48 protein-coding genes and 1 other RNA gene (2 of these 49 cut by a window edge) are annotated in these 57,671 nt (G+C 53.2%); 32 read left to right on the forward strand and 17 right to left on the reverse strand.

Annotated features, from left to right (window positions below):
* Positions 1-62, reverse strand: the 5' end (the start) of a protein-coding gene (locus tag G8770_RS05795) for a HopJ type III effector protein (RefSeq protein WP_167183095.1). It extends 289 nt beyond the left edge of the window; the window shows 62 of its 351 coding nt (coding positions 1-62); it begins with the start codon at positions 60-62; its stop codon lies beyond the left edge, outside the window.
* Between the two features lie 237 nt (positions 63-299).
* On the opposite strand from G8770_RS05795, the gene G8770_RS05800 reads away from it, so the two are divergent.
* A complete protein-coding gene (locus G8770_RS05800) occupies positions 300-725 on the forward strand; it encodes a biopolymer transporter ExbD (RefSeq protein ID WP_167183098.1) in 426 nt (141 codons plus the stop codon).
* 90 nt (positions 726-815) lie between these two features.
* Here the strand turns inward: G8770_RS05800 and G8770_RS05805 are convergent, their stop codons facing one another.
* The gene (locus tag G8770_RS05805) at positions 816-1,304 is read right to left on the reverse strand and encodes an aminoacyl-tRNA deacylase (RefSeq protein WP_167183101.1); all 489 of its coding nucleotides are present in this window, start codon (positions 1,302-1,304) and stop codon (positions 816-818) included.
* A gap of 339 nt (positions 1,305-1,643) precedes the next feature.
* A complete protein-coding gene (locus G8770_RS05810) occupies positions 1,644-2,909 on the reverse strand; it encodes a type III PLP-dependent enzyme (RefSeq protein ID WP_167183105.1) in 1,266 nt (421 codons plus the stop codon).
* Positions 2,910-3,107: 198 nt separating this feature from the next.
* Between G8770_RS05810 and G8770_RS05815 the strand changes: the two genes are divergently transcribed.
* From G8770_RS05815 to G8770_RS05830, 4 genes are all read left to right on the forward strand, one after another.
* Positions 3,108-3,542: an Lrp/AsnC family transcriptional regulator gene (locus tag G8770_RS05815; RefSeq protein ID WP_167183108.1), complete on the forward strand. Its 435-nt coding sequence runs from the start codon at positions 3,108-3,110 to the stop codon at positions 3,540-3,542.
* 217 nt (positions 3,543-3,759) lie between these two features.
* Complete coding sequence (locus G8770_RS05820) at positions 3,760-5,316, forward strand: sensor histidine kinase (protein WP_167183111.1); 1,557 nt, start codon at positions 3,760-3,762, stop codon at positions 5,314-5,316.
* A gap of 78 nt (positions 5,317-5,394) precedes the next feature.
* Positions 5,395-5,805, forward strand: a complete 411-nt coding sequence (locus tag G8770_RS05825; RefSeq protein WP_167183114.1) for a response regulator — start codon at positions 5,395-5,397, stop codon at positions 5,803-5,805.
* Positions 5,806-5,964: 159 nt separating this feature from the next.
* Positions 5,965-6,873 carry a GGDEF domain-containing protein gene (locus G8770_RS05830; RefSeq protein WP_167183131.1) on the forward strand — a complete coding sequence of 303 codons (909 nt, stop codon included), beginning with the start codon at positions 5,965-5,967 and terminating at the stop codon, positions 6,871-6,873.
* A gap of 155 nt (positions 6,874-7,028) precedes the next feature.
* Here the strand turns inward: G8770_RS05830 and G8770_RS05835 are convergent, their stop codons facing one another.
* The 5 genes from G8770_RS05835 to G8770_RS05855 form a co-directional block, all read right to left on the reverse strand.
* Positions 7,029-8,678 (reverse strand): acetolactate synthase large subunit, encoded by a 1,650-nt coding sequence (locus G8770_RS05835; protein ID WP_167183135.1) that lies wholly within the window; start codon positions 8,676-8,678, stop codon positions 7,029-7,031.
* 99 nt (positions 8,679-8,777) lie between these two features.
* Positions 8,778-9,386: a BON domain-containing protein gene (locus G8770_RS05840; RefSeq protein WP_167183138.1), complete on the reverse strand. Its 609-nt coding sequence runs from the start codon at positions 9,384-9,386 to the stop codon at positions 8,778-8,780.
* The gene (locus tag G8770_RS05845) at positions 9,383-9,970 is read right to left on the reverse strand and encodes an SIS domain-containing protein (RefSeq protein ID WP_167183141.1); all 588 of its coding nucleotides are present in this window, start codon (positions 9,968-9,970) and stop codon (positions 9,383-9,385) included. Before G8770_RS05845 ends, G8770_RS05840 begins: the two co-directional genes overlap by 4 nt.
* A 94-nt stretch (positions 9,971-10,064) precedes the next feature.
* Positions 10,065-10,577 carry a YraN family protein gene (locus G8770_RS05850; protein WP_167183144.1) on the reverse strand — a complete coding sequence of 171 codons (513 nt, stop codon included), beginning with the start codon at positions 10,575-10,577 and terminating at the stop codon, positions 10,065-10,067.
* 227 nt (positions 10,578-10,804) lie between these two features.
* Positions 10,805-12,886 carry a penicillin-binding protein activator gene (locus tag G8770_RS05855; RefSeq protein ID WP_167183148.1) on the reverse strand — a complete coding sequence of 694 codons (2,082 nt, stop codon included), beginning with the start codon at positions 12,884-12,886 and terminating at the stop codon, positions 10,805-10,807.
* Positions 12,887-12,944: 58 nt separating this feature from the next.
* Between G8770_RS05855 and rsmI the strand changes: the two genes are divergently transcribed.
* Entirely contained in the window at positions 12,945-13,787 is an 843-nt protein-coding gene (rsmI, locus tag G8770_RS05860) for a 16S rRNA (cytidine(1402)-2'-O)-methyltransferase (RefSeq protein ID WP_167183151.1), read from the forward strand.
* Between the two features lie 70 nt (positions 13,788-13,857).
* Here the strand turns inward: rsmI and G8770_RS05865 are convergent, their stop codons facing one another.
* The 3 genes from G8770_RS05865 to G8770_RS05875 form a co-directional block, all read right to left on the reverse strand.
* Entirely contained in the window at positions 13,858-14,625 is a 768-nt protein-coding gene (locus tag G8770_RS05865; RefSeq protein ID WP_167183154.1) for an enoyl-CoA hydratase/isomerase family protein, read from the reverse strand.
* Positions 14,626-14,824: 199 nt separating this feature from the next.
* Complete coding sequence (locus G8770_RS05870; RefSeq protein ID WP_167183157.1) at positions 14,825-16,213, reverse strand: APC family permease; 1,389 nt, start codon at positions 16,211-16,213, stop codon at positions 14,825-14,827.
* 152 nt (positions 16,214-16,365) lie between these two features.
* Positions 16,366-17,733, reverse strand: a complete 1,368-nt coding sequence (locus G8770_RS05875) for an aminotransferase (RefSeq protein ID WP_167183160.1) — start codon at positions 17,731-17,733, stop codon at positions 16,366-16,368.
* 389 nt (positions 17,734-18,122) lie between these two features.
* Between G8770_RS05875 and G8770_RS05880 the strand changes: the two genes are divergently transcribed.
* The gene (locus G8770_RS05880) at positions 18,123-20,387 is read left to right on the forward strand and encodes a TonB-dependent receptor (protein WP_167183163.1); all 2,265 of its coding nucleotides are present in this window, start codon (positions 18,123-18,125) and stop codon (positions 20,385-20,387) included.
* A 123-nt stretch (positions 20,388-20,510) separates the two neighbouring features.
* The gene (locus G8770_RS05885; protein WP_208022070.1) at positions 20,511-21,947 is read left to right on the forward strand and encodes a type I glutamate--ammonia ligase; all 1,437 of its coding nucleotides are present in this window, start codon (positions 20,511-20,513) and stop codon (positions 21,945-21,947) included.
* Between the two features lie 175 nt (positions 21,948-22,122).
* Here G8770_RS05885 and G8770_RS05890 read toward each other — a convergent pair whose 3' ends face one another.
* Entirely contained in the window at positions 22,123-22,965 is an 843-nt protein-coding gene (locus tag G8770_RS05890) for a helix-turn-helix transcriptional regulator (RefSeq protein WP_167183166.1), read from the reverse strand.
* Positions 22,966-23,363: 398 nt separating this feature from the next.
* Between G8770_RS05890 and G8770_RS05895 the strand changes: the two genes are divergently transcribed.
* The 22 genes from G8770_RS05895 to G8770_RS06000 all read left to right on the forward strand — a co-directional run bounded on the left by G8770_RS05895 (position 23,364) and on the right by G8770_RS06000 (position 50,845).
* Positions 23,364-23,780, forward strand: coding sequence for a DUF6524 family protein (locus G8770_RS05895; RefSeq protein ID WP_167183169.1), 417 nt, complete (start codon positions 23,364-23,366; stop codon positions 23,778-23,780).
* Between the two features lie 178 nt (positions 23,781-23,958).
* Positions 23,959-24,347, forward strand: an RNA gene (rnpB, locus tag G8770_RS05900) — RNase P RNA component class A.
* Between the two features lie 563 nt (positions 24,348-24,910).
* On the forward strand, positions 24,911-25,351 hold the full coding sequence (gene mraZ / locus G8770_RS05905) for a division/cell wall cluster transcriptional repressor MraZ (RefSeq protein ID WP_341771094.1): 441 nt from the start codon (positions 24,911-24,913) through the stop codon (positions 25,349-25,351).
* Between the two features lie 67 nt (positions 25,352-25,418).
* On the forward strand, positions 25,419-26,390 hold the full coding sequence (gene rsmH, locus G8770_RS05910) for a 16S rRNA (cytosine(1402)-N(4))-methyltransferase RsmH (protein ID WP_167183635.1): 972 nt from the start codon (positions 25,419-25,421) through the stop codon (positions 26,388-26,390).
* 39 nt (positions 26,391-26,429) lie between these two features.
* Positions 26,430-26,717, forward strand: a complete 288-nt coding sequence (gene ftsL / locus G8770_RS05915) for a cell division protein FtsL (protein WP_167183174.1) — start codon at positions 26,430-26,432, stop codon at positions 26,715-26,717.
* Positions 26,714-28,498, forward strand: a complete 1,785-nt coding sequence (locus tag G8770_RS05920; RefSeq protein WP_243760294.1) for a peptidoglycan D,D-transpeptidase FtsI family protein — start codon at positions 26,714-26,716, stop codon at positions 28,496-28,498. Before ftsL ends, G8770_RS05920 begins: the two co-directional genes overlap by 4 nt.
* 11 nt (positions 28,499-28,509) lie before the next feature.
* Entirely contained in the window at positions 28,510-30,087 is a 1,578-nt protein-coding gene (locus G8770_RS05925; protein WP_167183177.1) for a UDP-N-acetylmuramoyl-L-alanyl-D-glutamate--2,6-diaminopimelate ligase, read from the forward strand.
* Entirely contained in the window at positions 30,080-31,486 is a 1,407-nt protein-coding gene (locus tag G8770_RS05930) for a UDP-N-acetylmuramoyl-tripeptide--D-alanyl-D-alanine ligase (RefSeq protein ID WP_341771089.1), read from the forward strand. Before G8770_RS05925 ends, G8770_RS05930 begins: the two co-directional genes overlap by 8 nt.
* A complete protein-coding gene (gene mraY / locus G8770_RS05935; protein ID WP_167183179.1) occupies positions 31,486-32,568 on the forward strand; it encodes a phospho-N-acetylmuramoyl-pentapeptide-transferase in 1,083 nt (360 codons plus the stop codon). The genes G8770_RS05930 and mraY overlap by 1 nt, the downstream gene beginning before the upstream one ends.
* Positions 32,569-32,602: 34 nt before the next feature.
* Positions 32,603-33,952 carry a UDP-N-acetylmuramoyl-L-alanine--D-glutamate ligase gene (gene murD, locus G8770_RS05940; protein ID WP_167183182.1) on the forward strand — a complete coding sequence of 450 codons (1,350 nt, stop codon included), beginning with the start codon at positions 32,603-32,605 and terminating at the stop codon, positions 33,950-33,952.
* Positions 33,949-35,265, forward strand: coding sequence for a putative lipid II flippase FtsW (gene ftsW, locus G8770_RS05945; protein WP_208022071.1), 1,317 nt, complete (start codon positions 33,949-33,951; stop codon positions 35,263-35,265). Before murD ends, ftsW begins: the two co-directional genes overlap by 4 nt.
* Positions 35,262-36,371 carry an undecaprenyldiphospho-muramoylpentapeptide beta-N-acetylglucosaminyltransferase gene (gene murG, locus G8770_RS05950; RefSeq protein ID WP_167183185.1) on the forward strand — a complete coding sequence of 370 codons (1,110 nt, stop codon included), beginning with the start codon at positions 35,262-35,264 and terminating at the stop codon, positions 36,369-36,371. Before ftsW ends, murG begins: the two co-directional genes overlap by 4 nt.
* 13 nt (positions 36,372-36,384) lie before the next feature.
* Positions 36,385-37,851, forward strand: coding sequence for a UDP-N-acetylmuramate--L-alanine ligase (murC, locus tag G8770_RS05955; RefSeq protein WP_167183647.1), 1,467 nt, complete (start codon positions 36,385-36,387; stop codon positions 37,849-37,851).
* 69 nt (positions 37,852-37,920) lie between these two features.
* Entirely contained in the window at positions 37,921-38,838 is a 918-nt protein-coding gene (locus G8770_RS05960; protein WP_167183189.1) for a D-alanine--D-alanine ligase, read from the forward strand.
* A gap of 72 nt (positions 38,839-38,910) precedes the next feature.
* Positions 38,911-39,705 (forward strand): cell division protein FtsQ/DivIB, encoded by a 795-nt coding sequence (locus G8770_RS05965; protein ID WP_167183192.1) that lies wholly within the window; start codon positions 38,911-38,913, stop codon positions 39,703-39,705.
* A 114-nt stretch (positions 39,706-39,819) separates the two neighbouring features.
* The gene (gene ftsA, locus G8770_RS05970; protein ID WP_167183195.1) at positions 39,820-41,058 is read left to right on the forward strand and encodes a cell division protein FtsA; all 1,239 of its coding nucleotides are present in this window, start codon (positions 39,820-39,822) and stop codon (positions 41,056-41,058) included.
* A 180-nt stretch (positions 41,059-41,238) separates the two neighbouring features.
* On the forward strand, positions 41,239-42,405 hold the full coding sequence (ftsZ, locus tag G8770_RS05975) for a cell division protein FtsZ (protein WP_167183198.1): 1,167 nt from the start codon (positions 41,239-41,241) through the stop codon (positions 42,403-42,405).
* Positions 42,406-43,048: 643 nt separating this feature from the next.
* On the forward strand, positions 43,049-43,960 hold the full coding sequence (gene lpxC / locus G8770_RS05980; protein WP_167183201.1) for a UDP-3-O-acyl-N-acetylglucosamine deacetylase: 912 nt from the start codon (positions 43,049-43,051) through the stop codon (positions 43,958-43,960).
* A 602-nt stretch (positions 43,961-44,562) separates the two neighbouring features.
* Entirely contained in the window at positions 44,563-45,495 is a 933-nt protein-coding gene (locus tag G8770_RS05985) for a peptidoglycan DD-metalloendopeptidase family protein (protein WP_167183204.1), read from the forward strand.
* A 166-nt stretch (positions 45,496-45,661) separates the two neighbouring features.
* Positions 45,662-48,400: a preprotein translocase subunit SecA gene (secA, locus tag G8770_RS05990; RefSeq protein ID WP_167183207.1), complete on the forward strand. Its 2,739-nt coding sequence runs from the start codon at positions 45,662-45,664 to the stop codon at positions 48,398-48,400.
* Between the two features lie 105 nt (positions 48,401-48,505).
* A complete protein-coding gene (argJ, locus tag G8770_RS05995; protein WP_167183210.1) occupies positions 48,506-49,726 on the forward strand; it encodes a bifunctional glutamate N-acetyltransferase/amino-acid acetyltransferase ArgJ in 1,221 nt (406 codons plus the stop codon).
* A 141-nt stretch (positions 49,727-49,867) separates the two neighbouring features.
* Positions 49,868-50,845: a Nudix family hydrolase gene (locus tag G8770_RS06000; protein ID WP_167183213.1), complete on the forward strand. Its 978-nt coding sequence runs from the start codon at positions 49,868-49,870 to the stop codon at positions 50,843-50,845.
* Between the two features lie 8 nt (positions 50,846-50,853).
* On the opposite strand, the gene yacG is transcribed toward G8770_RS06000, so the two are convergent.
* The 5 genes from yacG to pilB form a co-directional block, all read right to left on the reverse strand.
* Positions 50,854-51,048: a DNA gyrase inhibitor YacG gene (gene yacG, locus G8770_RS06005; protein ID WP_167183215.1), complete on the reverse strand. Its 195-nt coding sequence runs from the start codon at positions 51,046-51,048 to the stop codon at positions 50,854-50,856.
* Positions 51,049-51,311: 263 nt separating this feature from the next.
* Entirely contained in the window at positions 51,312-51,920 is a 609-nt protein-coding gene (coaE, locus tag G8770_RS06010) for a dephospho-CoA kinase (protein ID WP_208022072.1), read from the reverse strand.
* A gap of 74 nt (positions 51,921-51,994) precedes the next feature.
* On the reverse strand, positions 51,995-52,870 hold the full coding sequence (locus G8770_RS06015) for a prepilin peptidase (protein ID WP_167183221.1): 876 nt from the start codon (positions 52,868-52,870) through the stop codon (positions 51,995-51,997).
* Between the two features lie 71 nt (positions 52,871-52,941).
* Positions 52,942-54,159, reverse strand: a complete 1,218-nt coding sequence (locus G8770_RS06020) for a type II secretion system F family protein (RefSeq protein ID WP_167183225.1) — start codon at positions 54,157-54,159, stop codon at positions 52,942-52,944.
* Between the two features lie 5 nt (positions 54,160-54,164).
* Positions 54,165-55,895: a type IV-A pilus assembly ATPase PilB gene (gene pilB / locus G8770_RS06025; protein ID WP_167183228.1), complete on the reverse strand. Its 1,731-nt coding sequence runs from the start codon at positions 55,893-55,895 to the stop codon at positions 54,165-54,167.
* Positions 55,896-56,242: 347 nt separating this feature from the next.
* Here pilB and G8770_RS06030 point away from each other — a divergent pair, with 347 nt between their 5' ends.
* A complete protein-coding gene (locus G8770_RS06030) occupies positions 56,243-56,680 on the forward strand; it encodes a pilin (RefSeq protein WP_167183231.1) in 438 nt (145 codons plus the stop codon).
* Positions 56,681-56,758: 78 nt separating this feature from the next.
* Positions 56,759-57,671 carry the 5' portion of a tetratricopeptide repeat protein gene (locus G8770_RS06035; RefSeq protein ID WP_167183234.1) on the forward strand. Its footprint extends 1,022 nt past the window's final position, so only the first 913 of its 1,935 coding nucleotides appear in the window; the start codon lies at positions 56,759-56,761; its stop codon lies off the right edge, out of view.

Below are 57,671 nucleotides of genomic sequence, written 5' to 3' on the forward strand. Positions count from 1 at the left end.
TCGCTGAATTCTACGGATTCCGGTGTGTGTTTCAGGGTGGTTAAAAAACCATCAATAGACATTTCGTTGTTACCTTAAGTGACAGGTTTTTTGGTAAAGTGATACCAAATTGGGGTTGTTGGGTGGCTATGTTAACAAACTGTGTAGACTTGTTTCGAGTGTTAGTGTCTTGGGGAATTAGCTGGTAAGATGCCTCACCTGAGTTGAGTTATTCTCAAAAAAGCTATTGTTATAACGAACAATATAACGAACCGAATGACCTGTTTTAGGGTTGGGCTTATTTAAGAGGTAGTTGTAAAGTGAGACGCAGAAAGGGCCGCGGCGCCGAAGAAGATAGTAGCGAAATCGATCTGACTCCGATGCTCGATGTTGTATTCATCATGTTGATTTTCTTCATTGTGACAGCATCATTTGTGAAGGAATCGACTATCGATGTAAATATGCCTGAGAATCAGGAAAATCCGCCACCACCGACTGACGATGACACTTCTGCCATCGTGGTGAAGGTATTGGCGAATGATGAGATCTGGATGGAAGAGCGTCGGGTGGATATCCGCTCCGTGCGAGCGAACATTGAGCGTATTCACGCTGAAAAACCTCAGGCTCCGGTGGTTGTGAAAGCCGATGCCAACTCTACTGCCAAGATCTTCGTGGCTGTGGCTGATGCCGCCCGCGAAGCCAACGTCTACAACGTGTCATTACTGCCTCCTGAAGTGAAGAAGTAATTAACACCCGACGTTAAAAAAACCACCTTTAGGGTGGTTTTTTTGTGCCTGTCGTTTCGTGGGTTGCGGCGCTGTATGAATTGCGATGCCTTATGAACGGTGACGTCGCCGGGCACAGCTGATGGTCTCGTGCATATGATTTTGCATGAGTCGGTCAAAATCCCGGCGATCGATGTGAATTAAGTTTTCGTGGTCACCGGCCTCCAGCCACACATCACTGACCTCTTTGATCTGGTCGTCCCAAATCACGTTGATCCCATAAGCCTGCCCAAAAGAGGGGATGGCGCCGTGTTCACAATCAAAAAAGATATCGTCCAGTTCCTCCTCGTCCGCCAGCTCCAGCCGCCGATCGAGAATTTGGTTGAGGGTATGCCGCAGAACCCGGTGACTGGCGGGTACAATGGCCATGGTGTAATAGAGATCTTCGTCGCGGAATACGACGCCTTTGATGAGTTGTTCGGAGGGTATGTCGGCACTGAGTGCGGTGTTAAATGAGCCTTCTACGTACCGGTGTTCACGTAAGTCGTAGTTAATGTCTTTGGTTTTGAGAAAATTTTCGAGTGTTATCGCTACTCCCATATCGTACCTCCTGAGACCTGCGCTAATACGGCTTCCTGTTGTCAGTATAAGACGAAAATTTCAAAGTCGCGTTGTGATGTGCCTTGGCGCCTTTTGCTTACCGGTATGTTATTGAATTAATTAATTTTTTAGGTTGGTCGTCGCCTTTCCCGTTTTCTTTCTGGGGCATTGCCAGGCCGTTCTATGTGATGACTTTATCGCGGTATCCGGTCAGAAGGTTGAAGAATCATGCGCCGGATCCGTGGCGCTGTGAGTGAATCCCGAGTGTCTGGAAGGCTATTCAGGGGGTGTCCGGCCCATTGAATACTTTTGTTGTGGCCATTCGGTACTTTGTTGTGGTCATTCGCTACTTTGCTGTCGCTCCGGGGCAGTTTCCGGGGCTTGAATGCTGGAGTCGTAAAGGTGTATTTCGGGTGCGGGAAAGCCATTGAATTCGCACGCGCAGGCAGTGCAATAGGCCCCCATGTGGGGAATTCGGATCCGATCTCCGGCGCGGCTCGCAAGCGGGAGTTGATAGAGTGGCGTGAAGCGGTCAATGGCGTCGCAGGTCGGGCCGGCAATAACCCAGGGGCCCAGCGGGCCCGGGCGTTCACTGATCAGCTCGAAACCAAACGCTTCATTCAGTTCGATCAGCCCGCCATAAAACCCACAGTTGAGGTAGGCCCAGGACTGCTGCTGGCGCTGAGTGGTTCTGACAATCTGGCAGTGCAGGGTTCCAGAGGCGGCAACCACATAGCGTCCGGGCTCTGCGGCGACCTCTATTTCTTGTGGAATAGCCTCCAGCATCGGCTGAAGTTCGCGGGCGATGGTTTCTATGCTGATGATAGCGGGGGATATTGGGGTGGGAAAGCCACCACCGATGTTGAGTAGCCGGGGCGTCAGTCCCAGGGCTTTCATCTTGGCAAAGATTTTCAGGCAGCGTTTGATGGCGTCTTGCCAGCTGCTGCTGCTCTTGCATTGGGAGCCCACGTGGAAGGCCAGCCCGGCGACGTTGAGGCGATGAGCGGCGGCGTAGTTGAGGAGGCGATCAATGTTGTCTTCATCCGCACCGAATTTGCTGTCGAGAGGCCACACAGAATCCCGGTTGTCGACGGCGATACGCAGCACAAAGCGCCCGTTTGGGGCGTGGGTCGAGAGGCTGACCAGCTCTTCGAGGCAATCGAAAGCATACCATTGGATGCCATGACGCTCTGCGGCGCGGGTACTTTGTGGGGTTTTGATCGGGTTGCTGAACATTACATCCGCGCCGGCAATCCCCAGGCTTTGCAGCAGCTGGAGTTCGCCTTCAGAGGCTATTTCGAAGCGCATTCCCAGCTGCTGCAGATGTTTTAATATCCGCGGATGGGGGTTGGCTTTGACGGCATAGTAGGGCGTGACCCGAGGCAGGGCGCGATGGAAGGCTTTCACCTGCCGGGTGATGGTGGCCAGGTCGATGCGCAGTTGCGGGGGGTAATCCTTTGGCAGGCTCAGCTCCCGGCCGCATTGAGGCGTAGCGGGGCTGGGCGAGTGGGGAGGGATGGGCGAATCAAGGGGCAAGGCATGTTCAGCCGGAGAGCTGAAAGTGGTGTTCAGAGTATCGTCATCGAATCGGCCAAGGCGGATCATACGCGTTCTCCCTGCGAGTGTTTAAACAGTGGCTACCAAGGTGTTTTCCGGATGCTTGCATTACGGGTTATTGATTGGTGGTGCCGAGAAAATACCGGATACGTGAAATAGCGTAAAACGCAAACACGCTAATATGAATATCTATGCTATATAAAAAGTAAGATATTAATTAGCAATTTGGTAACCCAAATAAACATTATGGATAGATTGTCGCCCCTTGATCAGAGCTTGTTGCGTTTGCTGACGGCCAATGCGCGGGCCAGTGTGTCTGAACTGGCGAAGCAGTTGGGGGTCAGCCGATTGACCGTTCAAAATCACATGCAGCAGCTGGAGCGGCACAAGGTGATCGAAGGGTACACCGTAAAATTGCGCTCGGATTATGCACCTTGGCAGATTGCCGCCTACATGCTGATTGCCACCGATCAGAAACGTTTGGGACCGCTGGTTCGGGCTCTGGAAAAGATTGCCGAAATCCACTCGCTGTACTCCATCAGTGGTGAATATGATCTGGTGGCCGAATTAAGAGCAGAGAATACCACCGCGTTGGATGTAGCCATGGATAAAGTGACGGCGATTGAGGGGGTGCTGCGCTCCCACAGCTCGGTTTTATTGTCGAAAAAATTTGAGCGCTGATTGTTGCCCAGGCGAATGAAAAGAGGGGATCGATACGCTTCACCTCTATGCCGGTGGTGCCCGTTTGGGCCGTTTGGAGGGCACAAAAAAACAGATGGCAGAGCACCTTTAGTAAGGGAAGTCAGTGAAGAGTAAGGAAAGTCGGTGATGGAGAGGGAAGCTGGTGATGGAGAGGAGCAGTCGGTGAAGGAGAGGGAAGCCGGTGAGGGCAGGTTTAATGGCTGAGTTTGACACTGCAATTGTCTGGCGTGAATGGACGCCTTGGGGGGATGCGTTTCTTTGGCACCCAGGGCTGGTGTGGGTCCACACGCTGGCGGATTCGATCATCAGCCTTTCGTATTTCGTCATGTCTTTGCTGATGTTGTGTGTGATTCGCAAGCGTCCGGACCTTGAATTTCGAGGGGTCTTCTTACTGTTTTCACTGTTTGTTCTGTGTGGCGCCATCTCCCATTTGCTGGCAGCGGTCACGCTTTGGCGAGACGTTGCTGGGCTGCATGGGGTGGCAAAAGTGCTGGCGGCGGGGACCGCCGCGACGGCGGCATTTTTACTGATCAAACATGTCAAAGGCATCCTGCGCTTCCCTTCTCTGGTCACCTATCGTGAGGCATTGAGAAATGCCTCTGACGAAGAGTTTCGCCGCGGCCTGCTGGAAATTCAGCGCCGCGAAGAGAAAATCCAGCAGCTGTCCCAGGATCTGTCGTCTACGTTTGAACAGGCCGCTGTGGGTATTGCCCACGTCGGCATGGACGGTTCATGGCTGAAGGCCAACACCAAATTGTGTGAGATTCTGGGGTGGCGCCTCGAGCAATTGCGAGAAAAAACACTGCAGCAAATCACCTATGAAGAAGATTTGGGGCCCGGGGCAGAGCTGATCCGGGTATTGGCGGAGAAAGAACAGGAAAGCTATTCGATGGAGGCCCGACTTCTGCGTGGTGATGGCGAGCTGATATGGGTACAGGTTACCGCGTCGGTGGCCTCCTATCAGGGCAAAGACAGTCATTACATCGTGGTCATTGAAGACATCAGCGATAAAAAGCTGGTGCAGCAGGCGCTGGCGGATTCCAATGCGGCGCTGGAGCGTTTTGCCTACTCCGCCTCCCACGATTTGCAGGAACCGCTCAGAAAAATTTCATCCTTTTCTGACATGTTGCAGCAGCGCTTAAAAGATCAGGACATGGGCGGTGAGGCGCATTATGAATTGAATCGGATTGGTGATGCGGCGGGACGTATGCGAGCCATGGTCGATAGTTTATTGCAACTATCTCGGTATTCGCAGGGAGCGCCTTGCTGCGAGCCGGTCCAGTTATCAGAGCTGGTGAGCTTAATTCGGGACGATCTGCTGGAGCTGTTTACCGAAACAGGAGCGGACCTCGTGCTGAAGGGGGATCTGTGCCTGTCTGTGGATAAGGCGGGTTTTTTGCACGTGCTGCACAATTTGATGACCAACAGTGTGCGTTATGCAAAACCGGAGGAGCCGGCGCGCATTGTGATTGAAGCACATGCCCACAAGGGCACCCACGTGCTTACCGTGTCCGATAACGGGCGTGGTTTTGACAACCAGTATGCGCAGAATATTTTTGAGCCCTTTCGGCGCCTGGTGAGCCGATCGACACCTGGGCAGGGTATGGGGTTGGCCATTTGCCATCAAATTATTAAGGCTCACAAGGGAACAATCTCGGCCCAGGGCACGTTGAATCAGGGAGCCGTTTTCACCATCGTGTTGCCGGCCTTTGAACCGCTGGTGGAAAACGCCCCGGAAGGCGTTAACGGTTAGGCCGCGCGGTTAAGGCACGACAAACGCCAACAGCGTAAGCTGAAGATCTAAACTGTCTTTTTTGGTGGGGGATAATCAATGACCAACCCAACGTTGCATGTTGTGTTTGTTGATGATGATCTGGATGATCAGTATTTGCTCATGCAGGCCGTCAAAGCCATCGACTGTCAGGTCCAGATGACGTTTTTTGATTCTGGTCCTGCGATGCTTGAGCGGATGGATGTGTTGCTGGCCTCACCCCTTCCCTTGCTGGTGATGCTGGATTTGAATTTACCGCCCTCGGGGGGGATGGCCGTACTCGAGCACTTAAAGGGTCATGCGCAATACAAACACATTCCAGTGATCATTTATACGACGTCCAGTTCTGTTCAGGAAATTGATGAGGCCTATGAGATTGGTGCGGATCGTTTTCTGGTCAAACCGGATACGTTCACGGAAGCGATTCACCTGATGCAGGCGGTGTGTCAGGAGTGGAGTGTGAAGACATAAACAGAGGGGCAGCATCAGCCCGGGTAAAGTTGCCTATCAGAAATCTAAAGACTGACTATACTGAACGAAAAAGGGAGTTTGTAAATATCTGTTTATTCGAAAAGGCTATAGAAATCAATGAAACCTGTCTCAGAAGGAGCTGTGGCGAAGGACCCTTCCATGAATACCGGCCAAATCCGTGTCCTGGTGGTCGATGATGATCCGGATGATTTTTATCTTGTTAATGAGATGCTCAAACAGTCACAGCGCAAAGCTTTTGTTGTGACTCATTGCGAGAGCCTGGAATGTGCAGGTCAGGTCCTCCAGCGCTCACCGGTCGATATCGTGCTGCTCGATTTAGGGTTGGGGCCGCTGCAGGGGATTCAAACACTAGAGAGCTTCTTGTCCCTCGGCTTTTGTACCCCGGTGATCGTGCTCACGGGGGTTCACGATGAGGTGTTGGGGGAGCAGTCGATTAAACTGGGGGCAGAAGATTATCTGCCTAAAAATGAAGCCAGTTCAGCACTGTTGATTCGCGCGATTACTTACGCGATTGAACGTTATGCCTTGGTCGAACAGCTGGAAAAGCGGGCCAATGAAGATGCTTTGACGGGGTTGGCCAACCGCCATGCCCTGATGGGGCAGACCACCACTCTGATTAATAATCTGGAGCGCAGTGGTTCCACGCTGGCGGTGGCGTTACTGGACCTGGATGATTTTAAGGGTGTCAACGATCGCTGGGGCCACAACGCCGGCGACCAGGTGATTGTGGCGCTGGCGCACCGTCTGCAATCCCACTTGCGGAGTTCAGACCTGGTCGCTCGTATTGGGGGCGATGAATTTGTCTGGGTATTGACGAACTATTCATCAGCGGACAACCTGGTCGATGTGATTGAAAAAAAGCTCAGTTATTTGATGCAGCCGCTGGTGCTGGAGGAATACCCTGATGACCCTAAACAGCTGATCAAAGTGAGTCTGGGCGTGGCCGAGTGGAAGCCCGGCCTGGGGTTGAAAGAGTTGCTGAGCCGAGCCGATAAAGCGATGTATCAGAGTAAGAAATCGCGCAACCAGGGAGTGGTGATCTACTGAGCCACTCCTGACCTCCCGACCTCCTCCTGACCTGTTGAGTCAATCCTGACTGGATGAGATACATTACGGGTGCCAGTTAGCGTCGTTGGCCATGCACTCGCGGCTGGGTGGACTTCGCGGTGATTCAGCATGGCCTAATCGGCAAGGCTCCGGCATTACATGGGGCAGGTCATTTCTCCCAGGCGCCGGGTTAGCTCAAGGTTCTCCCGGTAATCAATCGGCAGCACGACCAGGCTGGGCCCGCTCTCGTTCAGTGCGGTTTCCAGAGTGTGCTTCAGGTCGCGACTGTTGTTGACGCGGTGGCCCTGCCAGCCAAAGGAGTGAGCGAGCATCACCCAGTCAGGATTGTCGAAAGACAGATCGGTTTGACGGCCGAATTCATTGGATTGTTTCCAGCCAATTAAGCCATAACCGCCATCCTCCCAAACCATCACGGTCAGTTGAGTGTTCAGCCGGCGAGCAGTTTCCATTTCCTGCATGTTCATCAAAAACCCACCATCGCCACAAATGGCCAGTATGCGTTTGTCCGGATGCACCAGGCTGGCCGCGATGGCGCCCGGCAAGGCAAAGCCCATCGAACAAAAGCCATTGGGGATCAGGCAGGTGTTGGGTTCATGGCATTGGTAGTGTCGGGCAATCCACATTTTGTGGGCGCCCACATCGGACAGCAGAATATCGTCGGGTCCCATCAGTTGGCGAGTATCGAGCAGCACCTTTTGGGGCCGAATAAAGCCTTCGGTGTCGTCCTCGGCGTGTCGCTGTAATTCTTCGGTCATGTCCCGCCGCACCGCCGCTTGCTGACTCAAGTCAAATTCGAGACCACCGTTGGCATCGATGCGTTCATTGAGCATCCACAAGGCGTGTGCGAGGTCGCCCACCACCTCGATTTCGGGCATGTAGTGTTCGTCAATCTCGGCGGGCAGGAAATCAATGTGGATGACATCTTTATCGTCGCTGCTGTTCCAAAGCTTGGGGTGATATTCCACCATGTCGTAGCCGAGGGTGATGACCAGGTCGGCCGCATCAATGGCACAGGAGGGGATATCCTTGGCACCAAGACCAATGGTGTAAAGGCAGTAGGGAGAGTCCATATCGACACAGCCTTTGGCCATGAAGGTGCTGAGGACACCAATGCCGGTTTTTTCGCACAACAGCCGTAATTGCTTGCTGGCACGTCGGCGGATACAGCCATTGCCGGCAATGATCAGCGGGCGTCGGGCGGCTTTAATGCGCTCAAACGCCATGTCCATGATCTTGTCGGCAGGCACTGGACGGCGAAATTTTCGCACGGGCAGTGGCGTTTTGTTGCTGGGCAGCTTGGCGATATCTTCCGGCAGCTCGATGTGGACGGCGCCGGGCTTTTCGGTGCGAGCCAGGCGGACAGCTTTGCGGACGATTTCCGGGATATTCTCCGGGTGCCAGACGGTGGTGGCCCATTTGGTGACGGGGGAGAACATCTCCACCACATCCATCACCTGGTGGGATTCCTTGTGCAGGCGGGTGGAGGCCCCCTGACCGGTCAGCACCAGCATGGGGGCACGGTCCATATTGGAGTCAGCCACGCCGGTAATCAGGTTGGTGGCACCGGGCCCGAGGGTCCCCAGACAGCCTGCCGGGTTGCCCGTTAAGCGGCCGTATATTTCCGCCATGAAGGCGGCCCCCTGTTCATGGCGAGTAAGCACAAACTGAATGCTGGACGATTCCAGCGACATCATAAAGTCGGCGTTTTCTTCGCCGGGCACTCCGAAAATATATTCAATCCCCTCGGTTTCGAGGCATTGAACCAGCAGGTCTGATGCTTTCATTCAGGCTTTCCTTTTGTCGTCTGTGCAGCTTTAAAATACAGCATAGACGATGCAGCGATTGCGCGTACTGTGCCGCAGCGAGACTGACCGGGCTGGGAATCAGTTGATGTATTCCACCGCCTTGACCACTTTTTGCACGCCACCAATGGTGCTGACGGTCTCGGCGGCCCGGTTGGCCTCGGCGCGCGACAGTAACCCCAGCAGGTACACCACACCGTCTTCGGTGACGACTTTAATGCGACTGCTGTCGACATCCTGATTGGCCAAAAGAACACTTTTCACCTTGGTGGTGAGCCAGGTGTCGTTGGTGCGAGCCAGAATGGAGGTGGTACCCTGCACCTGAATTTCATTAAACACCTGGCGAACCCCGTGTATTTTTTTGGCGGTTTCTCCGGCGAGCATCCGCAGATCGTTACTGGCCACCTGGCCGGTGAGGAGCAGGATACTGTTGAACGCCACCACATCAATGTTGGCTTGTTTCAGGTAGGGGCTGGCTTTGTTGATGTTCACAACGGCCACTGTTTCGAGTTGTTCGTCGTCAATCATTGCCCCGAGGGTTCTTTTTCCCGGATTCAGTTGAATCGGGGCATCGGTGGTTGCGTCGACAATGGTCGTACAGCCAGCCGTTGCCAGCAGCAGCGCGGCGAGCCCCCAGCGAATGGCCGTGGAGAGACGGGCTGTAGAAAGGCGTCGGGTGGTAAACATCATTCTTCGGCTCCAAATAATTGTTGATCGATAAGGTCGCACAGGCAAAAAATACTCAGCAGGTGGATTTCATGCAGTCGGGTGTTGGAGTTTACCGGGACCCTGAGTTCCAGGTCGTTGGCATCCAGTACGGAAGCAATATTTCCGCCATCCCGTCCTGAGAGCGCAATGACATTCATCTCGCGCTCATGGGCGGCGGCAACAGCCTGCACCAGGTTGCTGGGGTTACCGCTGGTGGTAATGAGCAGCAGGCAGTCGCCCGGGTGCCCCAGGGCGCGCACCTGCTTGGCAAAGATGTCGTTGTAGCTGTAATCGTTGGCGATGGAGGTTTGGGTCGTGAAGTCGGCGCCCAACGTAATGGCGGGCAGCCCGGGGCGCTCCCTCTCAAAATGGTTGCAGAGGTTGGCGCTGAGCACTTGCGCGTTGGCGGCGGAAATACCGTTGCCCGCGGTGAATATCTTGCCTTCGTTGAGCAGGCAGTGAACCATGATTTCACTGGCTTCGCACAGCAGCGGTGCGAGGTATTCACCGGCCTGCATTTTGGCCTCAATGCTCTCGTGAAAAAGGGTGATGATTCTTTGTTCCATAAGCTCTCTGCGTCAATAATACGTCTTGTGGATAAGGTTACGTCTCTCGCTCACCGGGTCACTTTGGGCTTGCTCTAACCGTGTGGCATGGCTGTCAGTCTGCAGTGAAAGCGTTGGCTATCCATTCTATCGGTTTTTGCGCGATGTTTGTCGAAGAATATTGCGGCGCTGACGTGGGCGGCTGTGTTGGCTTGCCTGAGGTGGCAGGCGTACCCTGGATCGCCACAACATCAAACCGGCAAGGGGGAGTGCCGAGTTGAGGGTGGCTCTGCAAGTAATATTGCGCGGTCCTTATCAGCTTTTGCTGTTTGCGAAAATCCACCGTTTCACTGGCGGAACCAAAACGAGTACTTTTGCGGTAGCGCACTTCGACAAACACCAAATGATCCCGATCTCGCATAATCAAATCAATTTCCCCCAGTTTGCAGAGATAATTTCTGGCGACCAGCTTTAGTCCGCGGGTGGTGAGAAATTGTTCCGCTTGCTTTTCGCGCAGGTCCCCTTCTTTTCGGGTTTGAGACTCCGGGCTTTTGGGTGTTTTTTGTGAGGCCGTTTCAGGTGTCTCGCCCGCTTGTTTTTTGAACCGTTGCAAGGTTTTTTTGAGCATAAGGGTTGTCATCCATGACGGTAATTTTTGGGTGGGGCCCGTGGCAAAGGTCCCTTGGGAGTGAGCCCCTTCGGATTGGGCTCAAGTTCTAATTTAAGTCCTGCTTCAAGCCCTAAACAGCCATTTTTACAGTGGTATTGGGCCGGGATCAAGTTTAAGCGAGCCCACTCATCCTTCCTGCTTTCCCGCTTTCCCGCTTTCCCGCCTTCGTGAGAAGGTTTGGGAGGTTATTCGGTGTGTGCAATCACGCCAGGCAAGTGTCTGGCACGTCCATTGACCATCTGCGCCCAAACCTGCTCACGTTCAATTTGTCGCTGCGGATTGAGGCTGAGGGAGCCGGTTACGCCATAGAGGCGCGTGTAGGGTGATTGCTCCAGTTGCTTAAGCCTTGGGTAAAGCTTAAAAGCATCAACCCCCAGTGCGTATAGGCGCTGATAGGACGGTGACGGATTGGCCGCTTGTTTGATGCTGGCTTTCTCCGGACTGTTTTGGTCGAAGAACCAGGGCAGGGTGGAGAATACAATGCCGTTTAAATCGCGATCGTTTTTGGTGTCTACATAACCACTGTAAATCTGGCTGGTGGCGTAGACGGGCAGGTCGCTGGCGTAGTGGAAGGCCAGTGTGGGTTTGATCTGGCGGGCATCGGTAGGCTGGGCAACCAGGAACAGCATGTCCGCGTCGTGACGGCGGCGGGGTTCAAATTCGATTTTCCCAAGGTGTCCTATGACGGAGCGCAATTGGCTGGCTCGCGCCTGACTGCGGTCGATGTTCATGGCCTGGCGGATGACGCTGGAGTAATCTCCCTTACCGGAGTACTGGCTTTCGTTGATGACAATACCGCCCAGCTCTTGCCAGGAGTTACGGAAGGCTTCGGCGATGCGCTGCCCCCAATTGGCCTGGGTGGTGAGGATCATGGCGTAGCGATGCCCCTCGAGCCAGGCGCGCTGGGCAATCTGATGAACTTCATCGTCGGCGGACAAGCCAAATTGATACAGACCGAGGGGCGGTTCAGAGCTCAACTCGCTGTAATTCGCCGCCAGCGTCGGTACGGGCAGTGCTTCGTGGTAGCTCAGCTCTGTGACCTTGTCTTTGTCCAGTGGCCCAATGATGAGCTCGGCCCCGTCAATCACCGCTTGATTGTAGATGTCGATGATGTTGCCTTCAGCGGTGTCGTATATTTTCAGGCGCGGTATCTGACTGGATTGCGACATGGCATCATAGTAAGCCGCCATAAAACCGTCGCGCACCGCCTGTCCGGCTTTGCCGAGCGGGCCTTGCTGTGGCATCAGCAACGCAACTTGAGAGGGGCGTTCAGCGATCAGTTGCTGCAGCAGTTGCAGATCTTTCGGCAGTCTGAGGCTGGCAGGGTGCCCGGGCCATTGATCGCTCCACTGATTGATGTTGTCCAGCTGCCGCTCCAGATTGGACTGATTGTTTTTGCTGACCAGCGCCAGGCTGTACCAACCGCGCAGCACCTGCTGCTGTGCCTTGGTGAGGTTTGGACTGATGATGGGGGGCAGAGACCGCTCATCTGGGTTGGCTTCCAGGTCTTCTGCGTTCTCAGAACCGTCAGTGTAATCAGAGCCATCAGCTGAAGAAGAGCCCTCAGCTGAAAAAGAGCCATCAGCGTTCAATGACGTTTCTTCCCGAAATGGCTGAGGCTGGGTTCCGAGCTTCTGAGAGGCATCCAGCGCACCGGTTTTCACCCCTGCAAGTCCTTGGCTATAGTGCTGCAATTCAGCCTCGGACATGGTCATTAACGCCGACCACAATTGATCCTGATTGGCGTTTTGCTGGTTGACTTCGGTGAGCAGCGGGTCAAGCGCTATGCGCTCATAAATACTGGCATTGGCATTCCCCAGCAGCAAAAACACATCGGCACGGCGCTGCAAAAAGGCGATTTTGGTCTCAACCGGAAACGATTGCCACTGTTGGTTCAGGCGCGGGTTGGTTAGAATGCGCTGGGCAAGGAAGTAGGAGTCATCCCCCAGGGCCGTGTCACTGAAAATCATGCTGTAGGCGGCAAAGTGCTCTTCGTCCAGAATGTCCGGGTCAATCGACGTTAGCAGATGATACGCCTGCAGGTATTTGCCGTCGTGATTGTATTGACGGGCCACCTGCAGCAACAGATATTCTTTTTGTGGCGATGGACTGGCTTTGGCCTGAGCCAGCACCGCGCTGACATCGATATCAACGTAGGCACTGCCTGCCGGTTGATCGATGGTGGGGGTTGAGCCGCCACAACCATACAGCCCGAGGGCGACGAGGCCGACGAGCGAAAGTCGTCCGATATTACTGATTAAACGCATGCTCTTCAGCCTTAATGATTAGTCATTAAACACATTCAACATTAACAGAGAATTCACTATGACGGAGCAAGCACTCTACGTCGTTGCGACCCCCATTGGTAACTTGGGCGATATGGTACCGCGAGCGGTTGAGGTTCTACAAACCGTTGATGTTATCGCAGCGGAGGATACCCGTCATAGTGCGCGATTGCTGGACCATTTTCACATTTCCACGCCGCTGGTTGCCTATCATGACCACACCGATGAAAAACAGGTAGAAGCCCTCATTCAGCGCATGAAGGCCGGGGCATCCATTGGCTTGATCTCCGATGCCGGAACGCCGCTGGTGTCCGACCCGGGGTACCGTCTGGTTCGTCGCGCCCGGCAAGAAGGTATCCGGGTGGTGCCGGTTCCCGGTGCCTGCGCAATGGTGGCGGCCCTGAGCGCGTCGGGCTTGCCTTCGGACCGGTTTTCGTTTGAGGGCTTTTTGCCGCCCAAGAGCGGACAGCGTCTCAATCGCTTGCAGCCGCTGGCGGCGGAAGAGCGCACGCTGATTTTTTATGAGGCCCCTCACCGTATTCAGGACTGCTTAAAGGATATGGCCACGGTGTTTGGTGCCGAGCGCGAAGCGGTCATGGCCCGGGAAATCACCAAAACCTTTGAAACCATCAAGGGCGGCACGTTAACGCAGTTGGTGGAGTTTGTGGCCGGTGACCCCAATCAGCGCAAAGGCGAGATGGTGGTGATGGTACGCGGCAAGCCCAAGGCCCAGGATCAGGGGCTGGATGCCGAGGCCGAACGGGTCATGACCATCCTGCTCCAAGACCTGTCGGTGAAGCAGGCCAGCCAGTTGGGGGCAGACATTACCGGGCTCAAGAAAAAAGTGCTCTATCAGTGGGCGCTGGAGCGAAATGCCGGCTAGCCTAAGGCAGTGGTGTTGTTCGGGCTTACAGCGTTCACCGCGGTTACGGGCTCCGTTTCGCTGAATTTAATCAGTGTCCTTTGAACACAGGGCGGCGCTTTTCCTGCACGGAGGCAAAGCCTTCTTGCAGGTCCTGTGACGCGTTGCAGGCGTCGTGCAACGCCTGCGCCTGCGCCCGATTCAGCTGGCCGCGGGCCGCTTGATTGGCGATGTCCTTCATGGCCTGAAGCGCCAGTGGGGCATAGTTCGCGATTCTCTCTGCCAACTCCCTTGCCGTTGGCGTTAGCTGTGTTTTATCCACCAGATGGGTCAGGTAGCCCTGAGCCAACAATTGCGGCGCCTCAAATTCTTCACTGGCCAGCAGCATGCGCTTGGCCATATTGATGCCCAGCACACTGACAAAACGTTCGATACCGTTGACGGGGTAGCAGAGCCCAATGCGGGCCGGTGGGACAAAGACACGCATGCCGTTCACGCCGATGCGGAAATCACAGGCGAGCCCCAACTCCGATCCGCCGCCATAGGCACTGCCATTAAAAGCACAAATGGTGGGTATCGCGAGGCCCGCGACCTTATCCGTCATGGTGGCAAACACATCGCCATTCAAGGCGCCGGAGCCCATTTGATCCAGGGCGGCACCGGCGCAAAAGGTTTTTTCGCCATTGCCGGTAATGATCAGTACCCGAATGTCGCGACTGGCGGTGACGGTGTTCAGGTGGGCGATGATGGACTGCACATCTTCGTTTGCCAGGGCGTTGTGGCGCTCGGGGATGTTGAGGGTAAGGGTTGCAATCTGCTGGTCCAATTCCAATTGGATGCGCTGCGGCTGGTCGGACATGTAGGGTTGCTCCCAATGAAAACGGCACGAATCAAGCGCCGGATTATAGCGTACTTGCTCGCTGAGTAGAGTGGGAGAGGCTGAATTGATGGGCGGACACAGGAAAAGGCCGCAGAGAAGTGACCTGAGCAAAGGCCAGGTCACTTTCTGTGATGCGGTATGAGGCTGTCAGGTGCTCTTTGAATGAGAGCTCGCTAGGCTATATCGCCGCGGCGGCGGCAGCTTTTTTGTGCGATTCTGCGCTCCGGATCACCAGCTCACCGATAATCAGTGTGACGACAACGCCTGCCAACACCGGCCATTGCATGCCTTCACCGGGGGTATACAAAAACAGCACAATGGTCAGCCCCAGTACTGTCATGCAAACATAGGTGACCAGCTTGGCAACCCCCATCCCGCCAGGAATCTTGTAGGGACGGTGGTGATCGGCATCGATGGTGCGCATTTTTAAAAAGGCCAGCAGCATGCCTTGATAAGGCAGCAAAAAAATCACCGCGCTGAAGGCAAACAAGGACCAGAACAGGTCTTCATTGGAGCCCGCCATAAAGCCGTACAGGCTCAGGGTCAGCGTGCTGACTATGCCCATCAGAACGGCGGCGCCAATGGGCGTTCCACGGGTCTTGCTTTCCAGCCCGAAGAGCGCCGGTAGCTCGCCTTCAATGGCCGCCTCGGCGGCGGCGCGGTTACAACCCATCGCCCAGGTTACGCCATTCGAGAAGAAGGTGAACAGGGCCGCTACCCCAAGGCCCAGGGCCAGAGCCTGTCCGCCGGCCGTTTCGCCAAAGAACAGATTGAGGGTATCCATTAACCCTTCCACCAGATTGATGTCGGCCGCCGGTAAGGCTGCCAGCACCGCGCTGGTGCCCAGGACATAGAGGGTAATAATGATGATGCCGGATATCAGGATCGAGCGCGGCACATCCCGCGCCGGGTTTTTCATCTCATCACTGCCGGCGCTGACCAGCTCGAATCCCAGCATGCCGTAGATGATGGCGGGGATGTATTGCAGGCTGTGACTCCAGTCTGGCGTGAGCGTTTTCAGCGTCAGGGGATTGGCCATGCCGTGATCCTGGATATAGATCATCGCACCGACAACGATGGCCAGGAAAATAACCACCTTGAGGATGGCGCCGAGGTTGGGAATCCATTTGCCGACATTGAGGGTAATGACGTTCACGAAGACCGCGACCCAGGTCAGGCCAATACCAATGCCTATCTGCCCGACCAGCGATAAATCGGGGTTAAACAGCTGCTTGTAAATACCCGCAAATAAAATGTAGATAGCGGGCACCCAGACGGCGGTATTGACCCAGTAGCACCAGGTGGCGCGAGAGGCCCAGCGGCGGCCATAGGCGTCCCGGACCCACGCGTAGATGCCGCCTTGCTCCGGGTAGGCGCAGCCCATTTCGGCACAAATCAAGGCAAATGGCACGAGAAAGATGACGCTGAGTAATAGCCACCAGGTGATTGCCGAGGCTCCCACCGAGGCCGCCGCTGCCAGTGTGTCGAGCAGCAAGATGGCGGAGACCGTAAACAGGACCATGTCCTTTTGGCCCAGTGTTTTGCGATGTTGAACCGTTGTATTCATCGAACCTTCACCCTAACCCGGTTGTTGCGGTGGAACGTTGGCCAAGGGAACAGTGACCAATAGAGCAACGTGCTTCCACCTTAAGCTGGCCAGAGTGATTTTCTGGCCAATGTCTTTATTGTCAGTGAGGCCTCCACAGGCCCATTTCAGTATCAGCGGATATTGAAATGAGCGGCGGTGGTATCCAGGGCACGGCTCAGCCGGTCGATCAGCGTGTCGACATCCCGGCGGTTGCAGATGATCGGCGGGGCCGTCACGATGGCATCGCCCACAGCTCTTACCATCAGGCCATTCTGAATCGCCTTGTCGCGACAGTGAATGGCACCGGCAGAGTCGGGTGCCAGTCGTTCATGGCTGCTCTTGTCTTTTACCAGCTCCAGGGCCGCGAACATGCCTTGTCCGCGAACTTCGCCTACAATTGGATGATCTACCAGTGTTTGCAGTTGGGCCTGAAAGTAAGGCATGACGTCTTGAGCGGCAGTTTCGATGATTTGATTGTCGCGGAGTACCTTTAATGTTGCTATGCCAGCAGCGCAGGCTGCCGGGTGGCCAGAATAGGTGAGACCATGGGCAAACTCGCCGCCACCGGCGGTCAGCACATCGGCCACCTTGTTGCCGACCATCACTCCGCCCAACGGCTGGAAGCCATTCGTGACGGCCTTGGCAAACGTCATCAGATCGGGTTCAAAGCCGAACGTTTCACAGCCAAACCAGTTTCCGGTGCGGCCAAAACCGCAAATCACCTCATCACTGATCAGCAGAATATCTCTTTCCCGGCAAATGCGCTGGATTTCAGGCCAGTAAGAGGCGGGAGGCACAATCACGCCGCCGGCACCCTGCACGGGTTCGGCGATGAACGCGGCGACGTTTTCCTCGCCCAGTTCGTCGATTTTGCGCTCCAGTTCTCTGGCCGCCTGAAGACCAAAGCTTTCCTTGTCCTGACCGGCACCCTCAGCAAACCAATGGGGCTGCTGAATGTGGTGTACATAGTTAAGCCCGGTGTACTGCTTGTGCATACCGCTCATGCCACCCAGAGAACCTGCCGCCACGGTGCTGCCGTGATAGGCATTGTTGCGACTGATGAACAGTTTTTTCTCTGGCTTGCCAATCAGGTCGTAATAGCGGTGCACCAGCTTGATGTTGGTGTCGTTGGCTTCCGACCCGCTGTTGGTAAAAAACACCTGATTAAATTGTTTTGGCGTCACGTCCACCAGCGCATTGGCCAGTTCGACGGCGGGCTGGTTCGAGCAGTTAAAAAAGTTGTTGTAAAAGGGCAGTTGCTGCAATTGCTCGCTGATGGCGTTGGTAATTTCTGGCTGACTGTAACCCAGATTGCAGCACCACAGGCCGGACATGCCGTCCAGGATTTCATTGCCATCGGTGTCATAAATATAAATATGCTCAGCCTTGTTAAAGATTCGCCCGCCGGTTTTCCGGTATTGCTGAAAATCCGTAAAAGGGTGCAGGTGATGGGCTTTGTCGAGGTCTTGCCAGTAGGACGTTGGGTGTGCTGGGCTCATAACGAATCTCCCGAAATGTCAGTTAATAGGCCTGGTAATGCGGCCAATCAATCAGCCGGTTGTTATCAGTATGGGTAGCAGTTTGGCACAGCCGCCGGGAAATTGGTTTAACCCAAAGGTGTAGGTTTTTTGAAGAACTTGATCATTTGCGAGTGGGTTGTTGGAAACCAACACCTTGGGGGTATGTTTTCTTGAGGGGTTGGGTTTTAGAGTTAGGGCTTACTGTCTGAAAGCGCTCCAGAGCAAAAATAAGGTTGGCGTAGCAGTAGCGTATGTTCAGAAGAGAGGCGACACCGCGGTTGATCAAGCAGTACTTCAAAACGCCGCACTTTCAAATAGATAAAGCTTGCAAAAGACACAGCTTACAAAAAAATGATGAGGAACAACGCATGAAAGGGTCATATTTAAGAGCACCATTGATGGCATCGGCCATCGGATTATCGGTTTTCACTCCGTCACTGCTGGCGGCCACCATTGAAGAAGTCATCGTGACGGTGCAGAAACGGGAGCAGTCCTTGCAAGACGTGCCGGTGGCGGTCTCCGCGTTTGAGGGTGAGGCACTGGCGAAAATGGGCGTGGGCGATGTTCGTGGCCTGGTGGACCTGACCCCCGGTTTCAGTGGTAAAACGGAAGACAGCTTTATTGATGCCATGGCCATCCGGGGCATTGGCACCAACGATTTTGGTATCGGCGGTGACCCCTCCGTGGCGATTTTTCAGGACGGTGTCTGGGCGGGGCGCAACGGCGGCGTACAGATGGCGTTTTATGATCTGGCCAGAGCTGAGGTGGTTAAAGGCCCGCAAAGCACCCTTTTCGGGCGCAACGCCATTGCGGGCGGGATCAATATCCTGACCAATAAGCCCTCGGATGAATTTGAAGCCGATGTGAGTGCCACGGTGGCGGAATACGGTGAAATCGAGCTGGTTGGTACTGTCAACCTGCCGATTTCAGAGCGCTGGGCATTCCGCGGTTCAGCCTACTGGACCCAGGCCGATGGCTGGCTGGATAACGTCTACGACGGTAAAGAATTGGGCGAAAAAGAAGTCACGTCCACGCGCATGGCTCTGGGCTATTCCGGTGACTCTGTGGATGCAGTCTTCCGCATGACTTACGAAGATCGCGATCAGGCGCCCTCCGTTTACTGGACGCCGCGCAACGGCCTGTCGGAAACCAAGGTGAACAGCGATTTGAGCACTGATGGCTACGACCGCGGTGAAATTTTCAGCCTGCAAGCCAATATCATGTGGGACATTTCGGACGCTTACAGCCTTGAGTCGATTACCGCGTACAAAACCTACGATTTTGATTACCTGGAAGATTACGACGGTCGCGGCACCAAGGCCAACAATTACGGTCAGGAGCAGGAAGTCGATTACATCAGTCAGGAGTTCCGTCTGAATTACGATGCCGGTACGGCCATTTCCTGGTTTGTGGGTGCCAGCGTTTATCGCGAAGACGTCGACGCAACTTTCACCAATTCCTACGACGAAGATGCGCTGTGCGCAGCGATTCTGGAAACCGATGAAGGTGTTATCGCTTCCGGCTGTGCGACGCCGGAGTTTGAAGAGTACTGGGGCGACCCGATTGATCAGGCCGATGTGTTGGCCAACAAGTCTGAAATCAACATCAATGAGCTGAAAAACGAAGGCTGGTCGGTGTACGGCGATTTGACCTGGCGGCTCACCGATATGTTGACCATGACCCTCGGCGGTCGCTACACCATGGACAAAAAGGACATGAAGGTTCAGGTGCTCGACGGTGGCGGTGCTTTGGGCAATACCTTTAACTGGGAGTTCTACACCGACGGTTTTGTGCAGGACGACGACAGCTGGAGTGAATTCACGCCGCGCTTTGCGTTGAATCTGGATCTGAGTGAGCAGGTGAGTCTGTACTTCAATGCGGCCAAGGGCTACAAAACCGGGGGTTACTCGACCTTTGGTATTGCCAATGATGGCACTTATGAGTTCGGCGGTCAGCTGGAAGAGGGTATCCCTCTGGCGTTTGATCCCGAAGAGACCAAGAGCTATGAGGTGGGTGCGAAAACCTCCCTGCTGGACGGCAGCCTGCGTCTGAACGCCGCGTATTACACTTACGAATACACCGACCTGCAATTGATCGTTTTTGAAAATGGCTCGCAGTTGGTGAAAAACCTGGGTGAAGCCGAGGCCCAGGGGGTTGAGGTGGATGCGCACTGGACACCGGGTGATCACTGGGAATTCCGCGGCGCACTCTCCTGGCAGGACACCGAGATTACCGAAGAAATTGAAGAAGGCGATGGCTCCAAGGGCAACATGTTGCCGATGGCTCCGGAATATACGGCTTCCCTGATCGCCACCTACAATCAGCCTGTGAGCAGCGGCAACATTTTCTACACCCTGCAGTACAGTTATCAGGATGAGATGTTCGGTGGTACCGGTAATTACGAGCTGGCCAAGGTCGATGCCTGGGATCAAGTGGACGCGCGCATTGGCTATGAAAGCAACAGTGACTGGTCCGTGACTCTGTGGGCCACCAACCTGTTCAATGAAGAATACTTTGAGCGGGGCTGGGAAAACGCCGATGGCGACGACACTGGTGGTTTTGGTCTGGTGAACACCCTGGTGTGGCCTTCCAAGCCAAGAACCATTGGTGTGACGGTGGACATGCACTTTTAATTCAAAGGTGCACATCGTCTCGTAGGCAGAAAACGTCAACCGGGGATCAAGTTTGACACCGGTTGATCAATTAAAAGTATGGGGGGGCTGCACGCTCCCCTGTGCATGGCTGAGGTTCAAACCGTGCCCGAAGATAGCGTTCAAACTGGTACCTTACAGAAAACTACCTTGCAGAAAACGACCTTGCAAAAAAATGCCCTGAAAAAAGAGTCATCGAAACAACAAGCAATGGACACCGTAAAACATTTTTTGGACAGTCATCCAGACATGGAGCTGTTTGAAGTGCTGCTGCCTGACCTGAATGGCAATTTGCGTGGCAAGTGGCTGGCACCCTCCAAATTGAGTAAAGCCCTGCAGGGCAAGTTGAAGCTGCCCTTAAGCACCTTGGCATTCGATGTCTGGGGGCGGGATTCAGAGGCCTGTGTGTTTGACAGTGGGGATGCTGACGGCATTGCCCTGTTGGATCTGGCCACGCTCGCAGAAGTCCCCTGGCTGGATCGATCGACGGGGCAGGTCTTAATGTCTCTGCGGCAGGTGGATGGCCAGATGTGTGGCTTTGATGGCCGTCATTTGTTGGACACATTGGTTCGCCGTTTGAGTGATCTGGGTTTGACGGCGGTGCTGGCTTGCGAAATTGAGTTTAATTTATTTGCAGAGTCGCTGGCCGAGGGGACGCCTCAACTGACGGATCAAACCCCCGGTGCTCAGGTGATCGCCGGAAACACCTATGGGATTGAGGCGATGCAGGAAGCCTCGGACGTGATGCATGCGATCAACGACGCGTGCCGGCAGCAGGGGTTGCCCGTCGATACCCTGATCAAGGAGGCCGGCCCCTCTCAATATGAAATCAATTTGTATCATCAGGCCGACGCGTTAAAGGCAGCGGATCAGGCGGTGATGTTGAAGCGATTGATTAAAGGGGTTGCCCGACAGCACGGTTATCGAGCGTCCTTTATGGCCAAGCCCTTTGGGGATGCACCGGGTAACGGTATGCACGTGCATTGCAGTTTGCTCAATGCCGAAGGTGACAACGTGTTCAATGACGGTACGGAGCTGGGAACGCCGCTGTTAAGGCAGGCCATCGCCGGTTGTCTGCAGTCCATGAGCGATGCGATGCTGTTGTTTGCTCCACACCTGAACTCTTACCGCCGATTCCAGAAATCTTCCCACGCGCCGTTGAGTGCCACCTGGGGGTATGAAAACCGCACGGTGGCCATCCGGGTGCCTGCGGACGCGCCTCAGGCCACACGAATCGAACATCGTGTCGCCGGTGCCGACGCCAACCCCTATTTGGTGGTTGCGGCAATTTTGGGGGGCATGTTGCTCGGGATTGAGCGTCAGCTGGAGGCTCCAGAGCCGGTTACCGGCAATGGCTATGCTCAGGACGCGGACTTGTTGCCAGCCTACTGGCCAGAAGCCCAGCAGCGATTTCTGTCGTCCGCTTTTATCAGGGATTATTTCGGAGAAGAATTCCAAACGGTGTTTGGCAGCATCAAGCAGCAAGAGCTGGATGAGTTTAACCGCCATGTGTCGACGCTGGAATACGAAGCCTGTTTGTAACGCTGTTCTTGTCGGGCACGCCTGACAAGAACAGATTGTTGTTCAGAATGGATTGTTGTTCAGAATAGGTTGTTGCTCAGCGCCGGGGTTGCCGGGGAGCCTGTTGTTTGACTTGCGCCTGTTCGAAATAAGCAATTTAAAAAGTCAAAGCTTGGCCGGTGAGGTGGCGAGCCGCTCAGGCGCTGGTGCGCAAGCTCAGGTAGGTGGCCAGGACGTCGCCTTCTTCATAGTTGTCCACACTCATGACCGAATCCAAAAACAAGTAGAACAGCTCGGCTTGAGATTTGACTTCAAGTTTGGCGTAGGCGTGTCGGCGGTGCAGTTTGACGGTGTCAGCGGCAATGGACAGCTTTTCAGCGGCGGCGCGGGTACTCAACCCGTGCAGGATGTAATACACCACTTGTGATTCTCGCTCGGTGAGCAGGCTTTTCCCAAAACCATCCAGGGCCGATTGCAGGTGCTGTCGCAAGTTGTTGTCTTGGGTGTGGGGGTTTCTGGCTTTGACCAGGTGTCCTCGCCGCTGAACCAGCGTGGTGATCAATGGCTCAATATCCCTTAGTACTCGCAGTTCCTGCTGGCTGAACTTCTCCGGATTATCCGTTCGCCCCAGAGAGATGTTGACGAAATCTCCGCTACCGGTATCGACAATATAGCCGCATTCATCATGCAGTCCCGAAAGGCGATACCAGGAATTGTAATATTCGCTGTGCTGAAACCCCGGCGGGGCCAGATCCGACAGCTGAAAAAAACCAAAACGCTTTTCCATGGAGGCCAGATAAAACGGATCCAATAAAAAGCTGGCCTTCATAAACTGATCCATGTGGAGGCTTCCTCCTTCAGAGGGAGACTCCAGATATTCACAGTAGGGCATGGCTCGATCCGGATAAATGATGATGGAGGCGTCATCGAGAGGCACCATCGCTTTGAACAGATCGATCAGTAAAGTGGGAAAGTTATCGCACTGTGCGTCGTTGATTAACGACTGCGCATGTTGGCATAAAAGGGCTAAATTGGACATGGCTGACCATTCTGTCTAACTCAATGGGGAGATGGTTTTAACCGTAACAGGAAACGTCCGTTCAAGCCACGCTCCGGGGCCCTTTTGGATGATTTTAACGAAATTAAAACGCCTCACATTACGCCAAAAAACAGCCCGGGGTCACAACTGACGAGGCGTCACTGAAGGCTTCGCAGCAGCCATCTGTTGTTGATCGGGGGGGCTTTAGCTTCCGGTTTTTATTGGCCTGAGGGCTACTGGGTAGATGGACGGCGTGGCTCGCGTTGAGGTTGACGCTGAGAAACTGTGCCGCGATGTCGCCAGATCCTACCGGACGGGCTCAAGTCGACATACTAACTTGCCCGGATGGAGTCCATACACTAGATTCTTCGGAGGCACCTGAAACGGGACTCGGTGATATGGCTAGATCTTTTTCGATTGGCAGTTTTATCGTGCGATGGCTATTTGCGTCTGCGCTGGTGTTCGCCACCTACAACCCCAGTGGTTATTCCTATGTATCGGTATTGTTGGAAAAAGGAACGGAATTTGGTCCCGTACTCGGACTCGCCGGCATTGTATTGATCATTGCCTGGGTGATTTATCTCAGGGCCACCTTTCTGGCGTTGGGGTGGTTGGGGGTGATCCTGGGAACGGCGTTTTCTGCCTGCTTTGTCTGGTTGCTGATTGACCTCGGCTGGCTCAGTCTGGATTCTCCGGGGGCGATGGAATACGTCGTGCTGCTGGTGCTCTCATTCATCTTGGCTGTGGGGATGTCCTGGTCGCACATTCGTCGACGTATCAGTGGTCAGGTCGGCGTGGATGAACTGGAGCACTAGCCGGGACTCTGGTGTCAGCTGAAGGTGGCATCAGCTTTCCCTGCTCGGTGCAGGAATGTCACGCCGGAGGTGATCGCTGTAAATCGGGCTGGTCGCGAATCAATAAGTGCGCCTCGTTAACGTCTGAGGTGCAGTCTGCTCTTGCAGTTTTTCTGGCGCGGCGCTAATCTTGCTCCCTGAAGTTGGTCAGACAGTCGCTGCCTGTTGAGTTCGAGCCTGGCTTGAGTTCAACGGGGAGAGGAAAGTCCGGGCTCCATAGGGTAGAACGCCAGGTAACGCCTGGGGGGCGCAAGCCTACGGAAAGTGCAGCAGAGAGTAGACCGCCGATGGCCGCCGCTTATGCAAATAAGAGGTGGCACAGGTAAGGGTGAAAGGGTGCGGTAAGAGCGCACCGCGCAACTGGCAACAGCTTGTGGCATGGTAAACCCCGTTCGGAGCAAGACCAAATAGGCCTTCTATGGTGCGACCCGCACTGAAGGCGGGTAGGTTGCTTGAGGCTTGTGGTGACGCAAGCCCTAGATGAATGACTGTCGATGACAGAACCCGGCTTATAGACCGACTTCAATAATTTATTTCCTGTCAGGGCTTTTGACGTGCTGATGTGGTTTAGGCTATGCAGGTGACACCGACCGGAGAGATCGCTGGCGGTGGCAATGGCTGGCCTGGTTGTGGCAGGTCGTAGCGGCCTTTGGGTGTGTGGTGGTCACGGACTGGGTGTGATCTGAAGTGCGCGCACCCTGCAGAGTAAGAGATGGTTTGAAAAGGCCCCTGTGAGTGGATTTCTGTGGGGTTTCAACTGGAGGTTCTCTCCGCCTTATTCCTCTTTTGCATAAGAGGAAGGTTTTCAAAAAATCAAATGGTATCGAACTTAATGTAATACATTAAGTTCGTGTTGTATTGCTTTGTTTTTCCTCCTCTTTTGGTTTTGCAAGACTCACACAAATTGAAACTTTCGCTCCAGTTTAGCGACGTTCCCCTCATTATTGATGATTTTGCCTTCCTAATACCTTGACTTTGCACTGTGCAGATTTATAGTGGCAATGTGGTGTTTTGTGGGTAAAGGTGCATTTTTGTGGGTTTTTGGTGGTGGGTGGTGTTAACCCATGCCCATTCCAACTTGGGGAAACAGCGTGTTTCAAGGCAGTCAGTCCATCAATATGGATGCAAAAGGGCGGATGGCGATACCGAGCAAGTATCGCGATCTGCTTTCGGCTGCCTGTGGCGGGCGCTTGATCATCACCGCCAATCCCTATGAAAAATGCCTGAACATCTACCCGGAGCCCCAATGGCGCGAAGTCAGTGCGAAAATCAGCGCACTGCCAAACAGTAATAAGCAGGTTCGCCGTTTGCAGCGTTTGGTATTGGGAAATGCCACAGAATTAGAGTTGGATGGGAATGGCCGGGTGTTATTGCCATCCATATTGCGAGATTTCGCGAAGTTGGATAAAAAATTAGTACTGGTCGGTTTGAATGAAAAGGCCGAGTTATGGAGCGAAGAAAGTTGGAACGCTCTGTTAGATGAGGATGACGATGCACCGCTGCCAGACGAGCTGCTGAGCTTGTCTTTATAACTTTTTACTGGGTGGCTCGCTGGTTGAGGCACCTATCAATTAGAGAGTCGGCATGAGCGAAGAGCATATGGCCCAAAGTGGTAAAGAAGACCGTAACAGTGATCCTGTTCAGGGCGACCAGCATATTACCGTCTTGCTGAATGAAGCGGTGGACGCGTTGATTACGGATGTTGCCGGTACTTATGTGGATGGCACCTTCGGTCGTGGTGGGCACAGCCGCTTGATACTCAACAGTTTGGGTACTTCGGGTCGTTTGATCGGCATTGATAAAGACCTTGTTGCGATTGACGAGGGGGTGGCATTGCACCACCTCGATGCCCGTTTTGACATTGAGCACGGCTCATTTGCACAGTTGAAATCCTTTATGGATGCTCGTGAACTCACGGGCAAGCTGGATGGGGTGCTGGTGGATTTGGGGGTGTCTTCACCACAACTGGATGTGGCTGAGAGGGGGTTTAGTTTTTTAAACGATGGCCCTTTGGACATGCGCATGGACACGACTCGCGGCCAGAGTGCGGCGGATTGGGTCAATGGTGCCGATGAATCTGAAATGGTGCGTGTTTTTAAAGCCTATGGCGAAGAGCGTTTTGCCAAGCGCATCGCCGGTGCCATTGTCAAGCGCCGGGCCGAGCGTCCTTTTGAGCGCACGCTGGATCTGGCTAAAGTGGTTGCGGAAGCCAATCCGGCCTGGGAAAAAGGTAAGAATCCGGCGACTCGGGTGTTCCAGGCTATTCGCATTGAGGTCAATAACGAATTGGGTGATCTTGAGGCCTTGCTGGATCAGGCGCTGGAGGTGTTGAAGCCAGGTGGACGTCTGGTCGTGATCAGTTTTCACTCGCTGGAAGATCGCATTGTAAAACGCTTTATTCGTCATCACGAGCGCGGTTTGGACGTGCCTGCAGGTTTGCCTTTGATGGAGTCTGAACTCAATAAAAGGCTTAAATCTCTGGGGAAGGCTGTGCGTGCTACCGGTGATGAAGTGAGTGCTAACGTGCGTTCACGAAGCGCGATAATGCGCATTGCGGAAAAAATACAATAACGTAATTTTTTTGGGAAAGTGGGGGCGATTGTGCCGGCCGTGGGTGCTCAACAGCTCAGCGCAAAAACGGGTTTTTTAGTCGTGCTCTTGTGGGCGCTGGTTTTGGCCAGTGCTTTCGGGGTTGTGCGCAGTACGCATGAGGCACGCGCCCGCTTAAATCAATTGGAGGTGATGCGGCGCGAAGCGGCGCAATTGCACGTGCAGTGGGGACAGTACCTGCTGGAACACAGTGCCTGGTCAGCCTATGGACGCATTGAAAAGGAAGCGACAGAAAAACTGCATATGACAATCCCCCGAGGTGAGCAGCTGGTGATGGTGCCTAAATGAAAGGTACCAAACTTAACGCGAACAAGCGTCAGCCAGAACAGACCATGACCATTCCCCGCTGGCGTTTTTCGCTGGCGGTTTTGTTGTTGGCTGTTCTTATGGCGGTGCTGCTGTGGCATGTGGCGTTGTTGCAGGTGGTTCCGGGCGAAGATAAAGGTTTTGAGTTCCTGCAAGGACAGGGTGATGCGCGTACGGTTCGTACCGAGGTGATTCCGGCCCATCGCGGCGTGATCACGGATCGCAATGGTGAGCCGCTGGCAGTCAGTACTCCGGTGACGTCTTTGTGGGCAAATCCGTCAGAACTGGCTGCGGATGCAGTGGTTGTGGCGGCATTGGCCAAAGCCTTGTCGATGGACGAAAAGGCACTGCGCAAAAAGTTGAAGCGCTATCAGGGCAAAGAGTTTATTTATCTGAAACGTCATTTGCCGCCACAGGAGGCGGAGAGCATTCTGGCGAATCGCTGGCCGGGGGTTTACGGACGTACGGAATATCAGCGTTTTTATCCAGCGGGTGAAGTTGCCGCTCATGTTGTGGGGTTTACCAACATTGATGAAAACGGTCAGGAAGGGTTGGAGCTGGCCTTCAATGCCTGGCTCGAAGGGCGCTCCGGCTCCAAGCGGGTTCTTAAGGATCTGAAAGGCCGTATCATCAAAGACGATGGGGAATTGAAAGCGCCTGAGACCGGTAAGGATGTTCATTTGAGCATAGACCTGCGCATGCAGTACCTGGCGCATCGTGAGTTGAAGCAGGCAGTGGCGGAAAATAACGCCGCCTCAGGCAGTCTGGTGATGTTGGATACGCACACGGGTGAAGTGTTGGCGATGGTGAATCAGCCTTCTTATAACCCTAATGCGCGTAAAGGGATCCGCACCTCGGCGCTGCGAAATCGAGCCATTACGGATCAGTTTGAGCCCGGCTCCACCATGAAACCCTTGACCGTGTTAGCGGCCTTGGAAACCGGGCGTTATCACCCGCATACGATGATAGACACCAATCCGGGCTATATCCGGGTGGGTAAGAAAACCTTATTGGACCACAAAAATTACGGTGTCATTGACCTGACAAAAGTCATTACCAAATCCAGTCAGGTTGGTATCAGTAAAGTGGCTCTGGATATGGAGCCCGATGTGGTTCGCAATATGTTTTCCCGTCTGGGGTTGGGGCAGGGAACCGGGGTGGGCTTTCCAGGTGAAAGTGTTGGCCTGTTGCCGAACCGTTCCCGCTGGACGCCGATTGAACAGGCTAATTTCGCGTTTGGTTATGGCATGACCGTAACGGCGTTACAGCTTGCCCAGGCGTATTCTGTGGTGGCGAATCTGGGCGTGAAAAAGCCGGTCAGCCTGCTGCGTCAGGACGTTGCGCCGGGTGGAGAACAGGCGGTTGGCGAAGCCATCTCCGGTCAGGTGATTGATATGTTAAAAACCGTACTGCAACCGGGAGGCACGGCTCGCCGGGCGCAAATCGAAACTTACCCGGCGGCTGGCAAGACCGGCACGGTGCATAAAGTGGGTAAAGATGGTTACGCCGACGATCGTTATCGTTCGGTGTTTGCGGGAATGGCGCCAGCAGAAGATCCCCGTATTGTTGTGGTAGTTGTGATTGAAGAGCCAAACACGGGTAAGTATTACGGCGGCGAGGTGGCAGCACCGATTTTTGCCAAGGTGGCCGAGGGTGCTCTGCGCTTGATGCATGTGCCGCCTAAGGTCGTACCGGGAAATGAAAAGGTGGCGTTCGAGAAAAAGTCGCCTGACAAATTTGTTGCTCGGGGGCCTTTGTCGTGATGGCGCCGTTGATGGAAAGTACCTATCCAACCCTCGGGCAAATACTGCCCGATCTGTCGTTACAGAACGCCTTAACTTTTTCGGTTGGGCCGTTGGTGCTCGACAGCCGTCAGGTGACGGCTGGCGATACGTTTGTCGCGCTGGGCGGGACACAAGTGGATGGCGCCAGCTTTATTGACAGTGCGGTCAAGCAAGGGGCTGCATTGATCTTGGCTGAGGGGCTGCAAGAGGACTGTGAGTCGCTGGCAGACGGTGTGCACAAGGTTGTAGTACCGGCGTTGCGTGAAAAATTGAGCGCCATGGCCGGTCGCTGGTATTCAAATCCCTCACAGACCATGAATGTGGTTGGGATTACGGGAACCAATGGCAAAACCACCTGCAGCCATTGGCTCGCAGAGCTGTTGGCAGATCCGCAATCCCCGGCCGGCTCTGTGGGAACATTGGGTTATGGCCTCACCGGAGAGCCCATGACAGTGACTGGAATGACAACTCCGGACGCCATCCAGACGCAGGCCATTCTGTCGCAGTTACACGCTGACGGAGCCAAGTCGGTGGTGATGGAGGTTTCTTCCCACAGTTTGGATCAGCACAGGGTTGCCGGCGTTGCGTTTGATGTGGCGGTACTGACCAATCTTGGTCGTGATCATTTGGATTATCACGGCGATATGGATCGGTATGTGGCGAGTAAAGCTCAGCTGATGCAGTTTGAGAGTCTCAAGGCGGCTGTGCTGAATGTCGATGACCCTTATGTTGAGGTCTTCAAGGCGGCTCTGGCGCCGTCGGTGAAGATGCTGAGCTACGGTTTGCGCGAGCAAGCCGATTTCAGTTTTCAACAGATTCAGTATTCACCGGCGGGCGTAAAGGCGATTTTAGTCACGCCCGAAGGGGATTTTGACGTGGCGTTGCCGGTCTGGGGTGAGTTCAATTTGCACAACATCCTGGCGGTGGTGGCCAGTGGCTATGCGCTGGGGCGTTCAGTGGCGATGTGGGTGCAGCGCTTGCCGGATCTGCCTTCGGTGGCTGGACGGCTGGAGCGGGTGGATGTGGATGCCGATATAACCGTTCTGGTGGATTTTGCGCATACGGCGGATGCCTTGCAATCCGTTTTGTCCGCGATACGCCAGCACAGTACACAGCGATTGTGGTGTGTGTTTGGTTGTGGCGGTGATCGCGATAAGGGTAAGCGCCCGTTGATGGCTGCCGTGGCCGAAGCCGTAGCGGATCATGTGGTTGTCACCAGTGATAACCCCAGAATGGAAGAACCGCAAAGCATCATTGATGAGGTGATGGCTGGATTCAGAACCACGGCAGGGGTTGAGTGTATTGCCGACCGGGAAGCAGCCATCCGCCACGCCATTGTTAATGCAAAGGCGGGCGATTGCATTGTTTTGGCTGGCAAGGGTCATGAAAATTATCAGCAGATCGGTGCTGAAAAAATTCCGTTCAGCGATGTGACGGTTGCGCGCTTGGCACTGCAGTCAAGAGCTGAACAATTGAATGAGAGTGGCGTTGTTAAAGGCGATGACGTTGTTAAAAAAAGCGTCACGGTTAAAGACAGTGGCTCAGTAAAGGGGGTGGAACGTGATTAGGCCTCTTAAGTTGACGGACATTCAGACCGCTTTGAGTGCTGAATTGATCGGCGAGGATGTGATCTTTGAGCGAGTGAATACGGATACCCGTGACATTTTGACCGGTGATCTGTTTGTGGCGTTAAAGGGTGAGCGCTTTGATGCACACGAATTTGCCGAATCTGCCGCGGATGCCGGCGCGGCAGCGTTAGTGGTTGAGCGGATCATTCCGGGGTTAAAAGTGCCGCAACTGAAAGTGCAGGACACCACCCGGGCGTTAGGTGAAATTGCTCACTTGAGCCGGTTGCAGTTTGAAGGGCCGCTGGTCGCGCTGACCGGCAGCTGTGGAAAAACCACTGTAAAAGAAATGATGACAGCGGTGTTGGGGCGTCAGGGGCAAGTCCATGCTACCCGTGGCAATTTGAATAACCACATCGGTGTGCCGCAAACGCTGCTGGCTATGCCTGCAACCACAGAGTTTGCGGTTATTGAGATGGGTGCGAGCGGGCTGGGTGAAATTGATTATCTGGCATCCGTGGCTGAGCCAACGGTCGCGTTGGTGAACAATGTGATGGCGGCGCATCTGGAAGGCTTTGGCAGTGAAGCGGGTGTTGCCGCTGAAAAGTCCAGCATTTATCGCCATCTGCGAGATCATGGGGTGGCGGTGGTCAATCTGGATGTGCCCTATGCGTCGGGTTGGCTGCAGTCACTTGCACAAGTGCGTCCGGATGTTCGCTGCCTGACGTTTTCTGACTGCCTTGGCGGAGCAGATTTACGGGCAACGGATATTCAGTTGAATGAAAAAGGGTGTTACAGCTTTGAATTGCAGGCCGCGCCGGGCAGTGTACACATCAGTTTGCCCATTATGGGGCGTCAAAACGTCAACAATGCTTTGGCTGTTGCCGGTTGTTGCCTGGCGGTGGGGCTGGATTTACCCGACATTGCTCTGGGGTTGGCAAGCGTTGCGCCGGTCAAAGGTCGTTTAAAACCCGTACCAGGCATCAATCGGTCATTGGTGATTGACGATACCTACAACGCCAATCCGGGGTCTGTAAAGGCGGCGGCGCAGGTGTTAATGGACCTCAAGCAGCATGGGCGCGATGTCGTTCTGGTGTTGGGAGATTTGGGGGAGCTTGGCGAGGATGAAGCACAGGTGCTGGATCAGTTGGGGCAAGACCTGGGTGCATTGGGTGTGCCGCAATTACTGACACAGGGCTTAAATAGCGTGAATGTGCACAAAGGTTTTAGGGCCACCGCTGGTGAGTACAGTAAGGCAAAACATTTTGAGTCTCAGGGTGAGCTCAATCAATTTTTAACCAATCAATTGACTGACGAAACGGTTGTATTAGTGAAAGGATCTCGAAGTGCACGTATGGAAGGTGTCGTGCAGGCAATCATGTTAGACGGAGAACATCAATAATGCTTCTGTTGCTTGCAGAATACTTACAACAATACGCATCACAGTTTGCAGTGTTTCAATATTTAACGCTGAGAGGAATCCTCGGGGTTCTGACAGCACTGGTGATTTCGCTGGTTTTGGGTCCCTGGATGATTCGCAAATTGAATTATTTGCAAATCGGCCAGTCCGTTCGTGATGACGGCCCGGAATCTCACCTGAGTAAGTCGGGTACACCGACCATGGGCGGCACCCTGATTTTGGCCGCCATCTTTGTCAGTGCCTTACTCTGGTCTGATTTGAGCAACCGTTATGTCTGGGTGGTACTGATTGTTACAGGCATTTTTGGGGCAGTCGGCTGGGTGGATGATTATCGTAAGGTGGTTGAGGCCAACTCCAAAGGTTTGCCAGCACGATGGAAATATTTTTGGCAGTCGGTTGCCGGTTTGGGCGCTGCGATCTTTTTATATTCGACCGCCGCCAGCCCTGCTGAGACGCAATTAATCGTCCCGTTTTTGAAAAACGTTTCTCTGGATATGGGCCTGTTTTACATCGTACTGACGTACTTTGTCATTGTGGGCTCCAGCAATGCGGTCAATCTGACAGATGGTCTGGACGGCCTGGCCATCATGCCGACAGTCATGGTTGGCGGTGCGCTTGGTTTAATCGCGTACCTGGTGGGCCATAACGAATTTTCGAATTACCTGCACATCCCCTACGTGGCTGGAGCCGGTGAATTGATTGTGTTTTGTGCGGCTCTGGGTGGCGCCGGTTTGGGGTTTTTGTGGTTCAACACTTACCCGGCTCAGGTATTCATGGGCGATGTGGGCGCCCTGGCCTTGGGCGCTGCGCTGGGGGTGATTGCGGTCATCGTCCGCCATGAAATTGTGTTCTTCATTATGGGGGGGGTCTTCGTCATGGAGACCGTGTCAGTGATCCTGCAGGTGGCTTCGTTTAAGTTGACGGGGCGGCGTATATTCCGCATGGCTCCCCTGCATCATCACTTTGAATTGAAAGGTTGGCCAGAGCCACGAGTAATTGTCCGCTTCTGGATCATTACCGTGATGTTGGTGCTGTTTGGTTTGGCAACGTTAAAACTGCGTTAAAACCCTAACAAAAAACGTTAAGAGATAGGTATTAGTGGCCAATTTAATCGCGCAAAGCAATGTCACCGCATTAATCGGTATGGGAATGACCGGGCAATCGGCTGCGCGCTATTTGACCAAGGCGGGTCGGCCATTTGTTTGGCTCGATACCCGGGAAGCGCCTCCGGCGTTTGATCGGGTACGTGAGGAATTTCCGGATGCCAGGTTTGAGCTGGGCGAGTTGAATGTCGAAACTCTGCTGGCAGCGGCTGAAATTATTGTCAGCCCGGGTGTCTCTGTTGCCACTCCTGCCATTGCGCAGGCGCAGACTGCCGGGGTTCCGGTATTGGGCGATATTGAGCTGTTTTTAAGAGAAGTTAACGCTCCAGTGGTGGCGATTACCGGTTCAAATGCCAAAAGCACTGTCACCACTCTGGTGGGTGAAATGGCGCAGACGGCCGGTAAAAAAGTCCTGATCGGCGGCAATATCGGTGTGCCCGTTCTGGACCTGTTGCAGCAACCGGCGGCTGAGCTCTATGTGTTGGAACTATCAAGTTTTCAACTCGAGACTGTCAGCAAGCTGGCCGCGGATGTGTCGACTGTGCTTAATATCAGCGAAGATCACATGGATCGTTACGATTCCTTGGCACATTACTACATGGCCAAGCAGCGTGTGTATTTCGGCGCGCGCAAAGTGGTGGTTAACCGGGAAGATCCGCTTACCAGGCCCCCTTTAGCTGAAGGGGTGCAACAGTTTAGTTTTGGATTGAATGTCCCTGACCGGCAGGGTTTTGGGGTGATTACCAAAGGCGGGCAGGAATACCTGGCGTTTGAATTTAATACGCTGATGCCCGTTGCCGATATCAAAATGCCAGGTCGGCATAACATCGCTAACGCCCTGGCTGCGCTGGCATTAGGGCATGCTGTTGATCTGCCAATGGCGGCCATGTTGACCACGTTAACGCAGTTTGCCGGCTTGCCGCACCGCTGTCAGTGGGTGGCGGAGAGTCACGGAGTTAACTATTACAACGATTCCAAAGGTACCAATGTCGGCGCCACTCTGGCGGCACTGCAGGGCTTGAAAAAAGACAGCGGAAAAATTGTCCTGATCGCCGGAGGGGTTGGCAAAGGGGCTGATTTTTCTCCCTTGAAAGAAGCCGCACCAGGCATTCGGGCGGTGGTGGTTATTGGCGAAGATGGCGAAAAAATCGCCGCACAATTTGAAGCAATGGTGCCGGTTGTGTCAGCCGCTTCCATGTCAGAGGCTGTGGCCAAAGCTGCCAGGCAGGCCCGGGCCGGTGATGATGTCTTGCTTTCACCAGCCTGCGCCAGTTTTGATATGTTCCGCGGTTTTGAAGACCGCGGCGAGCACTTTGTCCAGGCCGTGAAGGAGGTTCTGGCATGAGCGTTGACGCCAAGCTTTCCTTAACGCCGGTTCGCTGGATGGACGCTGTGAATTGGCAGATGTTGACGCTGGTCATGATGTTGTCCTCCATTGGCTGGGTGATGGTGACGTCTTCCTCGATGACCTTCGCAGAAGCCACCTACGGTGACGGTTGGTTTTTTGCCAAGCGCTACGCCCTTTATTGGTGTTTGGGCATTCTGTGTGCGGTGTTGGTGGCAGCTGTGCCAACCGTGATTTGGGAAAAGTACGGCAGCTTGTTTTTGATTGGCGCACTGTTGATGCTGGTGCTGGTGTTGATTCCGGGTATCGGTCGCAAAGTCAACGGCAGCCAGCGCTGGCTGCAGTTAGGTCCTTTGGGATTGCAGGCATCCGAGATGGTCAAATTTTGTGCCATCGTGTTTTACGCCAGTTTTCTGGCGCGTCGGGGGCAGGAAACCCTGGTCGACTGGCACGGTGTTTTTAAGCCGTTGCTTGTCTTGGGCGTGATGATTTTTTTGTTGCTGCTGGAGCCTGATTTTGGTGCTTCTGTGGTGCTGGCGGCAACAGTGATGGCGATGCTGTTTGTGGCTGGAGTGCGCTTGTGGCAATTCATTATTTTGTTTGTGGCGGCATTGGGCGGCCTGATGTTGATTGCAACGTTGTCGCCTTATCGGATGCAGCGGTTGATTACATTTTTGGATCCCTGGGCTGATCAGTTCAACAGTGGCTATCAGCTGACTCAATCGTTGATTGGTTTTGGACGGGGTCAATGGACCGGTTTGGGATTGGGTAACAGTGTGCAAAAGCTGTTTTATCTACCGGAAGCGCACACTGATTTTATCTTTGCCATCATCGCTGAAGAGTTCGGCTTGGTTGGCGTGGCCGCCATAATGGGCATCTTTATTGCGCTGGTGATTTGTATCTTGAATGTCTCTCAACGCGCAATGGCGGGGGGTAAAGTCTTTGCCAGTTTTGCCACCTTTGGTGTGGCGGTAATGTTTGCCGGCCAGGCGTTCATTAATGTAGGAGTCGCTTCCGGCTTGTTGCCGACCAAAGGTTTAACCATGCCGTTCATCAGTTATGGCGGCAGCAGTTTACTCGTGTCCTGTGTCTTGATGGCGCTGGTGATGCGTATTGATTGGGAGCTGCGACTGGCGTCGATGAATCCATCCACAAAGATGAGTGGAGAGCAAAAGTCTGCTGCAGGAGTTCGGTCTGGTCGCCGTCAAACCGCGGCTGGGCGGACCAAAAGCTATGCCTCTGAACACGGTAAGCCCCAGCCCGCAGACGCCGATAAACCATCTGCGGCGACAGCATTACAGGGGGCGGCATGAGCCAGAGTGACTTGAATATTGTGATCATGGCCGGTGGTACCGGCGGCCACGTTTTTCCGGCACTGGCCGTCGCCGAAGAGCTGCGCCAGCGAGGAGTCAAGCTGAGCTGGTTGGGTACGGCGCGCGGCATTGAGGCCGAGCTGGTGCCTGCGGCGGGAATTCCCTTACACTGCCTGACGATTGAAGGGGTGCGAGGCAAAGGCTTGCTGACAAAACTGAAAGCGCCTTTCCTGCTGGTGAGTGCAGTCTGGGAGGCACGCAGTATTCTCAAGCGGGAACAAGCGGATGCGGTGTTGGGCTTGGGCGGTTTTGCCTCCGGGCCTGGCGGCGTTGCCGCATGGTTGCTGGGAAAGCCGGTGCTGATTCATGAGCAAAATGCCGTGGCTGGTACCACCAACCGTTGGCTGGCACGTTTGGCACAATGCGTCATGGAGGCATTCCCCGGCAGCTTGCCGAACGCGGTGCATGTGGGTAACCCGGTGAGAAAAGCCATCGCTGAGGTGGCGCCCTTACACTTGAGCGCCCTGTCGCAGGAGGCACAGCCACCGCTGAAGGTGCTGGTGCTCGGCGGCAGTTTGGGGGCTCTGGCGTTAAACGAAATGATACCGGCTGCAGTGGCCTTACTGGCGGATGAGCTTCGGCCTGAGATTAAACATCAAACCGGTAAGAAAAACCTGGAGTTTACTGAACAGCAATACCAGCAAGCTAATGTGACCGCAGAAGTGCTGTCATTTATCGATGATATGGCCGCTGTGTATGAATGGGCTGATGTTGTGATTTGTCGGGCCGGAGCATTGACTGTATCGGAATTGACCTTGGCTGGGCGGGGGGCTTTGTTGGTGCCATACCCTTATGCCATTGATGATCACCAGACTCACAACGCGCAGTGGCTGGAAAATAATGGGGCCGGTCTGGTTCGTCAGCAGAAAGATTTATCGCCACAGATCATTGCGGATTTTATTCGCAATGTTTCTGTCGATCGGGAACAACTAATGGCAATGTCAAAAAATGCCAGAGCACTGGCCATGCCAGACGCGGCAAAACAAGTCGCCAGCTACTGTGAACAAGCCGCACGCGGCAGTGATAAAGAGGCCGCACATGAGTAACAAAAAAACCGGTATGTATAAGCCGTCAGGATCCAATAGAAAGTCGGGTATTCACCAGAGCGTGATCGAAGTCCCTGAAATGCGCCGCATCAAGCGCATTCACTTTATTGGCATTGGTGGGGCAGGCATGAGCGGTATTGCCGAAGTGCTACTCAACCAGGGTTATGAAGTATCGGGCTCGGATTTGCGTGAATCCAGTGTGACTCAGCGCCTGGTGGATAAGGGCGCGGTTATCTACATCGGTCACAGTGAAGAGAATATCAAAGAGGCTGACGTGGTGGTGAACTCCTCCGCAGTGGATGAGCATAACCCGGAAATGATCGGTGCACGGGAGTTGCGTATTCCCATCGTGCGTCGGGCGGAGATGTTGGGTGAGTTGATGCGCTATCGGCATGGCATCGCTATAGCCGGGACTCACGGCAAGACCACAACCACCAGTTTAATGGCATCGGTTTTGGCGGCCGGGGATCGGGATCCCACTTTTGTGATTGGCGGTCTGCTGAACAGCGCCGGAGCTAATGCAAAGCTGGGCGCCAGTCGTTATCTGGTTGCCGAGGCGGATGAGAGTGACGCGTCATTTTTACATCTGCAACCGATGGTGTCTGTGATCACCAATATTGATGCTGATCATATGGATACCTACGACGGCGATTTCTCCAAGGTTAAAAAGACCTTCGTGGAGTTTTTGCACAACCTGCCGTTTTATGGCTTGGCGGTGGTCTGTGGTGATGATCCCGTCGTGCAGGAAATTATTCCTGACATTTCGCGACCGGTCATTACTTATGGCTTTGATGAAGGCAATGATTTTCGGGCGGTGAATGTTGTGCAGACCACCATTTGCACCAGCTTTACGGCAACGCGTCCGGAAGGTCTCCCGGATCTGGATATCACGGTCAATATGCCAGGCCGGCATAATGTCCTGAATGCGTTGGCCTGTGTGGCCGTGGCGACCGATGAAGGCATGGACGATAAAGCCATCCAGCAAGGGTTGGAAAACTTTCAGGGTGTAGGTCGTCGCTTTCAGGTCTATGGCGAATATCAAGTGGGTACAGAAGCCAGCGATGCCACCGCGATGCTGGTGGACGATTATGGTCACCATCCACGGGAAGTGGCAGCCACTGTGGCGGCCATTCGCGAGGGTTGGCCGGAGCGTCGATTGCTGATGGTTTATCAGCCACACCGTTACACCCGGACACGGGATTTGTATGAAGATTTTGTGGATATATTGACTCAGGTTGATGCCTTGGTGCTGTTGGAGGTCTACAGCGCTGGAGAAGATCCCATACCCGGTGCGGACAGTCGTCACTTGTGTCGCACTATTCGCGGGCGTGGGCAAATAGAACCTATTTTTGTTGAAGGCATCGATGGCGTGCCAGAGGTATTGGCCGACATCGTTCAGCCCGGTGATATTGTCTTAACCCAGGGGGCGGGTAACGTGGGCATGCTGGCCATTGAGTTGGCAAAGCGGGAATTAAAGTAGGGATTAAAGCAGACATTGGTGTATCGCTTTAACAAAAGCGGTAACGGATAGACGAGAGAACGTGCGGGTATGTCAAAGTTAAGTTCACAACAATTTGGTCGGGTCGCGGTGTTGTATGGTGGCCAGTCTGCCGAGCGCGCTGTGTCTTTGAACAGTGGCAAGGCCGTTTACGACGCCTTGCTTCGTCAAGGCGTAGACGCTTTTTTAATTGATGTCGATGACACCATCGTAGAGCGTTTACTGAATGAGACGATAGACCGCGTCTTTATTGCGTTGCACGGTCCCGGTGGCGAAGATGGCCGTATGCAGGCCTTGCTGGAGTTTTTAGGGCTGCCTTACACGGGCAGTGGCGTTCAGGCGTCAGCATTGGCTATGGATAAATGGCGCACCAAGCAAATATTCACAGCTTCGAATATTGCGACTCCGGACTACCGGGCACTATCTGAGGCGAATCTGGATGAGGTGGTGGCCGAAATCGGCGCGGATTTGATGGTCAAGCCGTCTCACGAGGGTTCGAGTATCGGTATGTCAAAAGTTTCCTCTCGGGCAGAGCTGGACGGTGCGTATCAGGCGGCGGCTCAATTTGACAGCAGTGTATTCGCTGAGCAGGTCATTGTCGGAGCGGAGTACACTGTGGCGGTCTTGAATGGCGAGGCATTGCCGGCTATACGCCTTGAAACGGACCATCAGTTTTACGATTACGATGCCAAGTACATTGCCAATGACACGCGCTACCTGTGTCCCTGTGGGCTGTCTGATGAAGATGAAGCACGATTGAAAAAATTATCCGTGGACGCTTTTGAGTCCTTGGGTTGCAGTGGTTGGGGTCGAGTAGATTTTATGGCTGATAAGGATGGCCAGTTTTATACCCTGGAAGTCAACACCGTCCCGGGCATGACGGATCACAGTCTTGTACCAATGGCGGCAAAGGCTCACGGCTTATCCTTTGATGACCTGGTAATGACCATTTTGATGCAGACCTTGTAAAACACATTGTGCACAGCAAGCATTGTGAGCGTCTTGAAGTTAATAGTGTGATTGAAGAGTTGAGCTGACCCTATGAGTCGACGTGATGGAACACCAAGAGCTGTACGCGGTGCAAGCCGTTCAGGGCGTGTCGAGTCGAAAAAATATGGGCAGCTGATCCTCAATTGGTTGGCGAATGGAGCGTTGTTGTCGGTTGTTGTTGTGGCTTGTTATGGCGGCGGAACCTGGTTGTTGAAACAATTGGATCGGCCGGTGACCAGTGTGAAAATTAACGGAGAATTTACCCGTATTTCACAAAAGACAGTGGCTGAAAGTGTGTATGACTCCCTGGGCGATAGCTTCATGAAGCTGGATCTGGACCAGATTCAAAAAAATCTGGAAGGCGAGGCATGGATCGACCGGGTCAGGGTGGCCCGACGGTGGCCTGATCAGCTGGAAGTCACGATCATTGAGCACAAGCCGATTGCCCGGTGGGGGAAGAGTGGGGTGCTGAATCATCGTGGTGAGGTGATCAGACTTGGAGATGACCCAGAGGCGAAGCAGTTGTTGTTAGGGTTGCCGGTATTGGGCGGCGTTGATGGCATGGAACAAGAAATGATGGCCCGCTATCAGACCTTGAATAAAATGCTGCTTGAGCACAATTTGTCGTTAAAAGAATTGAACTGTGATGCCACGGGCAGCTGGGCCATGACCCTCAGTGACAATGTTGTGATCCAAGTGGGGCGGGATCAGGTGCTTGAGAAAATGGATCGTTTTTTGACAGTGTTTGATGCGCAGTTGCAGCAACGCTGGGCGGAATTAAATCAAGTGGATCTGCGATATTTCAATGGGGTGGCAGTGGCTTGGCGCAAGCCTGATAAAGCCTAAGTGGTAGGCCAGCAAAGCAAAAGCGCTAGAGCAAGAAAGCATTAGGGTGTGTTGAAAAATGAGCAGTCAGCAAAACATGGATAAGGCAGTTAAGCCGCAAAGTGAGGTTGTGTAATGGCATCGGCAAATGAAAGTCGAATGGTTGTTGGCTTGGATATAGGCACTTCCAAAGTAGTTGCCATTGTGGGGGAGTTGTCGACAGACGGTGAGTTGGAAATTGTCGGTATTGGGTCTCACCGATCTTCCGGTTTGAAGAAGGGTGTGGTGGTCAATATTGAATCAACGGTTCAATCAATACAGCGCGCGGTGGAAGAGGCTGAATTGATGGCCGGTTGCCAGATTCACTCAGTGTATGCAGGGATTGCCGGCAACCACATTCGCAGCTTGAACTCTCACGGTATCGTCGCCATTAAGGATCGCGAAGTGTTCAGCCAGGATCTCGATCGGGTGATTGATGCAGCGCAGGCAGTTGCCATACCGGCGGATCAAAAGATTCTTCACATATTGCCTCAGGAATACCTGATTGATGATCAGGAGGGGGTGAAGGAGCCGTTGGGAATGTCTGGCGTGCGCCTGGAAGCGAAAGTCCATTTGGTGACCTGTGCGGTAAATGCCGCGCAAAATATCGAAAAATGCATACGCCGCTGCGGACTCGAAGTGGAAGATATCATTCTGGAGCAGTTGGCCTCCAGTTATGCGGTGCTGACGGAAGATGAAAAAGAACTGGGCGTTTGCATGGTGGACATTGGTGGTGGCACGACGGACATCGCCATTTTTACAGAAGGTTCGATTCGGCACACCGGGGTGATTCCTATTGCGGGTGATCAGGTGACCAATGACATTGCCATGGCGTTGCGGACACCCACACCTCACGCCGAAGAAATTAAAATTAAGTACGCCTGTGCATTGGCAAAACTGACTGGCCCGGATGAAACCATCAAGGTGCCCAGTGTCGGGGATCGCGAGCCCAGGGATCTTTCTCGTCAAGCACTGGCTGAGGTCGTGGAGCCGCGCTATGACGAACTGTTTACTTTGGTTCAGGCCGAGCTGCGCAGGAGTGGCTATGAGGATCTGGTTGCCGCTGGCATTGTGCTCACCGGTGGCACATCGAAAATGGAAGGCGTCATTGAGTTGGCTGAAGAGATTTTTCATATGCCTGTTCGGCTCGGGGCTCCGCAAAATATCAGAGGGTTGGGCGATATTGTTGACAACCCGATTTATTCCACGGGTGTGGGATTGTTGCAGTATGCCAAACGGCAACAAAATGAAGGCCGGGTATCACAGTTTTCTACCAAGGTTGAGCACAATACCTGGTGGGACAAGGTCAAGACCTGGTTTCAGGGAAATTTTTAGATGGCAATGGTTGAACGACTAATTAAGTTAAGCGCATGTGGCAAAGGTGTGTTTTCAAAAGGTAGTTAGCGTCAAACAGTCCATAGAAAGAAAAACCAGTAACAAATGTTGTTATTAAGTGCTTTAAAAAGTTAGTGAATCACTTTATCAAGTTTTCGTCAGGGAAAAAGGGGAAAAACCATGTTTGAACTAGTAGATAACGTTCCTTCAAATGCAGTAATCAAAGTCATTGGAGTCGGCGGCGGCGGTGGTAACGCAGTCAAACACATGATCGACAATCTGGTGGATGGGGTAGAATTTGTGTGTGCCAACACGGACGCACAGGCCTTGAAAGATGTTGAAGCCCGTACGGTGCTGCAGTTGGGTAACGAAATAACCAAAGGCCTGGGAGCCGGGGCTAACCCGGAAGTCGGTCGTCAAGCCGCCATGGAAGATCGCGAGCGTATTGCTGAAGTGCTGCGTGGTGCCGATATGGTCTTTATTACCGCAGGCATGGGCGGCGGTACCGGTACTGGTGGTGCCCCGGTTGTTGCCGAGGTGGCTAAAGAAATGGGAATTTTGACGGTTGCTGTCGTGACCAAGCCATTCCCGTTTGAAGGTAAGAAGCGTCTGGCCATCGCCGATGCGGGTATCAGAGAGCTGCAGGAACGAGTGGATTCTTTAATCACCATTCCTAACGAAAAGTTACTCGCAGTACTGGGCAAAAGCACCACTTTGCTGGATGCGTTCAAAGCGGCAAATGATGTGCTGCTGGGCGCCGTGCAGGGGATTGCGGATTTGATTATGCGCCCGGGTATGATCAACGTTGACTTTGCCGACGTGCGCACGGTGATGTCGGAAATGGGCATGGCCATGATGGGTACCGGTTTCGCCAAAGGTGAAAATCGCGCTCGTGAAGCGGCGGAAGCGGCTATCCGCAGCCCGTTGCTTGAGGACATTAACCTGCAAGGTGCGCGTGGTATTTTGGTGAACATTACTGCCGGGCTGGATCTGTCTCTGGGTGAGTTTTCCGAAGTGGGTGATACTGTAGAAGAGTTCGCTTCTGACGGCGCGACTGTGGTTGTGGGTACTGTGATTGATCCGGAGATGAAAGACGAGTTGCGTGTTACGGTTGTGGCAACGGGCTTGGGGTCACCGGTCAGTCAGGTAAAGAAAGAGCAGGCTAAGGTGGTTGTGGATAACACGCGGCGTGCAGGCGGTCAGCCAGATTATTCTGCGCTGGATAAGCCTACGGTTATGCGTAATCAGCCGGCGTCACAACACGGTTCTGCTGTACAAAAGCCGGTTGCGGACAAGGATATGGAATATTTGGATATTCCCGCCTTTTTGCGTCGTCAGGCGGACTAAAAGCGGTTGCCGTGAAGCTGAGTCTAATCCGCCGTCGATGTATAGTCGCTTTACCGGGGTGCGCAGCACCTGACTGACGCTGGGTGCTCTTTAGCTTGTGCGGCTGATGTACGCGGTGGTTTTTGTTGGCTGAATTCAGGGTGGAGTGAATTCAAGCTCAGCATCGTTGGTAGGTATAATGTCGTTCGGCGCCTTAAGTTGCTTAGCTGGTGTCGAGGAGAAATGTTGCCAGAGTTCTGATAAGCCGCTGAGCTGGCTTATTTAGAATGTGGCTGTTGTACATGGTATTGCATCTGTGAATGTTGTTATGGCATGCGCCTTAAGAGTGAATTGCGTGTTTTTAGCGACCAGAGACAGCAAGATCAAAGCCATGTTTTAGACTCGTAACGCGGTGGATTAACACGCATCAGCTTCTCTGATCGTGTCCGTTCAGCCGCGATACAGGTTCAGCAGTCATAGTAGTGCCTAAGACTTTTAACGACCAAGCAATGCCCAGGGCTATAAGCCATATGGCTTGCCTTCGGGTGAACAGTGATCCCCTCACGGGCATGGAGGCTCAATTGCGCGTTAGTTGTTGGTCTATAGGGATTAACTTTGGTAATATTGTCCGATTAACTGCTCCAGATTGGTGAAAGACACTTCGATGATTAGACAGCGTACGCTAAAAAATGCTATTCGTGCCACAGGTGTGGGCTTACATACCGGTGAGAAAATCTATTTAACGCTGCTGCCAGCGCCGATAGATACCGGGATTGTATTTCGACGCGTGGATTTAGACCCAGTGGTTGAAATTCAGGCTAAAGCTGAGAATGTCGGCGATACCACCTTGTCTACAACTCTGGTAAAAGGCGATGTGCGTGTTTCGACGGTAGAGCATTTGCTGTCAGCGATGGCCGGCATGGGTATTGATAACGCCATTGTTGAAGTCAGTGCGCCGGAAGTGCCGATTATGGACGGCAGCGCAGGTCCGTTTGTGTTTTTGATCCAGTCAGCGGGTATTGAGGAGCAGGCTGCGGCCAAGAAGTTTATCCGCATCAAGCGCCCGGTTGTGGTGGAAGATGGCGACAAAGTGGCCAGTTTCCTGCCTTTTGACGGTTTTAAGGTGTCTTTTTCAATCGATTTTGATCACCCTGTGTTCAAAGGGCGCACTTTGGATGCCTCGGTGGATTTTTCCAGCACGTCTTTTGTGAAAGAAGTCAGTCGTGCCCGCACCTTTGGCTTTATGCACGAAATTGAGTATTTACGTTCAAAAGGGTTGGCCAAAGGTGGCAGTGTGGATAACGCCATCGTCGTGGATGAGTACCGCATTCTCAACGAAGACGGCCTGCGTTATGAAGATGAATTTGTAAAGCACAAGATTCTGGACGCGATTGGCGACCTGTACCTGTTGGGCAACAGCCTGATCGGTGAGTTTAAGGCGCATAAGTCTGGCCATGCCCTGAACAACAAGTCTCTGCGTCAGTTGATCGCCCAGGAAGATGCTTGGGAAGTTGTGACCTTCGAAGACGAATCGACCGCGCCTATCTCTTACGTTAAGCCGGTACTGGCCGTCTGACCGGCGCCCTTGCCGTTTGAAGCGCCCTTGTATTTAGAGCTTCTTGCTCTCAAAAGAAGGGCCTTTAGTTGTTCTGTTTTTAAAGAGTCTTTGGCCGTCTGGCCGAGGACTTTTTACCCCGCTTAAAGCCCGCATCCTAGAGTGAACTCCCTCCGCCAGCACTGATTGGTGCTGCTGCTCAGCTTCAATTAGTGTTGGTAATTCATTGATTTATATGCCATATTGGCCATTAACTTGCCTTGCAATTGGCCATTTTTGTGCTATTAGTTTGCAATTCAGTTGTTGTGTAAACGCTTAGTAATAAGGATTTATCTGCCAAGACTCTCGCTCATTGTGAGCCTTTGGGTCTTTTTTCATCTTTGATGATGGAATGTTGGTGGAATTTCATTGCTGGCTATACATTTTTGGGCTTTTGATCTCGATGTCATACAAACGTCTTAGGGGATCGGGCTGTTGGGGGAATGGAAACCACCGCATAACATCATTCGTACGCTGTTTATAAATTCGTGTGTTGTTTATAAATAAAAGCAAGATGAGCATACTTACGCCAGGAAGGGCTTTGGTGTGTTCGAGTTGAATTGACCGTGTGGGATTCTTAAGCAGTGAAAGTCATTGTTGTCAGTAAACATCATGGTAGGACCCGAAGTTTCACCTTGGGAGGGTGGACTCGCACCCTTTTGTCTGTCTGTTTATTGGGAATTCCCGTTGGCTTAGGTGTCTGGGTTAGCCAGGAGCTGAACCGCCAGGATAGCTCTGACCTGTTTACGGGTGACACCGCCCAGGCCTGGAATGAGGCTCTTGCCGCTCAGCGTGCCGAGGTGGAAAAAAACAAGCGGCACGCGGAAGAACAGCTGGCCGCTCTGGCTTTGCGTATGGCTGAATTACAGGCCCGACTACTGCGCCTGGATGCGGTGGGTGAACGGGTCACGACCGTTGCCAAATTGGATAAAGGCGAGTTTGATTTCAGCATGCCGCCGGCCCTGGGTGGTCCGGAAACAGTGGAGTTGGGGGATGCGTATCAGCCCCCGGAATTTCTCCAGGTCATGGATCAGCTAACGGATCAGATTGAAAATCGTGAACAGCAGCTGGACACTCTGGAAGCGTTGTTGGCGAAGCGTAAAATACAGCGAGATGTCTTCCTGGCCGGCCGGCCGATCAAAAAGGGCTGGATGTCGTCTCGTTTTGGTCGTCGGACAGACCCTTTCAAAGGCCATGTGGCCTGGCATAACGGCGTCGATTTTGCCGGCAAGCTGGGCTCAGAGGTCGTTGCCGTGGCTGCGGGCGTGGTGACCTGGTCGGGTGAGCGCAGCGGCTACGGTGATATGGTTGAGGTCAATCACGGTAATGGTTATTCCACCCGTTATGCCCACAACAGCAATAATCTCGCGAAAGTCGGTGATGTGATTAAAAAAGGCCAGGTGATCGCCCTGATGGGGTCGAGTGGTCGCTCCACCGGGCCGCACGTCCACTTTGAAGTCTATAAAAACGGCCGAGCCGTAGATCCGGCGGCCTATATCCACCGTACCAACCGCTAAAACCTATCTTTTACTTGCTTCTGCAAGCCCCTTTCGGTTTACTTGTGCCCTTTGCGCGCCCTGAGCGCCCGTGGCATCTAAATCTGCGCAACTGGCTGTTTGGACAGTAGTTTAAAAACAGTGAAACCAGGCGTTTAGAAAAACAGCATCAAATTCGGTATTACTCATGATTGGTAAATTGGTCAAATCCGTGTTCGGGTCTAAAAACGATCGCGAACTCAAGCGTATGGGAAAACTCGTCAAGCGCATCAATGAGCTTGAGCCAGAGCTGGAAGCTCTCTCTGACAATCAACTCAGGTTGAAATCTGCAGAGTTTAAAGAGCGCGTGCAAAAAGGAGAGACCCTGGACAGCATCCTGCCGGAAGCGTTTGCGGCCGCCCGCGAGGCCAGCCGTCGGGCTCTGGGGATGCGCCATTTTGATGTCCAGTTAATCGGCGGCATTACGCTGCACGAAGGCCGAATTGCGGAGATGCGGACCGGTGAGGGTAAAACCCTGATGTCGACGCTGGCCGCTTACCTGAACGCCTTGTCGGGCAAGGGTGTCCACGTGGTCACCGTGAACGATTATCTGGCCAGTCGTGATGCCGAGTGGATGCGTCCTTTGTATGAGGCCCTGGGTCTGAAAGTGGGTGTGATTCAATCCATGCAGCCCCCGCAGGCAAAATACGATGCTTATCAGGCGGATATTACCTACGGCACCAACAATGAATTTGGTTTTGACTACCTGCGGGACAACATGGCGTTGCGCCTGGATGACAAGATGCAGCGCCCGCTGAATTTTGCCATTGTGGATGAAGTGGATTCGATTCTGATTGATGAGGCTCGAACGCCGCTGGTGATTTCTGGCGCGGCGGAAAACAGCTCGCTTATGTATCAGCAGATGAATGTGATGATTCCACGGCTGACCAAGCAGCTCAGCGACGGCGAGGAGATCACTCAGCCCGGCGATTACAGCCTGGATGAAAAGAGCCGTACGGTGGAGTTGACCGAGGCGGGTCACCAGCGGGTAGAGGATATGCTGATTGAAGCTGGCTTGTTGCAGCCCGAGGACAGCTTGTATTCAGCCCTGAACCTGAACCTATTGCACCATGTGCACGCGGCCCTGAAAGCTCACACACTGTTCCAGCGGGATGTGGATTACATTTTGCAGGACAATCAGGTGGTGCTGATCGATGAGCACACCGGTCGTACCATGGCGGGGCGCCGTCTGTCAGAGGGCCTGCACCAGGCGCTGGAAGCCAAAGAAGGTGTGTCGATTCAGAATGAGAGTCAGACGCTGGCTTCAACCACCTTCCAGAATTATTTCCGGCTGTTCCCCAAGTTGTCTGGTATGACCGGAACCGCCGACACGGAAGCCTTCGAGTTCCATTCTATTTACGGTCTGGATGTGGTGGTGATCCCGACCAACAAGCCCATTTCTCGCGTGGATTTAAACGATCTGGTGTTCTTGTCGGTTGAGGAGAAATTTGAGGCCATCAGCCAGGCGGTTAAAGAGCTGCAAGAAAAAAATACGCCGGTGCTGGTGGGGACTGCCTCGGTGGAAGCGTCTGAAGAAATGTCTCGCCGCTTGACCACGGCCGGGATTAAGCATCAGGTACTGAATGCCAAGTTTCACGAAAAAGAGGCGATGATCATTGCCCAGGCAGGACGTCCGGGGGCAGTGACCATTGCCACCAACATGGCGGGTCGGGGTACCGACATTGTGTTGGGGGGTAGCTTCGAGGCGGAGCTCGCCGATATGGACAGCCCCACCGAAGAACAGATTGCCGCAGCCCGAGAAGACTGGCAAAAGCGTCACGATCAGGTGATCGAGGCGGGTGGTCTGCACATCATTGGTACCGAGCGTCACGAGTCGCGCCGCATTGATAACCAGCTGCGTGGCCGCGCCGGTCGTCAGGGTGATCCGGGCATGTCTCGTTTTTACCTGTCGATGGAAGATAACCTGATGCGCATCTTTGCCTCAGATCGTGTCCGCGGTTTTATGCAGGCTCTGGGGATGGAAAATGGCGAAGCGATTGAACACCGCATGGTGACCAACGCCATTGAAAAGGCACAGCGCAAAGTGGAAGGCCGCAACTTTGATATTCGTAAACAGTTGCTGGAATACGATGATGTGGCCAATGACCAGCGTCAGGTGGTTTATCAGCAGCGCAACGAACTGCTGGAGTCCGAAAACATCACCGAAGCGATCACGGCTATTCGCCGGGATGTGGTGTACGACACCGTCAGTGGTTTTATACCGCCACAAAGTCTGGAAGAACAGTGGGATGTGCCGGGCTTAGAGCATCACCTCGAAGCCGAATTTGGTCTGCGTTTACCGGTCGGTGAGTGGCTCAAGGAAGATAAAAAGCTTCACGAAGAAAACCTGCGCGAAAAGATTTTGGAAGAAGTTCAGGGCGCCTACGATGCGAAATGTGGACACTTTGGCCCGGTAATGAGCGAGGTCGAACGGCAAATCATGCTCAACGTTCTCGATATGCTTTGGAAAGAGCATCTGGCCAATATGGATCATTTGCGTCAGGGCATCGGGTTGCGGGCGTTTGCCCAGAAAAACCCCAAGCAGGAATATAAGCGTGAATCGTTCGAGCTGTTCCAGCAAATGCTGGATAGCCTGAAGAATGAAGTGATTCGGATGTTGGCTCGGGTTGAGCCGGTGTCTGAAGAAGAAATGGCACAAATGGAAGCTCAACGCCGGCAGGCGATGGAGCTTGAGAAGCAGCGCATGCAGCTTGAGCACGCTGAAGTCTCGGCTTTAGGCAATCCGTCCCCTGAATCTGGCGGCGACGAGTCGGCGCAAGGTGAGGCAAAACCGTTTGTCCGTGAGAGTGCCAAGGTTGGCCGCAATGACCCTTGTCCGTGTGGTTCGGGCAAGAAATTCAAGCAATGTCATGGCCGCCTGGCCTGACAGCGGCAACCTCAGTTTTAATGGCAGTTTGAACAGAAAGTTTTAACGGCAGTTTTAACACCAGTTTTAACAACAAGCTTTAACGACAGCTAACGAGAAGACAATATGGCAGTGGGACATTACCCCTTTCCTCAGATGGCTCCTGTTCCCGGTGTGCGGTGGGGTGTGGCCAGTGCCGGAATCAAGAAAGAAGGTCGTAAAGACCTGGTTGTGATGGCGTTGGCAGAAAACAGCCGGGTTGCCGGGGTGTTCACCCAGAATATTTTCTGTGCGGCTCCGGTGGTGGTGGCAAAAGACCATATGGCCCAGGGCAATATTCGTTTCCTGCTGATTAATTCGGGCAACGCCAATGCGTGTACAGGCGATGAAGGGCTGGCCGATGCGCGTCTGTCCTGCAATAAGCTGGCTGAACATGCGGGTGTAAAGGGCAATCAGGTGTTGCCTTTCTCCACCGGTGTCATCGGTGAGCGTATGCCCATGGCCCGCCTGTTGGCCGCTTTGCCACAGGCTGTCGAAAGCCTCAGCGAAAACGGTTGGGCAGATGCGGCTGAAGGCATCATGACCACGGATACCCGTGCCAAGGGCGCTGCGGTTCAGTTTGAGTTTGAGGGTGAAACCATTGTCGTCAATGGTATTGCCAAAGGCTCCGGGATGATCAAGCCGAACATGGCGACAATGCTGGGGTACATTGCCACCAATGCCAACATCAGTCAGCCATTGCTGGACTTGCTGGCCAAAAAGGCGGCGGATCAGTCGTTTAACCGAATTTCGGTGGACGGTGATACCTCCACCAATGATGCCTGCATGCTGATCGCAACCGGCCAGACGACCTTGCCGGAAGTGAACAGCACCCAGGGTGAGCTGTTCGCTAAACTCTACAACGCCATTGTTTCAGTTCACATTCAGCTGGCTCAGAGCATCGTCAGTGACGGTGAGGGGGCTACCAAGTTTGTCACCGTGCAGGTCGAGGGCGCGCAAGACAAGCCTGAAGCGTTGAAGGTGGCGTATTCGGTTGCCCAGTCACCGCTGGTGAAAACGGCCTTATTTGCTTCTGACCCTAACTGGGGGCGCATCGTGGCGGCCATTGGCTATTCCGGTGTAGAAGGTATGGTGGCAGAAACCATTAATGTGTGGCTGGATAATGTCCTGATTGTGGAAAAGGGCTGCCGTGCGGCTTCCTACAGTGAAGAGCAGGGGCAGGCGGTGATGGATCGCGATGAGATCATGATCCGGGTTGATCTAGGCCGTGGCAAATCGAAAGAACGAGTCTGGACCACGGACCTGTCTCACGAGTACGTGACCATTAATGCCGAATACCGAAGCTAACAACTGTCGAAGTTGACCACCGCTGACGCTGGGGGACAGTGTTCTTCCAGCCGCAGTTTGTGGTTCAGTGTTTCAGTTGCAGCCCCAGTTTCATTTTCAGATCATGGCATCACGCCAACTTTCATCACGCCAACTTTCATTATGACAAAAGTCGTACACGTGGCCGCGGGTGTTATCCACAACACCCGCGGTCAAATCCTCATCGCCAAACGAGCCGACGATGCCCATCAGGGTGGCCTTTGGGAGTTTCCCGGTGGCAAACTGGAGGCGGGTGAAGCGGCAGAAAGTGCGCTGATCCGTGAGCTGCAAGAAGAGCTTGGCATCACCGCAACCCATTTATCGCCGCTTATTCAGATCCGGCACGACTACCCGGATAAATCGGTGCTGCTGGATGTCTGGACGGTGACGGCGTTTACCGGCGAGGCCCACGGTCGCGAGGGCCAGCCCGTGAAATGGGTGTCGCCCTCGACGCTTTCTGATTACCAATTCCCTGCGGCCAACACGCCGATTGTCACTGCGGCCCAATTGCCCCGGCGTTTGTTGATTACCGATGCTGAGGTTTCGGTAGAGCTTTGCTTGCAAAAGGTGACTGAGGCTCTGCACCTGGGAATCCAGCTGGTGCAATTGCGCCAGAAAGATTGGCGTGTCGAGCAGTGGGCTGCGGCCGTTCCCAGAATGGCTAAGCTCTGCCGCGAGGCGGGTGCCCGTCTGATGTTAAATTCCCCGCCTGACCTTGCACTGGAAACGCTGGAAAGCGGTCTGGCCTCACTGGCCGACGGTCTGCATTTGACCTCTCGGCAACTCGGGGCCGCAGCGGCTTCAGGGCGTGTCACCGACAAGCACGTCGGCTGGCTGAGCGCAGCTTGTCATACTGATGGGGAATTGCGCCTGGCGGAGCAAGTCGGCGTCGATTTCGTCACTCTGTCCCCGGTGCTGGCAACAGGCACACACCCTGAGCAGGCCCCCATGGGGTGGGAGCAGTTTGAGGCGTTGGTGAAAAACACCAAAATACCGGTCTATGCTTTGGGCGGCATGAACGACGGCGATTTGCCGGAGAGCGTGAGCCGCGGCGGCCAGGGGATCGCTGCGATCAGCGCCTGGTGGCCGTCACAGAACTGAGCCAAAACCTACAGGTCAGGATCTTCCAGATCTTTCGAGAGGATATCGTCGTAGATCGAGCTGCCTTTAATCTTGTGCTGCTCATCCGCCCACTCGCCCAAATCAATCAGCTTGCAGCGCTCAGAGCAGAACGGCCGGAACGGGTATTCCTCGGTATATTCGATTTCTTTTTTACAGGTGGGGCAGTTTAATTTCGTAACCATAAGACACGCGTTTGCAGAAAAGTTGTTATAAAGGAAAGACAGTATACCGCTCTTCGTTGCGGTGTTCATATGAGGGGTTTAGAAGTTGCCATCCTAGCAATGACGAGGTTTATACTGACTCGCTACTCGCCCAAGGTGAATGGCGAAGCCAGAGAGGGCACCCTGGGGTGACTCGCTACTCGCTACTCGCTACTCGCTACTCGCTACTCGCTACTCGCCCAAGGTGAATGGCGCAGCCAGAGAGGGCACCCTGGGGTGACTCGCTACTCGCTACTTGTCTTTGCCATAGTCAAATACTGCTGATGCAGCGCTTCAACCTTCTCTTGAAGGTCCATAAGGCTGCCATCGTTCACAATCACGTCATCGGCATAGTTCAGGCGCTGTTGACGGCTCGCCTGCGCCGCCATGATGGCTTTTACCTGCTCAGGAGGGTTGTTGTCGCGGTTGACGGTTCTTTGCAGCTGAAGCTCTTCAGGGACGTCCACCACCAAGACTCGCTGAGTCAGCTGGCTTTGCCCGCTTTCCACCAGCAGGGGAGAGACCAGGATGGCATAAGGCGAGCTAGCATTCTTGAGTCCGCTGGCGATTTCCTGGCGGATCAAGGGGTGCAACAGACTTTCCAGCCACTGGCGCTCAGAGGGGTCTTTAAAGATCGCCGTGCGCAGCTGGGCGCGATCCAGAGTGCCGTCAGCTTGCAGAATCTCCGGGCCAAAGTGCGCGGCAATTTCAGCCAGAGCCGGACGGCCTGTCTCGACCACCACCCGGGAAGCCAAATCCGCGTCCACCACGGTAATGCCCAAACGCTGAAAATGATCCGACACCGCCGTCTTGCCACTGCCGATACCACCGGTCACACCCACCACAAACGTCATATTGCTCATTCTCTAAAGGCGTTAATACTTTTCTAGTTTCTAGTTTCTAGTTTCTAGTTTCTAGTTTCTAGTTTCTAGTTTTGAAACCCCGCAATGCGCAAATACCCCTGGGTAATTTGATCACCCCACATCAGCGCAATCCAGCCGGCAATGGCCAGATAAGGCCCGAAGGGAATGGGGACATTCTTGTCCCGACCCTGAATCAAAATTCCCGCGACACCAATCACTGCCCCGACCAGTGACGACAGAATAATGATTAGCGGCAGCGCCTGCCAGCCCATCCAGGCCCCCAGCGCGGCTAACAGTTTGAAATCCCCATAGCCCATGCCTTCCTTGCCGGTAAGTATCTTAAACAGCCAAAATACACTCCACAGCACCAGATAACCGGCGATGGCGCCGATCACGGACGACTGCAAGTCAGTAAACAGGCCCTGGGTATTGACCAGAATGCCGAGCCACAGCAGCGGCAGGGTAAGATTGTCTGGCAGCAGCTGATGGTCCACATCAATCATGGTGAGGGCAATCAAGGTCCAGGTGAGCAGCAGGGCGGCGATGGCGACGGCAGAGTAGCCGAGACTGAAGGCGATGTAGCCGCTCAGAAGCCCAGTCACCAGTTCAACCAGCGGGTAGCGCGCGCTGATGGGCTCCGAGCACTGGTTGCATTTACCTTTCAACAGCAGAAAGCTGAGGATAGGGATGTTCTGCCAGGGCTTGATTGGGGTCTTGCATTTGGGGCAGTGCGAGTCCGGTTTGAGGAGATTGTATGTACCGTCCTCTTGCTGACTCTCAATTGCCAGCAGCTCACAGCAATCCCGCTTCCATTCTTTTTGCATCATGATGGGAATACGGTGGATGACCACATTGAGAAAGCTGCCGATGACCAGGCCAAGCAGTGTGGTGAGGGCAATAAAAAAGCCGGCGTAGTCGCCGGCCAAAGATTCTGCATTCATGTATAACTCTTTTATTGATTTGATTGAACTTTACTCAGAGGTAATGTTTTGGGGCTGAGCCTATAAAAAGATTAAACAACCTGACCAATCTGGAAGATTGGTAAGTACATAGCGATCATCAGGCCGCCGACTAAAACTCCCAGAACTGACATAATCAATGGCTCCAGCATCGAGGTTAAGCTATCGACCAAGTTATCGACCATTTCTTCGTAGTAGTTCGCCACTTTTTCGAGCATTTCATCCAGTGCGCCGGATTCTTCACCAATAGCAGTCATTTGCAGCAGCATGGATGGGAAGATGCCGGTGGCGCGTAACGAAGAATTCAGCTGTATACCCGTTGACACCTCATCTCTTACACGTAGCGTCGCCTGTTCGTAGACCGAGTTGCCGGTAGCGCCAGCCACCGACTCCAGTGCATCAATCAGGGGGACCCCAGCGGCAAAGGTGGTAGACAGGGTGCGGGCGAAGCGGGCCACGATAGAGTTATAGACGATGAGGCCAATAATCGGCAGTTTTAGCATGAGCTTGTCGACGGCTTCAGAAAAGGGTTTGCTGCGTTGATTTAATTCGCGCAGTACAAAGACACTACCTATAATACCGATTAAAATAATAAACCACCATTTCTGCACGGCTTCAGAAATAGCCAGTACGAATAGCGTAAACGCCGGTAAATCAGCGCCAAAACTGCTGAAGGTTTCGGCAAACTGAGGAACCACTTTAATTAATAGAATGGCTGTAACGATTACGGCTACTACCACGACCATAATCGGGTATGTCATTGCCTTTTTGATTTTGGCTTTAATGGCTTCTGTTTTTTCTTTATAGGTGGCAATACGGTCTAGCATGGTTTCGAGGGCACCGGATTGTTCGCCCGAATTAACTAGATTGCAAAATAAATCGTCAAAATATTTGGGGTGTTTTTCCAGCGCGGTTGCAAAGCTGGTGCCGGCAGCAACCTCTTCGCGGATCGACAAAATTAAAGTTCGCATTTTGGCGTTATCCACGCCTTCCGCAACAATGTCAAAGCTTTGCACCAGCGGAACGCCAGCTTTCATCATGGTGGCCATTTGGCGAGTAAAAATGGCGATATCCTGTGGTGTGATGGCCTTACCTCCACCTCCAAACATCGGTTTGGCCTTTTTCTTGACGCTTTTGGCATTAACACCTTGCTTCATTAACTGGGCTTTCACCAGTGCTGAGCTGACGCCGCTGATCTCTCCCTGGACCTTGGCACCTTTTTTATCGATACCTTTGTAAACAAAAACGCTGGTGCTTGCTGCGGTCGCCATAATGCTTAATCCTTGGTCACTCGGTTGGCTTCTTCTAGGCTGGTCAATCCTTGCGCAGCCTTACGCAAGGCAGATATTCGTAAATTATTGAAGCCGGCATCTCGGGCGGCGTCGGCAATCTGAATCGCATTGCCCCCCTCCATTATAATGCGGGATATTGTGTCAGTGATGCGAACCACTTCATAGACCCCAACACGGCCTTTATAGCCTTTAGAGCAATGTGAGCAGCCTACGGGGTGGAATAATTGGAATTCTTCCCGGGGAATGCCAATATTATCAAAGCCTTCCTCGGATAAAATCTCGTCAGGGATGTCGGTTGCGGGCTTTTTGCAGTGGTTACAGAGTCGACGAGCGAGTCGTTGAGCAATAATTAAGCTCACGGTCGTGGCCACGTTAAAGGCCGGCACGCCCATATTAAGCAATCGGGTCAATGTTTCAGGGGCGCTGTTGGTGTGTAGGGTAGATAGTACCAGGTGACCGGTTTGCGCAGCCTTAATGCCAATCTCGGCGGTCTCCAGATCCCGGATCTCCCCCACCATGACAATGTCAGGGTCTTGTCGCAGGAAGGACCGCAGCGCTTCAGCGAAGGTGAGCCCCACCTTGTTGTTCACGTTGACCTGATTAATACCTTCAAGATTGATTTCTACCGGTTCTTCGGCGGTAGAGATATTGCGCTCAATGGTGTTAAGGATGTTCAGGCCTGTGTAAAGGGAAACGGTTTTACCGGAGCCGGTCGGGCCGGTAACCAGAATCATGCCTTGCGGCTGTTGTAACGCATCCAGAAACAGCTTCTTTTGATTGTCTTCGTAGCCGAGTGCATCAATACCCAGTTTGGCGCTGCTGGGGTCGAGAATCCGCAAAACCACTTTTTCGCCAAACAGGGTGGGCAGGGTGTTGACCCGGAAATCAATCGCTCGGGTTTTGGTGATTTTGAGCTTAATGCGGCCATCCTGAGGGACCCGGCGTTCAGAGATGTCCATCTGCGACATGACTTTTAAACGTGCAGCCAGGCGTGTGGCTAAAGCTGTAGGGGGTCTGGCAACTTCTTCCAGAATGCCATCTGTGCGAAACCGTACCCGATAGGATCTTTCATAGGGCTCAAAGTGAATATCGGAGGCCCCTTTTTTGATGGCATCCAACAAGACCTTGTTAATGAATTTAACAATAGGGGCTTCGTCGACATCGGCAGTATCCCGATCGTCCATTTTGCCGCTGTCGTCAACTGCTTCAACATCCAGAGAGTCCAGGGCCTCATCGTCGAGACCTCCCAATGAATCACCAATGTTTTCTTCCTGAGTGTTCAGGTAGGCTTCAAGCCCCTGTTCCAGCTTGTCGGCCTCTACCAGAATGGCGTCCGTATTGAGTCCGGTGTTGAACTTGATTTCATCCAGGGCGTGCAGGTTGGTAGGGTCTGCCAGACCTATAAATAGACGATTGCCGCGGCGGAACAGGGGGAGCGCCTGATGCTTGCTCAACAGCTTTAAGTCGACCAGTCCGGTTGGCAGTGCGGAAGTGATAATACTGCTTAAATCAAAAATGGGAGTACCGAACTCATCGGAGGCAGCATTGGCGATGGCGCTTGGGGATGCGTCGTGACCTTTGATCAACTCCGTCACAAAAGAGGTTTTTTGGCTTTTGGCGCTTTTTTGAGCTGTTCTGGCGGTGTCTTCATTGACGATGCCGTCGGAGACTAAGCGGCGGGCCAAACCGCTTAATGGCACTGTTGGTGCATTCATAATAAGTCCGTATGGGTTTTTTAAAGGGCTAAACAGGCAGCGTCTTCACGTTGTATTGAGTTTTAGCCCCTAACCAATTGTTGCTTAAAACTTTTTTTATAAATCTAACACTATTTTTTAGTGATTTGTAAGACTTGGCGACAGTTTTGTTGAGACTGAAGAGAATGGTGGTGACGCAAATCGTCACTTTATGACTGGATTTTGATTTTTCGGTTGGGGGCGGAGGTCTAACAGAGTGGATTAGGTAGGGAAATGGTAGCTTTAATGCGTTGGCACATGTTTTGCCTTTAGTAATGTGCATATGCAATTTGGTATGGATTTAACGATAACTTTAGGAGTGGCTTACTATGAAAGCTCAAGTGCAAAAAGGTTTTACCTTGATTGAATTGATGATCGTTGTTGCGATTATCGGTATTTTGGCAGCGGTGGCTATCCCTGCTTACCAGGATTACACTATCCGTGCAAAAGTCAGTGAAGTGCTGGTAATGGCTAGTTCTGCGCGCACAAATGTGGCCGAGTACTACATTAGTCAGGGTTCGATGCCTGCTACAACTGATGCGGCTGGCATTAATGATGATGCCACTCAGAGCAAATATGTTAGCGGTATTGGCTTTGAAGTTAGTGGTACTGACGGAATTGCTCTGACGTACACTTTGGAAAATTTAGGGACTGGTGCTGACACAACAACCTTTATTTATAAAGTGAATGGCAGCACTAATGGTGTTCAAGTTGATTGTACCTTAGGTACTTTGCCAGCGAAGTATCGCCCTGCGAACTGTCGTTAGTAGTTAAGTTTGTGAAAAAAGCCCCCTTAAGGGGGCTTTTTTTTGTGGTTTTTTTGTCTCAATTTTTGAGTGTTAAAGATGTTGAATATACAGCGTGGTGTTGCTGCAAGCTTGTTGTTATTGCTCGTTTTTTGTTGGTGGGCGTATCAGCCGGCTGTAAATGGCCCCTTCCTTTTGGATGATTTTAGTAATTTAAATGCGCTGACGGGTGGTGTAGAAACTTTTGAGGACGTGCGTCGATACCTTGGTTTGGGTAATGCTGGGCCGCTGGGGAGGCCGCTGTCGATGCTTTCATTTTTGATCAATGATAATGCATGGCCATCGGCTCCTGATGCTTTCAAACCTACAAATCTTTTGATACATCTATTGACTGGAGTGGTGTTATTTTCAGGCCTTAGGCTAATGTTATTACAAGTTATGCCTCGTCGATCCTCCGAATGGCTGGCAATATTAGCCGTCGGGTTTTTCCTGCTTCATCCTATGCAGGTGTCATCGGTAATGTACGTTGTTCAGCGTATGACCTTGTTAGCTGCGCTATTTATAGCTATAGGTGTTTTTTTGCATTGTTATATTCGTGTTAAGTACCCGGATTTAACAGTATTAAGCTTAGTTATAATGACATTCTCGGCAGGGATGTTTACGGTTTTAGCCTCGTTATCCAAAGAGACTGGTGTGTTGTTGCCAGTATATTTGTTGGTAATAGAGTTCACTTTTTTCTCCAATAAATTTGAATCTGCGAATTTTAAGTGGTGGCGTAGAATTGTTCTCGGCATTCCTGCTGCGAGCCTAGTAATGTATTTATTGAATCTGCCTAAATGGATGGCTTCATATGGTCATCGTGATTTTAGTTTTTATGAACGAATACTCACAGAGCCTGTTATCTTAAAGGATTATTTACTTCAAATTCTGAGTATGAAGGTTTATGGGCTAGGGTTGTTTCATGATGATTACCCAATTTATAGCAGTATAAGTAATCCTGTAGTGCTCACGT

The organism is Pseudomaricurvus hydrocarbonicus, assembly GCF_011602365.1.
GTDB lineage: Bacteria > Pseudomonadota > Gammaproteobacteria > Pseudomonadales > Cellvibrionaceae > Pseudomaricurvus > Pseudomaricurvus hydrocarbonicus.

Excerpts from the sequence above, each read along its gene's own strand:
- ftsA (WP_167183195.1), top strand. The coding sequence starts at position 39,820 with ATGGCATCGGCAAATGAAAGTCGAATGGTTGTTGGCTTGGATATAGGC.
- G8770_RS06015 (WP_167183221.1), bottom strand. The coding sequence starts at position 52,870 with ATGAATGCAGAATCTTTGGCCGGCGACTACGCCGGCTTTTTTATTGCC.
- G8770_RS05890 (WP_167183166.1), bottom strand. The coding sequence starts at position 22,965 with ATGTCCAATTTAGCCCTTTTATGCCAACATGCGCAGTCGTTAATCAAC.
- G8770_RS05840 (WP_167183138.1), bottom strand. The coding sequence starts at position 9,386 with ATGATGTTTACCACCCGACGCCTTTCTACAGCCCGTCTCTCCACGGCC.
- G8770_RS05920 (WP_243760294.1), top strand. The coding sequence starts at position 26,714 with ATGAAAGGTACCAAACTTAACGCGAACAAGCGTCAGCCAGAACAGACC.
- G8770_RS05875 (WP_167183160.1), bottom strand. The coding sequence starts at position 17,733 with ATGAGCCCAGCACACCCAACGTCCTACTGGCAAGACCTCGACAAAGCC.
- pilB (WP_167183228.1), bottom strand. The coding sequence starts at position 55,895 with ATGAATGCACCAACAGTGCCATTAAGCGGTTTGGCCCGCCGCTTAGTC.
- G8770_RS05825 (WP_167183114.1), top strand. The coding sequence starts at position 5,395 with ATGACCAACCCAACGTTGCATGTTGTGTTTGTTGATGATGATCTGGAT.
- rsmH (WP_167183635.1), top strand. The coding sequence starts at position 25,419 with ATGGCCCAAAGTGGTAAAGAAGACCGTAACAGTGATCCTGTTCAGGGC.
- G8770_RS05855 (WP_167183148.1), bottom strand. The coding sequence starts at position 12,886 with ATGCGTTTAATCAGTAATATCGGACGACTTTCGCTCGTCGGCCTCGTC.
- lpxC (WP_167183201.1), top strand. The coding sequence starts at position 43,049 with ATGATTAGACAGCGTACGCTAAAAAATGCTATTCGTGCCACAGGTGTG.
- rsmI (WP_167183151.1), top strand. The coding sequence starts at position 12,945 with ATGACGGAGCAAGCACTCTACGTCGTTGCGACCCCCATTGGTAACTTG.
- mraY (WP_167183179.1), top strand. The coding sequence starts at position 31,486 with ATGCTTCTGTTGCTTGCAGAATACTTACAACAATACGCATCACAGTTT.
- ftsZ (WP_167183198.1), top strand. The coding sequence starts at position 41,239 with ATGTTTGAACTAGTAGATAACGTTCCTTCAAATGCAGTAATCAAAGTC.
- G8770_RS05835 (WP_167183135.1), bottom strand. The coding sequence starts at position 8,678 with ATGAAAGCATCAGACCTGCTGGTTCAATGCCTCGAAACCGAGGGGATT.
- G8770_RS06000 (WP_167183213.1), top strand. The coding sequence starts at position 49,868 with ATGACAAAAGTCGTACACGTGGCCGCGGGTGTTATCCACAACACCCGC.
- G8770_RS05965 (WP_167183192.1), top strand. The coding sequence starts at position 38,911 with ATGAGTCGACGTGATGGAACACCAAGAGCTGTACGCGGTGCAAGCCGT.
- G8770_RS05870 (WP_167183157.1), bottom strand. The coding sequence starts at position 16,213 with ATGAATACAACGGTTCAACATCGCAAAACACTGGGCCAAAAGGACATG.
- murG (WP_167183185.1), top strand. The coding sequence starts at position 35,262 with ATGAGCCAGAGTGACTTGAATATTGTGATCATGGCCGGTGGTACCGGC.
- G8770_RS05845 (WP_167183141.1), bottom strand. The coding sequence starts at position 9,970 with ATGGAACAAAGAATCATCACCCTTTTTCACGAGAGCATTGAGGCCAAA.
- G8770_RS05880 (WP_167183163.1), top strand. The coding sequence starts at position 18,123 with ATGAAAGGGTCATATTTAAGAGCACCATTGATGGCATCGGCCATCGGA.
- G8770_RS05810 (WP_167183105.1), bottom strand. The coding sequence starts at position 2,909 with ATGATCCGCCTTGGCCGATTCGATGACGATACTCTGAACACCACTTTC.
- G8770_RS06020 (WP_167183225.1), bottom strand. The coding sequence starts at position 54,159 with ATGGCGACCGCAGCAAGCACCAGCGTTTTTGTTTACAAAGGTATCGAT.
- argJ (WP_167183210.1), top strand. The coding sequence starts at position 48,506 with ATGGCAGTGGGACATTACCCCTTTCCTCAGATGGCTCCTGTTCCCGGT.
- G8770_RS05820 (WP_167183111.1), top strand. The coding sequence starts at position 3,760 with ATGGCTGAGTTTGACACTGCAATTGTCTGGCGTGAATGGACGCCTTGG.
- G8770_RS05815 (WP_167183108.1), top strand. The coding sequence starts at position 3,108 with ATGGATAGATTGTCGCCCCTTGATCAGAGCTTGTTGCGTTTGCTGACG.
- G8770_RS05830 (WP_167183131.1), top strand. The coding sequence starts at position 5,965 with ATGAATACCGGCCAAATCCGTGTCCTGGTGGTCGATGATGATCCGGAT.
- G8770_RS05865 (WP_167183154.1), bottom strand. The coding sequence starts at position 14,625 with ATGTCCGACCAGCCGCAGCGCATCCAATTGGAATTGGACCAGCAGATT.
- yacG (WP_167183215.1), bottom strand. The coding sequence starts at position 51,048 with ATGGTTACGAAATTAAACTGCCCCACCTGTAAAAAAGAAATCGAATAT.
- G8770_RS05805 (WP_167183101.1), bottom strand. The coding sequence starts at position 1,304 with ATGGGAGTAGCGATAACACTCGAAAATTTTCTCAAAACCAAAGACATT.
- G8770_RS05895 (WP_167183169.1), top strand. The coding sequence starts at position 23,364 with ATGGCTAGATCTTTTTCGATTGGCAGTTTTATCGTGCGATGGCTATTT.
- G8770_RS05960 (WP_167183189.1), top strand. The coding sequence starts at position 37,921 with ATGTCAAAGTTAAGTTCACAACAATTTGGTCGGGTCGCGGTGTTGTAT.
- G8770_RS05850 (WP_167183144.1), bottom strand. The coding sequence starts at position 10,577 with ATGCTCAAAAAAACCTTGCAACGGTTCAAAAAACAAGCGGGCGAGACA.
- murC (WP_167183647.1), top strand. The coding sequence starts at position 36,385 with ATGTATAAGCCGTCAGGATCCAATAGAAAGTCGGGTATTCACCAGAGC.
- coaE (WP_208022072.1), bottom strand. The coding sequence starts at position 51,920 with ATGACGTTTGTGGTGGGTGTGACCGGTGGTATCGGCAGTGGCAAGACG.
- secA (WP_167183207.1), top strand. The coding sequence starts at position 45,662 with ATGATTGGTAAATTGGTCAAATCCGTGTTCGGGTCTAAAAACGATCGC.
- ftsW (WP_208022071.1), top strand. The coding sequence starts at position 33,949 with ATGAGCGTTGACGCCAAGCTTTCCTTAACGCCGGTTCGCTGGATGGAC.
- G8770_RS06030 (WP_167183231.1), top strand. The coding sequence starts at position 56,243 with ATGAAAGCTCAAGTGCAAAAAGGTTTTACCTTGATTGAATTGATGATC.
- G8770_RS05925 (WP_167183177.1), top strand. The coding sequence starts at position 28,510 with ATGGAAAGTACCTATCCAACCCTCGGGCAAATACTGCCCGATCTGTCG.